The sequence below is a fragment of the Glycocaulis sp. genome (assembly GCF_050485565.1).
GTDB lineage: Bacteria > Pseudomonadota > Alphaproteobacteria > Caulobacterales > Maricaulaceae > Glycocaulis.
This window is the reverse complement of sequence record NZ_JBJHBQ010000003.1, coordinates 225,985-281,560: the sequence shown is the minus strand read 5'-3', so window position 1 is coordinate 281,560 and position 55,576 is coordinate 225,985. Positions and strand designations below refer to the sequence as shown.

The window sequence follows — 55,576 nt, the reverse complement described above, 5'->3', positions numbered from 1 at the left end:
CGATGAGGCTGGCGCGCTGCTTCTGGTCGATATGGCGCATTTCGCCGGGCTGGCGGCAGCAGGCGTCTATCCCAACCCGGTGCCTTATGCCGATGTGGTGACGACCACGACGCACAAAACGCTGCGCGGCCCGCGCGGCGGCATGGTGCTTTCACGCGATGTGGATATCGGTAAGAAGATCAATTCGGCTGTGTTCCCCGGCCTGCAGGGCGGCCCGCTCATGCACGTCATTGCCGGCAAGGCCGTTGCGTTCGGCGAGGCGCTGCGTCCTGAGTTCAAGCAGTATGCCGCCAATGTGGTGGAGAACTGCCGGGCCATGGCCGGAGCTCTGTCAGATGCCGGTTACGCGGTGGTTTCCGGCGGCACCGACAGCCATCTGGCCCTAATCGATCTGCGCCCGAAAAAGCTGACCGGAGACATCTCCGAGGCGGCGCTGGAACGCGCCCACATGACCTGCAACAAGAACGGTGTGCCGTTTGATCCGGAAAAGCCGACCGTCACCTCGGGTCTGCGTATTGGCGCACCGGCAGGGACGACACGCGGCTTTGGCGTGGCAGAATTCCGCCGCGTCGGAGAAATGATGGCTGAGGTGCTCGATGCGCTGGCCGATAATCGTGACGGCGACGCGCAGGTTGAAGCGCGCGTGCGCGAGGAAGTTATCGCCATGTGCAAACGCTTCCCGATCTATCCCGATCTTGGCTAGGAGTCCGGTTCTTGCGCTGCCCGTTCTGTTCCCATCCTGATACCCAGGTAAAGGACTCCCGGCCTTCGGAAGACGGGCAGGCTATCCGCCGCCGCCGCCAATGCCCTTCATGCGGCGCGCGGTTCACGACATTCGAGCGCGTCCAGCTGCGTGACCTGCAGGTCATCAAGTCGGACGGCAAGCGCGTGCCGTTCGAGCGCGACAAGCTGATGCGTTCGGTTCTGCTGGCCGCCCGCAAGAGCTCGATTGACCGGGAGCGCACGGAGCAGATGATTTCGGGTATTGTACGGCGGCTGGAAAGCAGCGGCGAGCCGGATATCCCCTCGCGCCGGATCGGCGAGCTGGTGATGGAGGGCTTACGCAATCTCGATCCGGTTGCCTATGTGCGCTACGCGTCGGTCTATCGTGATTTCCGCGAAGTGGCCGACTTTTCAGAGTTTATTCGCGGGGAGAAGCTCGGCGACGAGCTTGGGGAAGGCGAGGACGACACATAATGTCGAGGTTTGTTCACGTAACGCTGAAGCTCGCGACGTCACTGGACGGCAAGATCGCCACCTCTACGGGCCAGTCGCAATGGATAACAGGGTCGGAGGCACGCGACGCCGTTCACGCCCTGCGCTCGCGCTATGATGTCATCCTGACCGGGATTGGTACCGTGCTGGCGGACGACCCCCGGCTGACCGTGCGGCCGGGCGGGGTGAAGGCGGCAGAGCAGCCGGAGCGGGCGGTGCTGGATACCAGCCTGCGTATCCTGCCAGGCGCCAAGCTGTTCGAGGAAGGGCCTGCCATCATCTTCCATGCCAGTGATGATGAAGCCCGCGCCAAGGCCCTTAGCGCCAGGGGCGCACGCCTGGTGCGCGTTGAAAAAGGCGCGGACGGGCATGTCAGCCTGAGGGCGGCCTTGCAGTATCTCAGCTCGGCCGGTCATTCACGTGTGCTCATCGAGGCCGGTGGGCGGCTGGCGGGCGCTGCCGTGAAAGCAGGGCTGGTGCATCGGCTGGAATGGTTCCGCGCGCCGATGATTATTGGCGGCGACGGGATGGACGTGTTTGCAGCGCTCGGCCTTGGCAATCTGGCCACCGCACCCCAATTCCGGCGCACATCGGTTCGCGTTATCGGACGCGATCTGCACGAAAGCTACGAGCGCGAAGGTAACTAGCCGCAATGTTCACCGGGATCGTCACCGCCGTCGGGGAGCTGGCTGCTCTCGAGGACGGGCCGGTGCGCCGTTTCACGGTGCGCGGGCCATGGCCGGCTGATGATCTGGTGCTGGGGGCGTCCATCGCCCATGACGGGGTCTGCCTGACCGTCACCCATATCGAACCGGACGGGGCCGGCGCGCGCTACCAGCTTGAGGTCTCGCCCGAAACGCTTGCCCGCACCACGCTGGGCGACTGGAAACCGGGTACGGCCATGAATCTGGAACGTCCCTTGAAAGTGGGGGACGAGCTCGGGGGGCATATTGTCCAGGGTCATGTCGATGGTGTTGGCACCGTGAAGACCCGCACCGACACTGATGGCTGGATGGCGCTGAGAATAGAGGCGCCCGCAGACCTGGCCCCCTTCATCGCACAGAAGGGCTCTATTGCAGTTGATGGTGTGTCGCTGACGGTCAATGGCGTCACCGGTAACGCCTTCGACCTGATGATTATTCCCCATACAGCGGCCGTCACCACGCTCTCGCGCCTGCAGCCGGGCATGCGGGTAAACCTTGAGGTGGACATCATGGCGCGCTACGCCGCGCGCCTTGCCGCCGCAGCCGGCCCGAAGGACGCGCACTGATGTCATCGAACGGTTTCAATCTCGCCTCCGCCGAGGAGATCATCGAGGAAGCCCGCAATGGGCGGATGTTCATCCTGGTCGATGCCGAGGACCGCGAGAATGAGGGCGATCTGGTCATCCCGGCGCAGTTCGCCACCCCCGATGCCATCAACTTCATGACCAAGCACGGGCGCGGCCTGATCTGTCTGACGCTGACCCGCGAGCGCGCCGAGGCGCTGCATCTGCAGCCGATGACGCCGCGCAACCGCTCGCGGCACACCACGGCTTTCACCGTGTCCATCGAGGCGCGTGAAGGGATCACCACCGGAATCTCCGCCCATGACCGCGCGCGCACGGTTGCGGTGGCCATTGATCCGGCGACCGGCCCTGAAGATATCGTCAGTCCGGGCCATATCTTTCCGATCACGGCGCGCGATGGTGGTGTGCTGGTGCGCGCTGGCCATACCGAGGCAGCGGTCGATGTCGCCCGTCTGGCCGGTGCCAACCCGTCCGGCGTGATCTGCGAGATCATGAATGAGGACGGGACGATGGCCCGCCTGCCGGAGCTGGTCGAATTTGCCGCCGCCCACAATCTCAAGATCGGTACGATCGCGGACCTGATCGCCTATCGCCGCCAGCATGACCGCTTTATCGAGCGGCGGCTGGAAACGAGCGTGGAGACACGCCATGGCGGGCCGTTCAAATTGATCGTCTACCGCTCGCTGGTGGACGCGGTGGAACACGTAGCGCTTGTGAAGGGTGATATCCGGTCCGGCGATGTGCCGCTGGTGCGTATGCACAAGGTCAGCTTTGCCGATGATGTGCTGGGCGCTCTGGGCGGCCGGGCAGGGCTGGTCGAAGAAGCCGTTGCGAGCCTTGCGGCCCATGAGGGAGCCGCCGTGATGGTGTTCATCCGCGAGACCAACCCCTCAGCCATCACCGAGCGCTTTGGCGCCAGCCCGTCGGATCCGCCTGATACGCGCGAGGCGCGGCGTTTGCGCGAATACGGGCTGGGTGCGCAGATCCTTATTGATCTGGGCATACGCCGCATGGAATTGCTCACCACCGCGCCGCAAACCATTGTTGCGCTGGACGGGTACGGGCTGGAAATTGCCGGTCAGCAGGCGCTGACCAGATCAGAATAACGAGAAGGAAGCCAGCATGGCTGCAAAACCGAAACTGCTCATCATTGCTGCTCCCTTCTATGAGGACATCACCGAACAGCTCGTCGAAGGGGCGACAGCCGCCCTGACCGAAGCAGGTGCAGGCTTCGAGATCATCGAAGTGCCCGGTGCATTCGAAATCCCCGGCGTGATCGCCATGGCCGAAGCGGGCAAGCAGCCCTATGACGGCTATGTGGCGCTGGGCTGCGTGATCCGCGGCGAGACCAGCCATTATGACTATGTGTGCGGCGAGTCGGCGCGCGGCCTGATGGATCTGTCCCTGAAGGGTGTACCGCTCGGCTATGGCATCCTCACCGTCGAGAATATCCGCCAGGCGCGCGTGCGGGCGCATGTCAGCGAAAAGAACAAGGGCAAGGACGCTGCGGAGGCGGCCCTTGCCATGATCGCGACCGCACAGCGTTTCGGGTCGCGCTAGATGAGCGAGACGCCGTCAGACCAGCGTGCACGTCTTCGCCGCTCCGCGCGCCTGTCGGCCGTGCAGGCGCTCTACCAGATGGAGCTGTCCGGCACCGGCGCGCGCACCGTGGTCAAGCAGTTCCGCGATCATCGCTTTGGCCATGATGGTGAGCCGGGCGAGTATATCGAGGCGGATGAGGACTTCTTTGAAGACCTGCTGTCCGGTGTCGTGCAGGCGCAGGACGAGGTCGACAAGATGACGGCCTCCACGCTGAAGGAAGGCTGGAAGCTGTCCCGCCTCGACGCCACGGTGCGTGCGATCCTGCGGGCAGGGGGCTATGAGCTGCTGCGCCGGACCGACGTGCCGACCCGCGTGGTCATCAACGAGTATGTCGACATCGCGCACGCCTTCTTTGAAGGCCCGGAGCCTGCCTTCATCAATGCGTCGCTGGACGCTTTTGCCAGAGCCGCCCGTCCGGCAGCAGACGCAGCGCCGGAAAGCTGATGACCGGGAAGGGCGAGTTCGGATTTATCAAGAACCGCCTCGCCCCTCTGGCTGCCGGCTTCAAGGGGGCGCTTGGACTTGCAGATGATGCTGCCGTTCTGACCGTTCGTGCGGGCCGGGAACTGGTCATTACCGCCGATACGCTGGTGGAAGGGCGCCATTTTCCTGAAGGCACAGACCCGGCATTGGTGGCACGCAAGGCCCTGCGCGTGAACCTATCTGATCTGGCCGCCATGGGCGCGCGGCCAATCGGTTACATGACGAGTGTGGTCTGGCCGATCAGCGCTACAGACGCGCTGCGCAACGGGTTCGCTGACGGGCTGGCGGCCGATCAGGAAATCTTCGATGTGGCCCTGATCGGCGGCGACACGACTTCGGCGGATGGCCCGTGGGTGATCTCTGTTACCGCGTTTGGCGAGGTGCCTGCGGGCAAAGCCATGACCCGCTCCGGCGCGAAACCGGGCGATTGTCTGGTAGTATCCGGCACGATTGGTGATGCGTATCTGGGGCTGAAGATCGCGAAGAAGGAATTCAGTCCTTCGCCTGAGGACCGGGCATACCTGCTCGAACGGCTGGAACTGCCGGTTCCGCGCCTCGCGCTGGCAGATGCCCTCCACGCCCATGCGGATGCGGCCATCGATATCAGTGACGGTCTGATTGCCGACAGCCGCCATCTGGCAGCGGCCAGCGGGCTGTCGCTTGAGATTGATCTTGATGCGCTGCCGCTGTCGGACGCCGCGCGCCACTGGCTGGCAAATCAGGATGACACGCAGGCTGCGCGTCTGGCACTCGCCAGCTTTGGTGATGATTACGAGCTGGCCTGCGCGGTTTCCCCGGCGCGGGTCGACACGTTCGTGGCAGAGCTGCGCAAGGCCGGTCTCGGCGCAACGGTCGTGGGCGTGTTTGCCCCTGGCGATACGGTGCAGGTGTTTTCAGGCGGTGCACCGGTGGAGTACGGGGCGGGCGGATTCACCCATTTTTGACAGGTGGGCAGATAAGCTCGCCGCATGAATCGCTTCGCAGCTGCCTTCCTGTCAATTGTGCTGCTGGTGCCGTGTGCACTGGCCGCGCCGCCATCTGTGCCGGGCGACACGTCCGCGCTTGTGGTGCCGAATGATCTGCGCGATCTGGCGACGCAGGCGGGCGAGCGGCTCGCGCCTCCCGACACGCCGCATCTTGACCTGCCGTCCGTCACGGTCCCGCTGGTGGAGAACGGACGCCTTGCCGGGTATTCGTTCCTGAATATCCGTCTGCATCTGGACGATGAGGCCCGCATCCCGGAAATCCGCGCGCAGCTTCACTTCGTGATGCACGATCTGGTTGCTCTGGGGCACGCGCATCCGTTTACGCTGGTTTCACGCGATGATTTTGCAACCGGCGAGACCTACACACACTGGGAACGCGCCCTCACGGCCCGCCTTGGGGCCGGTGTGGTGACCGAGCTTGAGCCTCTAGTCGCAGGCATGCGGCTGCAGCGCCGGCATCGCTGATCCTTAACACTGATTGCGCCGCTCCACCCCATTGGGCATAGTCCGCCCGTCAATGGGAGGGGCTGCAGGCAGCGCGATTCGTTGCGCCTGCCGGTCACGCGGCCATTCCCCCTTAAAAACAAGAAACACAACGGGGAAACCAATTATGAGCATTGAGCTGTGGCTATGGCTGGTCATCGGGGCCGGTATACTGGCCCTGATCTATGGCGCGGTAACCGTCCGCTCCATTCTGTCCGCCAGTGCGGGCAATGAACGCATGCAGGAAATCGCCAAGGCGATCCAGGAAGGCGCAAACGCCTATCTGAAGCGCCAATACACAACCATCGCCATTGTCGGCGCGGTGGTTTGTGTGGTGGTCTTCTTCCTGCTGGGCTGGCAGGTGGCCGTCGGCTTCCTGATCGGGGCCATCTTGTCGGGCGCTGCCGGCTTTATCGGCATGCTGGTCTCTGTGCGCGCCAATGTGCGCACGACAGAGGCGTCGCGTACGGGGCTGGATAAGGGCCTCGACATGGCGTTCAAGTCCGGGGCGGTAACAGGCATGCTCGTGGCGGGCCTCGCCCTGCTGTCAGTGGTGGTCTACTACTTCCTGCTCACCAGCGTGATGGGCTTTGAGCCGGTCAGCCGCACAGTGATCGATTCGCTCGTCGCGCTCGGCTTTGGTGCTTCCCTCATTTCGATCTTCGCCCGTCTTGGCGGCGGTATCTTCACCAAGGGTGCCGATGTCGGCGGTGACATGGTCGGCAAGGTCGAAGCAGGCATCCCCGAGGATGATCCCCGCAACGCGGCCACCATCGCGGACAATGTCGGCGATAATGTCGGTGACTGCGCCGGCATGGCCGCCGACCTGTTCGAGACCTACGCGGTGACGGTTGTGGCGACGATGGTGCTCGCCTCGATCTTCTTCCGGGGTCTGACAGGCGATATCGGTGTCGACACCATGATGATCTACCCGCTCGCCATTGGCGGCGTGTGCATCATCGCCTCCATCATCGCCACGTATTTCGTGCGCCTGTCCAAAGGCTCGCGCAATGTGATGGGCGCCCTCTACAAGGGCTTCATCGCCTCGGCGGTTCTCGCCCTTGTCGGCGTAGGCGTCGTGACCTGGTCGCTGATCGGCTTTGAGACCGACATCACGACGGCAGGCGGTGTCACATTCAACGGGCTGGACCTGTTCCTGTGCGGCGTGGCGGGCCTGCTGGTCACCGGCGCGATCGTGTGGATCACCGAATACTATACCGGCGTCGATTTCCGCCCGGTGAAATCGGTCGCCAAGGCGTCTGAGTCCGGTCACGGCACGAATGTGATCCAGGGTCTGGCGGTGTCGCTTGAGTCCACCGCTCTGCCCGCGCTGACGATCATTGTCGGCATTCTGGTCACCTTCAATCTGGCGGGCCTGTTTGGCATCGCCATTGCGGTGACGACGATGCTGGCGCTGGCTGGCATGGTGGTGGCGCTCGATGCGTTCGGTCCGGTGACCGACAATGCGGGCGGTATCGCAGAGATGGCCGATCTGGACGCTTCAGTGCGTGAAACCACCGATACGCTGGACGCCGTGGGTAACACCACCAAGGCCGTCACCAAGGGCTATGCCATCGGTTCGGCGGGTCTTGGTGCGCTGGTGCTGTTTGCCGCCTTCACAGAGGATCTGAGCTACTTTGCGCAGAACCCGGCCGAGTATCCGTTCTTCGCCGGTGTGGCGGTCGATTTCGCCCTGTCCAACCCGTACGTGGTGGTGGGCCTCTTCTTCGGCGGTCTTCTGCCCTTCCTGTTTGGCGGCATGTCGATGATGGCCGTTGGCCGGGCAGCCGAAGCGGTGGTGCACGAGGTGCGCCGCCAGTTCCGCGAAAATCCGGGCATTATGACCTTCGAGACCAAGCCCGATTACGGCCGTGCGGTGGACATGCTCACCAAGGCCGCTATCCGCGAGATGATCGTGCCGTCACTGCTTCCGGTGTTGTCGCCGATCGTGCTGTTCTTCGTGATCTGGTTCGTTGGCGGGGCTGAGCTTGGCTTCAACGAAGCGGGCAAGGCGCATGCGCTGGCGGCTGTGGGCGCCATGCTTCTCGGTGTGATCGTGACGGGCCTGTTCGTGGCCATCTCGATGACCTCGGGCGGTGGTGCCTGGGACAATGCCAAGAAGTATATCGAAGACGGCAATCATGGCGGCAAGGGCTCTGAAGCCCACAAGGCTGCCGTGACCGGCGATACGGTAGGTGATCCCTACAAGGACACGGCAGGCCCTGCCGTGAACCCGATGATCAAGATCACCAATATCGTGGCGTTGCTGCTCCTCGCCGTTCTGGCAAGTGCTGCCTGACCGGTAACAGGTGACAACACGGAAAAGCCCCGGCATCGCTGCCGGGGCTTTTTTGTCTCGCGCGTGCTTTTAAGAAAAAGCGCTAGTCGTTGCGCCGGGGACCGCCCGCGCCACCGGGCAAATTGTCCTGACCGGCAATCTGGTCGGTGGGCAGCCGGCCCACATTGCCGAGCACCTGTTCGAGCAGGGTAAGCTCGCGTCCACGTGTCGGCGTGGTCCGCGACACATAGTTCACCTGCCGGGAATTGGATGCGTCGTACTCATTCACCTCGGCGACAACACCATCATCATCAAAGCGCACGGCAATGACGCGGCGGGCCAGCGTGTTCGGGCGCAGATAGGCGAGATATTCGCGCGTATCGGTGATGTAATACCAGGTATTCTCTTCAAACGTGCCGCGCACGGACGGGCTGCCCAGCGTCGCCAGCAGCGTCGCCTCACTGTCATGCCCCACCAGAATCTCCGGCACCTCGCCATCGGTATAGCGATAGCCGTGCGTGCGCAGTGTCGGGTTGCAGGCTGTGAGAACCATCGCGCCGAGCGTCACGCCGGCGACAGTCAGCATTTGCATGGATTTGCGGTTCATTCGCGTTCTGGCCTCCGTCGCCTCACCTGCAGGTGCGTCCACACGCCTACTGGCGCGCGTGATCCTTTTGACCTACCTGTCGCGCATCCTAGCGTCTAGTGCCGCCGTCAGGGAGTGCCAAATGCGTTTTCCACTGAATCTGTTCCGCCCCGACCCGGTGAAGGCACGTGCCAGACAGCTGTATGACGCCGTTCTGACCGAGGCGCGCCGCCCCCATCTCTACGCGCAGCACAGCGTACCCGACACTGTGGACGGCCGGTTTGACATGATCGTCCTGCACGCAGCCCTGGTGATGCGCCGGCTGCGCGAGGAGGGCGAGCAGGGCCAGAAGCTGGCGCAGGCACTGTTTGGCCGCCTGTTTGACGATATGGACGCCGCTTTGCGCGAAATGGGCATTGGTGACATGAGCGTCGGCAAGAAGATCAAGGTCATGGCCGAGGCGTTCTATGGCCGGGCCGCGGCCTATGATGCGGCACTGAAAGCCGGAGACGAGGCACAGATGCGCGCCGCGCTGCTACGCAATCTCTTCGACGATGCACCAGAGCACGAGAATGACGCCACAGCGCTGGCACAGCATGCTTTCAACGCCGACCGGCAGATCAGGGCCATGCCTGCTGATGAACTGCTTGAGGGGCGGCTGGGGACGCTGGCCGCGGCCTGACAGCCGAGCCGGGATGTTGCATCAGCCCGGTCAATCGGTAAGTTGCGGGCCTTCGCTCCGGCTGGGACCGTTCGTGGAACCGGGGTGGGACAGGATTTACGTTTCCGGATCCCTTTATGAATTCAGAGCTGGTACTTTCTCTTGATGCCATGGGCGGCGATCACGCGCCGGGCATAGTCGTTGACGGCGCGGCAGTCTTCCTGAAAGGGCGGCGCAGAAAAGTGCGCCTTCTGTTCCATGGTGACGAAGCGCAATTGCGGCCGCTGATCGACGCGCACCCGGAGGTCGCTGCGGTCGCCGAGATACGCCATAGCGACAGCCAGGTTGATATGTCAGCCAAGCCGTCAGAAGCGGTTCGCCGCTCGCGCGGCTCGTCGATGTGGAACGCGGTCCAGGCCGTGCGTGATGGCGATGCGCAAGTGGCGGTTTCGGCCGGTAATACCGGTGCCCTGATGGCAATCTCGAAAGTATGCCTGCGCATGAAGGCGGGCGTGCATCGCCCGGCCATTGCGGCCAGCTGGCCGGTGCCGAAAGGCTTCTCCACTGTTCTTGATGTTGGCGCCAACGTGGAGTGTACGCCCGCCCAGCTGGTGGAATTTGCGATCATGGGCGAGGCGTTTCACCGCGCCGTCCACCGTGAAACCCGCCCCAGCGTGGGCCTGCTCAATGTCGGTCAGGAAGAACTCAAGGGTAATGATGTCGTACGCGACGCCGACGCCCTGATCCGCGCGGCCGGCCTGGACATGAACTATCGCGGCTATGTCGAAGGCGACGACATCTCGCTTGGGACAACCGATGTCGTGGTGACAGACGGATTTACCGGCAATGTTGCCCTTAAGACCGCCGAAGGCACGGCCCGGCTGGTGGCCGGCTGGATGCGTGAGGCACTGACCAGCTCCATCATCGCCAAAGTCGCTGCCAGCCTGTTGCAGCTGGGTGCGCTGGACCAGCTGCGGGCGAGAATGGACCCGAACAACGTCAATGGCGGCGTGTTTCTGGGCCTCAATGGCGTGGTGGTCAAAAGCCATGGCGGCACAAATGCAGCCGGATTTGCCACCGCACTGCGTATCGCGCTGGAAATGGCCGACAGCGCCTTCTTGAATGAGATAGAGCAGAACCTGGCATTGCTTGAGGCGGCGCAGCTCCGTCTCGCAGTGGCACAAACGCCCGAGGGGCAACAGGAGACCGCGTGACCGCAATCAGATCCCGTGTCGCCGGTATCGGCACCTACCTGCCAGAGCGGGTAATGCTCAATGCCGAGATGTCGAGTTTCGTGGACACGAGCGATGAGTGGATTCGCGAACGCACCGGCATCAGCCAGCGCCATATTGCCGCCGAGGGAGAGTTCACCTCCGATCTGGCCACCAACGCATCGCGTGCAGCGCTCGCTCATGCGGGCATGGACGCCGGTGAGATCGACCTGATCGTGCTGGCGACCGCCACGCCGGACCTGACCTTTCCCGCCACGGCCACGATGGTGCAGGAGAAGCTGGGCATACGTCACGGCGCCGCGTTCGACGTTCAGGCGGTATGTTCGGGTTTCCTCTATGCGCTGGCCACTGCCGACAATTTCATCAAGGCCGGGCAGGCAAAGAACGCGCTGGTTATCGGGGCCGAGACATTCTCGCGTATTCTCGACTGGACCGACCGGACCACATGCGTGCTCTTCGGCGACGGGGCAGGGGCGATGGTGCTCTCTTCGGCGACAGAAGGAGAGGGGCTGATCAGGACGCATCTGCGCTCTGACGGGCAGTTCTGCGACCTTCTTTATGTTGATGGCGGGCCGTCGCGCACCAAAACCGTTGGCCATCTGCGCATGCAGGGCAATCAGGTTTTCCGCCACGCGGTCGGCAAGATTGCCGGTTCGATGGAGGAGCTCTCTGAGCTGGCGGGCATCCCGATCAGCGAGATTGACTGGTTCGTGCCCCACCAGGCCAATCAGCGTATTCTGGAAGGTGTGGCCAAGCGCCTGTCCATTCCGGTGGAGAAAGTCATCTCCACGGTCGGGCAGCATGGCAACACGTCTGCTGCGTCCATTCCGCTGGCCTTTGACACGGCGGTGAAAGATGGCCGGATCAAGCGCGGCGATCTGGTGCTCATGGAGGCGCTGGGTGGCGGCTTCACCTGGGGCGCGGCCTTAGCAAGATATTGACCGTAAACGTATGGTTAACGTTGACCGGTGCGCCCGCTAGGGCATAACGTTTGTTATCGATTTCAATCGGGGGAGTTTCCAATGACGGGCAAGACACTTACCCGCGCAGATCTGGCTGATGCGATCCACCGGGACGTTGGCGTCTCGCGCCAGGAATCGGCGCAGCTGGTAGAGGCGGTGCTCGACATGATTTCCGACACGCTGGTCAAGGGAGAGACGGTCAAGCTGTCATCCTTTGGCTCGTTCCAGCTGCGCGACAAGAATGGCCGGGTAGGGCGCAATCCCAAGACCGGCGAGGAAGTGCCGATCGACCCGCGCCGCGTGCTGGTGTTCAAACCATCACAAGTGCTCAAAGAGCGTATCGACACCGCGCTGTCGAAATAGACAAGGGCAGGCATGGCCAAGTCCGCTGACGCATACCGCACCATCTCGGAGGCTGCCGCCGAGGTAGACCTGCCGACCCACGTATTGCGGTTCTGGGAAACCAAGTTCGCCCAGCTCAAACCCGTCAAGCACAAGGGCGGGCGCAGGCTCTACCGGCCGCAGGATATCGCGCTGCTCAAGGGCCTGCGTCGCCTGCTTTACGCCGAAGGCTACACCATCAAGGGCGTGCAGAAATACCTGCGCGATCATGGCGTGGCCGAAGTGGCCGCGCTTGCCGAGGGCGGCGAGGTGGCGACGCCGCTGCCTGACAGTGCTGGCGAAGGCCCAGCTGCACCGGCCGCCGAGGCGGGAAACAGCGCGTCCGCAGGCACAGGATCGGTCTCTGCCCTACAGGCCGTCCTTGCGAAGGTGGAACGGGCCAAATCCCGTCTCGATTCCGCGCTGGCTGCACGTGGCTAGGCAGGGCTGGAAAGCTGTGTTGCCAACGCCGTAATCGCCAGCCTATAAGACCGCTCCTTCGCTCCACACCCCTTGCGAAGGCGAATGAAGAGTCGGAGCGTAGCGCAGCCCGGTAGCGCACTTGTCTGGGGGACAAGGGGTCGTGGGTTCGAATCCCGCCGCTCCGACCATTTTTCCGTTTAGTCAGATGCTGGCCAGCGCCTGCTCCAGATCGGCCCAGAGATCGTCGATATCTTCCAGCCCGATGGACAGGCGAAGCAGCGCGCCTTCGGCCTTCCACGGCACGGCAGTGCGCTTGATCTGCCGGTCGCAAGACAAGGCAAGGCTTTCATACCCGCCCCAGGAAAACCCGATGCCGAAGAGTTTGAGGCTGTCGACGATGGCCTCACCTTCGCGCGCGCTGACGCCTTTCAGCACGAAGGAGAAGCATCCGGCTGCGCCGGAGAAATCACGGGCGTAAAGCGCGTGATCCGGGTGTGAGGGCAAAGCCGGGTGCAGGACACGGCTGACCTTCGGGTGCGCCTCCAGCCGCCGGGCGATTTCCAGCGACGCCGCCTCCGCGCGTTCCAGCCGCAGGGGCAGGGTGCGAAGCCCCCGCAGCGCAAGGAAGGCATCGTCGGGCGAGACATGCAGGCCATAGAGCTTCTCGCGATCAGCGAGCCGCTTGGCCGCGTCGCCTCTGGCCGTCACCGCGCCCATCAGGAAATCAGAATGCCCGCCGACATATTTGGTCAGGGCCTGCGCGGCATAGTCGATCCCCATCTCCAGCGGGTTCATCAGCACACCCGCCGTCCACGTATCATCAATCACGGTCGGCACGCCGGCGGCCCTGGCTGCGCTGGCGATGGCGGGAACATCCTGCAGCTCCAGCGTCAGAGAGCTGGGCGATTCCAGTGCGATAAGGGCGGTATCTGATGTAATGAGCGAAGCAATGCCAGCCCCGATCCGGGGATCGTAATAGACCGGCTTCACGCCCAGGCGGGGCAGTTCCTCGTCGCAGAAGCGGCGCACCGGCCCGTACACGCCATCGCTGAGGAGTGCCACGCCCGGACCTTTGAGGGCTGTGCGGATGGCCAGCACGACAGACGCCAGACCGGACGGGACCAGCGCGCAGTGGTCCGCATCATAAAGACCGCGAATCGCGTCACGAAGCTCCTTGTTGGGAGCGATGCCGCCACGGCCATAATGCCGCCGCGAGCCTGTGGGTTCATAGAGCTCTGACGTGGAAGGAGCCAGCACGGTGGACGCGCGCTTGATTGCCGGATTGACGAGGCCATCACCCTCATCGCTGCGCCCTGAATGGATGATGCGCGTATCGCGTTTCATATCGACGCCGACGCTCCTCTTCGCTAAACCCATAGTCTGTCAGCCTTTAGGGCGGACCGCACCATGACGCCAACAGCTTTCTTCGACTTTCTCATGCCGCGCCGCCTCGCGCGCGCTGCGACGGCGTTTGCGCTGGGCTTCACCGTATCGCAGAGCCAGACCGCCGAACTTGGCACGCAGATGTATGAGCTAAGGGAGCGCGGCACGCTGCGATGCGGCGTCGATACGGGCCTTCAGGGCTTTGCCAGGCAAGACGAAGAGGGTGAGTGGAGCGGGTTCGAGGTTGATCTGTGCCGGGCCTATGCGGCCGCTTTCCTTGGCAGTCCTGACCGGGTTCAGCTGGTGCCTCTGACGACCCAGGCGCGCCTCGACGCGCTTGGTGAGGGCGAGGTGGACATTCTCCTTCGCAACACGACCTGGACGCTGACGCGCGATGCGCAGGAGAATTTCTCGTTTGCCGGCATCTACTATTATGACGGGCAGGGCTTCCTGGTGCCGCGTGATCTGGCCATCACCAGCGCACGGGAGCTGGACGGCGCGCGTATCTGCGTCCTGCGCGATACGACCACGGCGCTTAACCTCTCCGACTATGCGCAAAGCCATGATCTGACCTTCCAGCTTGTCGAGGTGGCAACGGTGCGCGCCGGGATCACCGCCTATGGGCGGGGCCAGTGCGACGCGCTGAGCAATGATCTGTCGGGCCTTGCCGGCATGCGCATGACGCTGTCCGAACCGGACGCGCACCTGATCCTGCCCGATGTGATCTCCAAGGAGCCTCTGAGCGCCGTCGTCGCCTCACGCGACCAGAAGTTCGCCGATGCCGTGCGCTGGGTGCTCCATGCGCTGGTTGCAGCAGAGGAATACGGCGTCACCTCGGCGAATGCTGCCGAACTGGCGCAAAGCTCTGCCAATGCCGAGGTGCGCCGCCTGCTGGGCGCGGAAGGGCCGGTCGCCGAGGGCCTGTTCCTGGACGCGGAGTTCGCTCTGCGCGCGATTGAAGCAGGCGGCAATTATGGCGAGTTGTTTGAACGCAATCTGGGCACCGCTTCCGGCCTGAATTTGCGCCGGGGCCTGAACAGCCAGTGGAATGAGGGCGGGCTGATGTACGCCCCGCCTTTCCGCTAATTCTTCACCCAGGGCGGCACCGGCAGGCCCTTTTCTTTCAGGAATTCCGGGTTGTAGAGCTTGGACTGATAGCGCGCGCCGTGATCGCACAGGATTGTCACGATGGTGTGGCCCGGCCCCAGCTTTCGGGCGAGGCGGATCGCGCCGGCAATATTGATGCCCGCCGAACCGCCAAGGCACAGCCCCTCGTGCTGGATCAGCGCGTAGAGGATTTCCAGCGCTTCCTCATCGGGAATGCGGAAGGCGTGATCGACCGGCGCGCCTTCCAGATTGGCGGTGATGCGGCTCTGGCCGATGCCTTCGGTGATGGAATTGCCTTCGGCTTTCAGCTCGCCATGGGCGTAATAGCCGTAGAGCGCCGCGCCGCCGGGGTCTGCCAGCGCAATCTGCACCTTGTCGCTCTTGGATTTGAGGTACATGCCGACGCCGGCCAGCGTTCCGCCGGAACCGACAGCGGCCACGAAGCCGTCAATCTTGCCGCCGGTCTGCTCCCAGATTTCCGGGCCCGTCGTGTCGAAATGGGCCTGGCGGTTCGCGACATTATCGAACTGGTTGGCCCAGATGGCGCCGTTGGGCTCGCTGGCGTTCAGCTCTTCGGCCAGCGTACCGGAATAGCGCGCATAGTGATTGGGATTGGCGTAAGGGACGGCATCGACCTCGATCAGCTCTGCCCCCGCCAGCAGGATCGCGTCGCGCTTTTCCTTCGACTGGGTACGCGGAAAGACGATCACCGTGCGGTATCCCAGCGCCGAGGCGACCATGGCCAGCCCGATACCGGTATTGCCGGCCGTGCCTTCGACAATGGTGCCGCCGGGTTTCAGCGCACCGCTTTTTTCGGCAGCGCGGACAATGCCGAGCGCCGCGCGGTCCTTCACCGAGCCACCGGGGTTGAGAAATTCGGCCTTGCCAAGGATTTCGCAGCCCGTCGCATCACTGGCAGCGTTCAGGCGGACCAGCGGCGTGTTGCCGATCAGGTCGATAACAGAGCGGGCAGGGTGGCGGGCTGTCATGGCTTGGCCTCTTCTTGAAATCAGACGTCTGCGTTCTGGCTAGCGGTCTGGCTGATCCGGTCAAGGGGCCACCGCGTATAGATTTCCGAAACACCAGATGGAGCTTTGCCCCGTGCCTGCCAGAGAAGACGCGCATCTGTTCGATTATGCCGCTGGTACAGGCCCCGCCGCCATACGCCTTCTGGCGGAATGTCAGGCGGCGCTGAACCCTCAAGCCAGCGCTTATGTCCGCGCCGCCGAAACGGGCTTTGGCGGGCTGCTGGCCGGGCTTCACCCAGCATCCATGCCTGCCAATGCCCTCGACGCGGTGCTGGCGCGGGCTGAAGAGCCGGCGGCCGGCGCACCGGACGACGATCAGGTCCTTGATCCCTCTACCGGTCTTCCACGGGCCTTAAGCCCCTATATCGAGCGCTCGGCCAGTGGCGGGCTGAACTGGTCGCGCCGTCTTGGGGGTGTGCAGGAGATTGTTCTGGACGCCGTCAGTGACGAGACCGCCGAAGCCAGCCTGGTCCTGCTTAAGCCCGGTGGCGGCATCCCGCCACACGATCATGGCGGCGAAGAGCTGACCCTCGTTCTGACGGGAGCTTTTCACGATGGTCACGCGTTGTACCGGGCGGGTGATCTTTGCAGCGCGGCACCTGGCATGCGCCACCGTCCAGCCGTGCAGGGCAATGTCGCCTGTATATGCCTGACAGTGAGCATGGGCGAATGGAAGCCGGTCAATCCTCTCTATGGCTGGATAGACCGGCTAGCCCGCCCCATGCGCCGCCTGAACTGATCGGCCGGGCCGTGTAACTGCGCTTTTTCAGATTCCGGGAGTATGCGTGATGAAACCGCTAGCAATTCTTGCCAGTGTCATGGCTCTGGCCATCGCAGCGCCTGCGGCGCATGGCGCCATTCCCGCCGATCCGCGCGGCGGCGAGACAATCCAGTTCAACGTCTATCGCGGTAATTCCAGTTTCGGCACCCACGAGGTCCGGTTCTCGCGTAGCGGAGAGGAGCTGGTCGCCGAGATTTCAGTGCGTCTGCGCGCCGGTGTCGGCCCGCTGACCGTGTTCCGCTACGAGCATGACTCGGTGGAGCGCTGGCGCGGCGGACAGCTGGTCGCGCTGGAGGGCGAGACCCTCAAAGATGGCGACCGCTTCCCGGTTGCGGCGGCGCGCAATGGCTCCGGCATCGTCAGCGAGGGTGTCCTTCCCGAGGGCGAACGCCATACCGAAGAGCTGCCGCGCGATATCATCCCGTCCTCGCACTGGCGCGGCTATGAGGAGGATCTGCGCCGGATACTCAATACCGAGCATGGCGATGTGATGGAGGTAACCATCACCGATATGGGGATGGACCAGATCGAGGCCGATGGCGGGACCATTCAGGCACGCCGCATCCGGCTGGAAGGCACGCTCACCGTCGATCTCTGGTATGATGAGAACGGCTTCTGGGCGGGGTGCGAGTTCGAGGCGCGCGGCCAGCGCATCCGCTATGTCCGGCAGGCTAATCCGGCTGCCTGATGCGCACTTTGCGGCTTGTTCTTGGCGATCAGCTGACGCGCGAGCTGTCTGCCTTGCGGGGCGCGCAGCCTGACGATCTGATCCTGATGGCCGAGGTCAATGACGAGGCGTCATACGTCCCGCATCATCGCAAGAAAATCGCCTTCCTGTTCTCCGCCATGCGCCATTTTGCGCAGAGCCTTCGAGAGGAGGGGCTGAAGGTGCGCTATGTGCGCCTTGATGACCCAAACAACTCCCATAGCCTTGAAGGCGAGGTGGCACGCGCGCTGGGGGATGAGCAGGGCCTGCAGCGCATCGTACACACAGAGCCGGGCGAGTACCGGCTGATGGAGATCATGCGCGAATGGCCGGACGGGTTCGATGTGCCAGTTGAGATGCGCGCCGATGACCGCTTCATCTGCCCGCATGAGCGTTTCGCCCGCTGGGCCAGCGGCAAGCAGCGCCTGACCATGGAGTATTTCTACCGCGAGATGCGCCGGGAGACCGGCCTGCTGATGGATGGAGACCAGCCCGAAGGCGGGCAGTGGAATTATGATGCGCAGAACCGCAAGGCGCTGCCGGCGGATACCAGACTGCCCCGCCGCGCATGGGTCGAACCGGACGGGATAACCCGGGAGGTGATGACCCTCATCGAAGAGCGCTTCCCGGACGGGTTCGGTGATATCGAGCCCTTTGGCTATGCGGTGACGCGCGAAGGCGCGCTGGAACAGCTGGACTGGTTCATCGAGCACGCCCTGCCAGATTTCGGTGATTATCAGGATGCTCTGAAGGATGGAGAGGCGTTCCTCTTTCACTCCATCCTGTCGCTCTACCTCAATTGCGGCCTGCTGGACCCTCTGGAGGTCTGCCGCAAGGCGGAGAGGGCCTGGCAGGACAGCAAGGCGCCGCTGAACGCGGTTGAGGGCTTCATCCGGCAGATCCTTGGCTGGCGCGAATATGTGCGCGGTATCTACTGGCACTTCATGCCGGAATATCTGGAGCGCAATGCGCTGAATGCGCACCGGCCCTTGCCAGACTTCTACTGGACGGCCGAGACGGACATGGCGTGCATCGCCGATGTGGTGAACACCACGCGCAAGCACGCCTACGCCCACCATATCCAGCGCCTGATGGTGACGGGCAATTTCGCGCTTCTGGCCGGTATTGATCCCAAGGCTGTCAATGAATGGTATCTGGCGGTCTATGCCGATGCCTATGAGTGGGTGGAAGCACCCAACACGCACGGCATGGCGCTTTATGCTGATGGCGGCGTCATGGCGACCAAGCCCTATGCAGCGAGCGGCGCCTATATCGACCGGACGAGCGATCATTGCGCAGGCTGCCGCTATGACGTGAAAGCCAAGACCGGCGAAAAAGCCTGCCCGTTCAACTATCTCTACTGGAATTTCATGCTGGAGAATGAGGCGAGGCTGAAGGGCAATCGCCGTCTCGGACCTATCCTCTCAAATCTCAACCGGTTCAGCGATGAGCGCCGCGAGGCAATACGCGAAGACGCCGACCGCTTCTTCGAATCCATTGGCATCGCCTGGACACAAAGGAAAGCCTCATGACACCGCGCGCCATGAAACCGTCAGACGGTATCGCCTGGGTAACGGGCGGCAGTTCAGGCATTGGCGCGGCGCTGGCGAAACGTCTGGCTGGCCAGGGCTGGACGGTGGTGATTTCTGCCAGAAGCGCGGAGAAACTGGAGACGATCGCTGCGGGGCATTCCGGCAAGGGCCGTATCATCGCGCACGCTGTTGATCTGACCGATGCCGAGGGCGTGGAAGACGCCGTGAAGACCATCGAAGCGGCACACGGGCCGATTGCGCTCGCTGTCCTGAACGCGGGCATTTACCTCTCCATCAACGCCGAGAACCCGTCTTTTGAGGACTACAAAAAGACGTTCGATGTGAATCTGTCGGGCACGGCGGCATGCCTGTGCGCGCTGACCCCGCGCATGACGGAGCGGCGGGCAGGGCAGATCGCCGTCGTCTCCTCCGCGACATCCTTCGGCGGCATGCCGACCTCATCCGCCTATGGGGCCAGCAAGGCGGCGCTGGTCAATATGGCGGCGTGCCTGCGCATCGAGCTGCACCGCTATGGCGTGCTGTGTCAGGTCATCACGCCGGGCTTTGTGGAAACGCCCGCACAGGACGATAATGCCTTCCCCAAACCCTTCATGGTCAGTGCGGAGACGGCGGCTAAACGCATCGCGACGGGCCTGACGAGCAAGCGCTTTGAAATCACCTTCCCGCGCCGCTTCACTTGGGCGCTGAAAGCCATCTATGCGCTGCCATACAGCTGGTCTCTGGGGCTGGTGAGGAAACAGACCGGCTGGGACAAGCCGGTTTAACGCTCCAGCACGAACTGGCCGACATCAATGCGGCCGGTGCGGAAGCCCGCCTCGCAATAGGCCAGATAGAACTCCCACATGCGCCGGAAGCGCAGATCAAAGCCCATCGGCTCGATCTGCGGCCAGGCAGCCTGAAAGCGTTCCATCCAGTGGGCCAGCGTGTCGGCATAGTCCACGCCGAACATCTCGGCCGTAACGGGGTTCAGTTCTGCCTTGGCGAACTCGCCATTCAGGCGCTCAACGCTTGGCAAGATGCCGCCGGGGAAGATGTAGCGCTGGATGAAGTCCGCGCGCTTGCGGTAGCTGTCAAACAGATCGTCGCGGATCGTGATGATCTGCAAGCCGGCCTTGCCGCCGGGTTTCAGACATTCGCGCACCTTGGCGAAATAGGACGGCCAGTATTCCTCGCCGACCGCCTCGAACATCTCGATGGAGGCGACGCAATCATAGCTGCCGGTTTCGTCGCGATAGTCCTGCAGTTTGATTTCCACCTTGTCTGACAGACCCGCGCGCTCCATACGCTCCAGGGCGTATTCGCGCTGGGAGGGCGAGAGGGTGAGGCAGGTCACACGCGCGCCGATCTCACCAGCGGCATATTCGGCGAACCCGCCCCAGCCGCAGCCAATCTCCAGCACATGCATGCCGGGCTCCAGCCCGATTAGGCGGGCCAGGCTGGCGTATTTTTTCTTCTGCGCGGCCTCCAGCCCCAGATCCGGCGCGGTAAAGCGCGCGGCCGAATAGGTCATGGACGGGTCGAGCCACAGCTCATAGAAGGCATTGCCGAGATCGTAGTGCGCTTCGATATTCTTGCGCGCCTGAGCCTTGGTGTTGGCGCGCAGGCGATGCCAGACCCAGTGCGCCATACGGGTGAGGGGGGCGCCTTTCTCGATATTGTTGATTTTATCGAGGTTTGCGGAGAATACTTCCAGCACTTTAGCAAGGTCCGGCGTCGTCCATTGGCCCGCCATGTAGGATTCGGCAAAGCCCACATCACCGCCGGCAAACACGCGGCGGACCATGGCGTAATCGCGCACCTCCATCACGGCATCGGCACCCGGCTCCTTGCCCTGAAAGCGCAGGCTGCGGCCATCAGGCAGCACGACGGTGAGAGATCCGGTGCCGAACTTCAAAAGCAGGGTAAGGCCCGCCTTGAACAGGCGGGGTACGCCCTGCAGCCGGGCAATCGTGTCCCGGCAGGCCTGAAGCGGGCGCGAGGGGTCAAAACTGGAAAGTGCTGCATCGGTCATTCGGAGATACCTTCCGGCTGACTGCCGGTCCAAATTCTACGCCTATTAGGGATTACGCTCAAACTATCTCGTTGGATGCATCCGACCGCTCGATAATTGTATCGTCTGCCGGGGGCTCGGGGCGGCGGTGATAGCGCGCGCCCCTGAGGAAAAGCCGCACCGCCTCCCAGTGGATGGCGGAGATGGTCTTCAGCGTCGAAAAAGGCTGGGTGGCAAAGAGTTTGAGCAAGCTTCCTGACGATACGCTTCGCGCCTCCAGCTGCATGGTTGCGAGGAAATCCTTGCCTGCGTCCTCGACCTTGTGGATCACGAGCGAGAGCTGGTCATCGCCATCGCGCAGAGTGAAATCGTAGCGCCCTGATACCGGGAAGAAGGGCGAGACATGGAAGCGCTTCTGCGCGCTGTGTTTCTCCGGCACGCTGCCCGCCAGTGGCGCGACATAGGCGTGGGCGTCGCCGAACGTGTTGTGGACCTGATAGATCACCGCGAGCGTGTTTCCGTCCGCATCGTCAGCGAGATAGAGCGAGATCGGGTTGAAGACATAACCCAGCACGCGCGGCGAACATAAAAGGCGCACGCGCGACACGGCGGTATCGACGCCCGCCGCAGCAAGCCGTGCCAGCGCCCACTCCTTCAAAGAGGAGCCGTCCCGTGGGCCGTGGTCGCGCTGACGGAAGCTGAACAGGTTGAAGCGCTCGACCGAGAACAGGCGCGACAGCCGCCCCGCCGCCTCCAGCTGGTCAAGGTCCAGCATCATCATGGCGATGGCATAGCGGAAGCGATGCACGAAGGGCTGGGTGCGCTCGTGTACGGTGTGTCCGAGGAAAAGCCGGGCAGGCGGCGTCATCATCACTCCGCGGGTAGGGCGTGAACGTTCGGCAGGGCGATGCCCGGCCGCTCACCCCATTCTCCGCCATTTACGTCGCCATCGGCAAATGCCCACGGAATCGCGCCGCCAAGGCGCAAGGCAACCCGCAGGCCGGAGCGCAGCCCGTCCTCGTGGAAGCCATATCCCAGCCACGCGCCGGCAAACCATGTATGGCGCACGCCCTGAACGCGATTGAATATGCGCTGCGCCGCCAGACCGGCAGGCGTGAATTGAGGGTGGTCGTAGCTATACCGGCCCAGCACTTTGGCCGGGTCGGGCTCACGCGACGGGTTCAGCGTCACCAGCAATGGCTGCGCCGGATTGATATGCTGCAGACGGTTCATGTCGTAAGTCACTGCAGCAGCGCCGGTATTGTCATCGCGCATATAGCACCATGCCGCCCGCGCGCCCTTGCGGCGGGGCAGAAAGCTCTCATCGCGGTGGAGCACCGCCATGTTGGGTGCGTAGGGGATCGCGCCCAGCATTTCGCGCTCATCGGCGTCCGCATCGGTGAGAAGTGCCAGCGCTTCGCTGGAGTGGCAGGCAAGGATCACCTCGTCGTAGCGCTCTGCATGGCCATCAGCGTCCACAATCCGTACCCCACCCGTGCGCAGCCGGGTGACGCTGACCGCCCCGGAGCGGCGCTGCACGCCGGACGCCTCCATGTCGCGCCACAATGCGTCGACATAGGTCTGGCTGCCGCCGGCGACAGTTTCCCATTTGGGACGTTTCGCGTTGACCAGGCGGTGGTTTTTGAAGAACCGCACAAAGGCTTCTGCCGGGTAGGCGGCCATGTCGCTTTCGCTGGCTGACCAGATCGCGGCACCCATGGGCAGGAGGTATTGTTCCCGGAAGGCGGTGCTGAACTCGTACAGATCGAGATACTGGCCAAGCGATAGCCCCGTCAGCGCGCCACCTTCAAGATCACGCACGGCCTGCGCGTTGAAGCGCAAGACATCGCGCAGCATGCCGATGAAGGAGGGCCGCAGCAGGTTGGAAGGTTGCGCGAACAGCCCGCCAAGCCCGTTGGAGGACCACTCACACCGTCCGCCCAGGCTGAACCCGAAGCTCATATCGGTGCGGTGAGTCTCAATGCCCAGATGGACAAACAGCGCGGTCAGATTGGGGTAGTTGAGGCGGTTGAACACGATGAAGCCGGTATCGACCGGTGTTTCCTGTCCCGCGTGATCGACGTGGACGGTGTTGGCGTGACCGCCAAGACGGCCATCCTTCTCGTAGAGCACAACCTGATGCAGGCCACGCAGCGCCCAGGCCGCGCCCAGACCAGCCACACCGGCACCAATCACCGCAATGCGGGCGTGCCGGTTCAATATCGGGTCAGTCGAGCTCATGCAGCATCCTTGAGGCTGGAGAAGGCGGCCAGTGCGCGTTCGCGGGCTCTGGCGTGGTCCACTATCGGTTTGGGGTAGTCACGGCCAAGCGTTATTCCGGCGCGCGCCAGAATATCGGCCGGAGCCGTCCAGGGCGCATGGATATATTTGTCCGGCAGGTTCGCCAGCTCCGGCACCCATTCGCGGACATAGCTCCCGGATTCGTCGAACTTCTTTCCCTGAGTCACCGGATTGAAAATGCGGAAATAGGGCGCGGCGTCCGCGCCTGATCCGGCCACCCACTGCCAGCTGGCGGCGTTATTGGCGAGGTCTGCGTCCACCAGCGTATCCCAGAACCATTCCTCGCCCCGGCGCCAGTCGATCAGGAGATGTTTGGTCAGGAAGGAGGCGACGATCATGCGGACGCGGTTGTGCATCCAGCCTGTCTGCCAGAGCTGGCGCATGCCCGCATCAACGACCGGATAGCCGGTCTGTCCGCGCGTCCATTTTTGGAAAACCGATTCATCAAAATTCCACGGAAAGCCATTGAATTTGCGCTGATAATTGGATTCGGGCAGATCATCGAAATGATAGAGGAGGTTATAGGAGAACTCGCGCCAGCCGATTTCCTTCAGGAACGTCTCACGGCCCTTTCCGGCATGCACGTGGCCGACCGCGTGATGCCAGATCTGGCGCGGGGAGATTTCACCGAAATGCAAATGGGGCGACAGGCGCGATGTGCCGTCGGTTCCCGGCAGATTGCGGGTATCGGCATAGTCTCGCGCCGCATCCTCGCAGAAAGTTTCGAGCCTGGCCCGCGCGCCATCCTCGCCGGGTGTCCAGACGGGGCCGAACCCTGTGGCCCAATCGGGAGAGGACGGGAGCAATGACCAGCTGGAAAGCGCATCAGAGTGAACGCCCTGCGAACCGTCGGTGACAGAAGAAGGGGCAGGCAGGGGGGCGATATCGTCACAATGCGGGGCCAGCGCCCGGAAATAGGGCGAGTAGACGCGGTAGGGCCCGCCATCCTTTGTCGTTACGTGCCACGGCTCAACAAGCAGGGAGGCGTTGAACGTCTCCACCGCGCATCCGCCGTCTTTCAGATGCGCCTTGATCCGGGCATCGCGCTGGCGGGCGAAGGGTTCGTAGCAGCGGTTCCAGAATACGGCTTGCGCGTTCAGCTCGCTGGCAAGGCCGGTGACAATATCGAAGGCATCGCCCCGGCGCAGGATCAGGCGCGTGCCAAGGCGTTGCAGGCTGGCATCAAGCGCGGCAAGGCTGTGGTGCAGCCACCAGCGCGACGCACCGCCTCTGGCCCATTTGCCGGGCGTCTGGTCATCGAGCACGTAGAGGCAGATCAGCGGCGCGCCGGAGTTCGCCGCCGCCAGCAATGCCGGATTGTCGGCGATGCGCAGGTCCTGACGCAACCAGCAGATGACGGGAGAACCAGCAGAATGAGTTGAGGTGGACACGATAATGAAAGCCGCAGTGCAAGGATGACGGGAATACCTATGTCAGCTATTACGAGGCCAACCGGGGCGCGGATCAGCGAAATCTGATCGCGCTGCACCTGACAAGGAAAGACAGACCGCCCATGACCGCTCCCAATTCCGTTGTGACGCTGGCTCGCGGCACGCATCCCGCGTTCGAGATCGGCAATACCCGTCCGCTGACCTTCATTGCCGGGCCTTGCCAGCTGGAAAGCCGCCAGCACGGGCTGGAAGTGTCCGCCATGCTGAAAGAGATCGGCGAGCGGCTGGGCTGCCAGATCATCTACAAGACCTCGTTTGACAAGGCCAACCGCACCAGCGCCAGCGCCCAGCGGGGCATCGGGCTTGAAGACTCACTGCCGATCTTTGCTGAAATCCGCGAGACGACCGGCCTTCCGGTCCTCACCGACATCCACACCGCCGAACAGTGCGCCATCGCCGCCCAGGCGGTCGATGTGCTGCAGATACCCGCCTTCCTGTCCCGTCAGACCGACCTGCTGGTCGCTGCGGCGCAGACCGGCAAGGCGATCAATGTGAAGAAGGGCCAGTTCCTCGCGCCGTGGGACATGAAGAATGTCGTCGCCAAGATCACCGGCGCGGGCAATCCGAATGTGTTTGCCTGCGAACGCGGGGCGAGCTTTGGCTATAACACGCTGGTCTCCGACATGCGCGCGCTGCCGATCATGGCCAGTATCGGCTGCCCTGTTGTTTTCGATGCGACGCATTCGGTGCAACAACCCGGCGGGCAGGGTGCTTCGTCCGGCGGCCAGCGCGAGTTCGTGCCATATCTGGCGCGCGCGGCGGTCTCCCTTGGTGTTGCGGCGGTGTTCATGGAAACCCACCCCGACCCGGATAATGCGCCGTCAGACGGGCCGAACATGATCCCGCTGAAGCATTTTGAGGCGATTGCGGGCGATCTGCTGGAGTTTGACCGCATGGCCAAGGCTAACCCCGTAATGGCGCTTTAGGCCCGCCATGCAACGCCAGGAAGCCTCCATCCTGCTCGGTGCAATCGCTGGCAAGCGCGCGCTTGTTGTCGGCGACGTGCTGCTGGATTCCTTCGTCTATGGCGAGGTGAAGCGCATTTCGCGTGAGGCGCCGGTGCCGATCCTGTCGGAGACCCGCCGGGAAATGATGCTGGGCGGGGCGGGCAATCTGGTGCGCAATCTGATCAGCCTGGGCGGTGTCGCCAGTGCGGTCAGCGTGGTTGGTGACGATGCGCACGGGCCTGCGGTAGAGGCCCTGCTTGGCGAATGCGGCGCATCGGCTGTCACGCTGGTCCGCCAGAACGGCCGCAAGACCCCGACCAAGACGCGCTATGTTTCCGGTAGCCAGCAAATGTTCTGTGTGGACTGCGACCCCGGCACTGCGATCAGCCATGACAGCGAACGCGCGGTCATCGAAGCGGTGAGCGCCGCTTTGGCCAGCGCGGATGTCGTGATCCTCTCCGATTATGGCCGGGGCATGCTGACGCGCGCGGTGTGTGCCGAAATCATCAAGCTCGCCAAGGCGGCGGGAAAGCCGGTCTGCGTCGATCCGCGCGGCGCGGATTATTCGCGCTATGACGGCGCAACGCTCATCAAGCCGAACGCGCAGGAACTCGCTGACGAGGTAGGCCTGCCGGTTGGTTCGGACGCGGAAGCAGAAGAGGCGCTGACAGCCCTGAAGTCGCGCCTCTCCGCCACGCCTGCGCTGATCGTCACACGCGGTGGCAAGGGCATGAGCCTGATCGAGAATGGCCAGGTCCATCATCACCGCGCCCGTCCGCGTTCTGTCTATGACGTGTCCGGCGCGGGCGACACGGCGCTCGCCGCGCTTTCGCTTGGCGTGGCGGCCGGTCTCCCGCTTGTCGATACGATGGCGCTCGCCGACTTGGCTGCCGGCACGGCGGTCGGCAAGACCGGCACCGCCACTGTGTCACCGGAGGAATTGCTCGATAGCGCCATTCCCGGCGCAGGCGATGTGGACTGGCGGGTGCTGTCGCGCGGGCAGGCTGCCAGCACCGTCAGCTCATGGCACCGCGACGGGCTGAAGGTCGGCTTCACCAATGGCTGTTTTGACATTCTCCACCCCGGCCATCTCGCCTCTCTGCGCCATGCCCGCTCGGTCTGTGACCGGCTGGTGGTGGGGCTCAATAGCGATGCGTCCGTGACGCGCCTGAAGGGCGAGGGACGTCCGGTGAACCCTGCTGCCCACCGCGCCGCCATGCTGGCCGCGCTGGAGAGCGTGGACCGCGTAGTCGTCTTCGAGGAAGACACGCCCGAGGAGCTGATCCGCGCGATAGCCCCCGATGTTCTGGTGAAAGGGGCTGACTACAAGCCCGATGACCTGCCCGGAGCCGATTTCATCAAATCGCGCGGCGGCGAGATCATCATCGCGCCGCTGCAGGCCGGATTTTCCACCACCGCGCTGGTGGAAAAGATGAAAGCCGGCAACGCCTAGTCAATCGGGCGTACTGGCACCACAACGACTTCCTCGGCCTCCGGCAGGTCCGGTGCCCAGCGCCGCTCTTCGGCGAGGGTTTCAGCCAGCAATGCTGCCCGGCGCGTCACATCCGCTTCCAGATCAGCATAAAACAGGTTGAAGGGCGGCACGCGCCGCGTTTCGGCCAGCCGCGACGGCCGCCGCAGCGTGCGCGAGCGCGGCTGATCGATGAAGAGCAGACCGTTCTGGCACTGCGCGCTTGTCTGGCTGGCCAGCGGAGAGGGGCGTTCGCCCAATTCCAGTCCTTCAGCGGCTGCACCGCCGCGATGCAGGCGGGCGGGCGCATAGTCCTCAGAGAGGTTCCACAATAGCGGGTTCACGCAAGCCAGCTCCCGCCCCGGCGTCTGGCCCAGACGCCCGCGATCAATCCACAGCGAGCTGCGCTCGGTAATGGCATCGATCCGCGCGGCCTCATCGGCCTGGATGGCCGAGTATGTGATGACACAGCGGAAAGCCTCCGGCGCGTCACACAGCGGCAAATCGGCCAACGGCCCGTCAAATAGGTCTGCTGCGACCGGCGCGTCGATAATGTAGGCGGCCACCAGCCGGGCGATCAGGCTTTCATCACGCGACACCTCGTCCAGCAGCAGGCCGGTCACATGTTCGCCGCCCTGTCCGGTACCAACCAGAATGACCGGGCGATCCTCACCGATATCGGCAAGGAACTGGCGGAAAGCGGTGCGGACATCCTCGTAAGCCAGCAGGCGGGCCTGCAGGGAATCCTCGCGGTTATTCATGTAGGCATAGAGCGCGGCATGACGATAGCGCGGCGCGAATATCGCGCCGGTCTGCGCGAACGGGCCCGCATAGTTGGGCAGGTAGAGCCGCTCCAGCCGCTCGCGGTGACTATTCCGGTCCAGCACGGCATTCCAGTGATCGCCGCCCGTGTGCAGCGTGGGATGGACGAAAAACACCGCAGGCTCGTCATCATCCAGCGCCGCCAGAACAGGGCGCACGGCCCACGCGTCCGGGCCGGTGTAATCAGGAGCGGGCGGGGGCTCGTAGGTCTGGAAGGGGACGCCCGGATCAAGAAAGGTCTGGTAGATCTGGTCGCGCATGATCCAGCTTGCCGCGATCAGAAGCACAGCCAGCCCTGTAGCGGCAATCGCGAGTAACACGGTAAAGGGGCGGGCAGGCGCGCTCAGCTTCGGCATGGATCGGTCTGTCCCCTCATTTTGCGTGTACTTACCGCCAGGCGCGCTGGCAGTCGCGTTACAAGTTTGCCATCATCGCGCCGGGCTGGGTAACCCCCTTTGTGACAGGAGTCCGATCTAGTGCTGCGCTGGCTTCGCAACAGTTTTCTTACCGGCATCGTGGTCGCCACACCTGTGACCGTCACCATCTGGCTGATCTACATCTTCATCAGCTTTGTTGATTCCACCATCAAGCCGCTTATCCCGGAGCGCTACAACCCGGAGACCTATCTGCCCTTCGCCCTGCCGGGCATGGGCGTGATCATTGCCGTGCTGGCGCTGACCCTGCTGGGTGCACTGGCGGCGAACTTCTTCGGGCGCACCCTGCTGGCCATTGGCGAGCGGATCGTCAATGCCGTGCCGCTGATCCGCAATATCTACGGCGCGCTCAAACAGCTCATGGAGACGGTACTGGGGGCGCAGAACAATGCCTTCAAGGAAGTGGTGCTGGTCGAATATCCGATGTCGGGCAGCTATGCGGTGGCCTTCGTGGCCTCGCACGGCAAGGGCGCGATCCGCCACCATGTCGGCAAGGGCAAGGAGGACGTGATCGGCGTGTTCGTGCCGACAACGCCCAACCCAACCTCCGGCTTTTTGCTGTTCATCCCGCGCTCGCGCGCGATTCCGCTTGATATCTCGATCGAGGAAGCGGCCAAGCTGATTATCTCCTTCGGCCTGGTGACCCCGGACCGCCTGCCCGAAGGCGCGCTGCCCGCCGGCGAGACGCTCGATCATACCGAGGCCGAGGCCAAGGCGCGCGAGGCCGCGGGCGAGCCGCCAAGGCAGAACGATTAGGCACTCGTTTTCCTCCCCCGTTTACGGGGGAGGTGTCAGCGTAGCTGACGGAGGGGGGAAACTTCTCTTTTCAAAATCCCCCCCTCGGTCCTTCGGGCGTTCGAAGCTTCGTTTCTCACCCCGCCCGTGAACGGGGGGAGAAAGCTATCTCAGGCAGAGCGCATCAGCTTCACGCCTTCATCACGCTCAAACAGGTAGAGCAGCGTGCGTAGCGCGTCCCCACGCGGACCCTTTAGCGGCTCCTCGCGCGATGCTTCCAGCTTGGCGTAATCACTGGCAAGGCTGAGCAGGCCGGCATGGGCGGCAAGGTCGGCAAAGCGATAGTCTGGCAGGCCGGACTGGCGCAGGCCCAGCGGATCGCCGGAGCCTCGCAGCTTCCAGTCTTCCTCGGCGATGAAGAACCCGTCATCGCTCTCGCGCATGATTTCCAGGCGCCGCTGCGCGGTCTCTCCAAGCTTGCCGTGATAGACCAGCAGGCAGGAGGAGGGCTTGTCGCCGCGTCCCACGCGGCCGCGCAGCTGGTGCAGCTGGGCAAGGCCAAAGCGCTCGGCATGCTCGATCACCATGATGGTGGCGTCCGGCGCATCGACGCCTACCTCGATCACGGTGGTGGCGACCAGAATATCGATCTCGCCATCACGGAAGGAACGCGCGATACGCTCCTTCTCCTTGCCGGGCATCCGCCCATGCAGGAGGCCGACGCGCGCCCGAAGCGCGTTGGAGAGCAGAAGATGGCGCTCCTCTGCGGCCGCGAGGTCGGAGATATCGCTCTCTTCCACCAGCGGGCAGACCCAGTAGGCGCGCTCGCCCTTGGCTACAGCCCGCCCCAGCCCTTCGATTACATCATCCAGCCGTTCGCCGGGAATGACGCGCGTGGTGGGCGGGATGCGCCCGGCTGGTTTCTCATCAAGGCGCGAGACATCCAGATCGCCATAGACGGCAAGGGTCAGCGTGCGCGGAATGGGCGTCGCGCTCATCACCAGCGTATCGGGCATGGCTCCCTTGGAGGTCAGGCGCTTCCTGTCAGACACGCCAAAGCGATGCTGCTCGTCAATGATGACAAGGCCGAGATCGTGAAACTCCACCGCATCCTGAAAGAGGGCATGGGTGCCGCACACCACATGGGCCTCGCCATTGGCGATGGCGGCGGTGAGCTCTTCCCGTGCGCGGCCCTTGTCGCGTCCGGTTAGGGTGATGGTGCGGATACCTGCCGCGGCGAGCAGGGGCGTCAGCACGGCAGCATGCTGGCGGGCGAGAATCTCGGTCGGCGCCATCAGCGCCGTCTGCACGCCCGCCTCTGCCGCATGGGCCGCGCACAGGGCCGCAACGAAGGTCTTGCCCGACCCCACATCGCCGTGGACCAGGCGCATCATGCGCGTCGCCGCCTCCATGTCGGATTTCGCCGCCTCGAAGGCCCGCACTTGAGCGCCCGTCGGCGTGAAGGGTGCAGCGGCGATGACGGCCTGTACCTTGCCACCACTGCCTTTCAGCTCGCGGCCCTTCCTCGCCTTGCGGCTGGCGCGAGCGAGTTTGAGGGCCAACTGGTGAGCCAATAGCTCATCAAACGCGAGGCGGGTGCGCGCGAGATTGCCTGGCTCCAGATCAGCCGCCGAGCGCGGCGCATGCGCCGCCTCGATAGCGGCCCTCCAGAGGGGCCAGGAGGCGGCTTCGGGTATCTCCGGGCCGCACCACTCCGGCAGGTCAGGCACGCGCTCCAGCGCGGCCCTGACGGCCTTTCTGGCCGTGTTGGCTGTCAGCCCGGCGGTGAGCGGATAGACGGGCTGGATGAGGTCATCGGCGCTGATCTCACCGGGTTTCGCCACCAGGTCCGGATGGACGATCTGGATTTCGGAGCCAAACCGCTCCGCCTTGCCAGACACGATGCGCCGCTCGCCGGGCGGCAGGGTGCGCATCAGATAGTCCTTGCGGGCGTGGAAGAAGACGAGATGGAGGAAGCCGCTCTCATCGCTCGCGCGCACCTTGTAGGGCTGTTTAAGAGTTGCGCCCGGCACATGCGCCTCGATCATCACGTCCAGCGTGACAAGGCCGGACGCGCCGCCCTGACCGCACTCGGCAATCGTCACCCGCCGGGAGCGGTCGATAAGCCCTGTGGGCAGGGTGAAGACGGCATCCTTCACCCGCCCGCCGCCAAACACCTTCTCCAGCAATGCCGCCAGCTTCGGCCCGACACCGGTAAGGCTCGTCAGATCGGCAAACAGGGGAAAGAGGGACTCAGGGCGCATCTATCAAATTAAAGCATCTACCATGAATGATGGCACCCATCCCCTCAGGGCGGAGATAGCGTGAGCAATACCGTACTCATCAACCTTCACGCGCTTTTCTGTGTATGTCTTAGAGCCTTCTGTTATTTCTTCCAAAACTTCTTCAACGATTTCAGAGCGAAAGGCGCCTACAAATACGCCAAGCACCTCATCATGATCACCCTGATACAAAAATACTGGGGCGCCACTCATTCCTCGGGAACCTAAAAAACTCAATTCGAAAGATTCTGGTGTTGGGCGGCCCAGATCACCTGAGGCTATGTGGCGTTGAACATAGCCCTTGTGGCATCTCAAATTAATTCGATGCTTTTTATCAACAATCGACCATGCATTTATAGGATATCCGATTGAAGCAACGTCTCGCCACAATAAAGTATCATAGGTTTTTTTTGATAGTTTGTAGGTTGTTTTGCTCTGGTATATCGAGATCGCCACAGCGATATCAATGGGTTCAGGCGCGCAATCCCATGCAGTAATTTCCGCAACAACGTTTTTTTCTGCCTGTCCATTTTCGTCTTTACCGACGAAAGCTACCTTTTGATTATTTTCCGCCGCGCTCGCAAATGCGTCCTTCAATACATGTGCTGCTGTCATCACTAAGCCATCGGGCCGGATTAAGAATGCGCTGCCGAACAGCCTGTGGATGTGTGCCAAGCCTGCATCATTAATCGAGTAAGTGCAGATCGGTAGTATGCAGCTTTGAAGGTACATGTTGCCTCCTATGCGAAGGGCTTACCGTAGCGATAGATGGCTGTCACCTAATACCCTTTGCCTCGTCCCCGTCGCCCGCTATATCCCGCGCCATGAGTGATGATCCGTTTTCCGATCCCAATCCGTCCATCAACGACACCGACCGCAAGAAGCGCCTGACCTTCCGGGCGTGGCGGCGCGGCTTCAAGGAGGCCGACCTCATCATGGGCCGGTTTGCCGAGGCACGCCTTGAGGGCCTGAGCCCGGCGGAGCTGGACGAGTTTGAGCGCCTGCTCGACGCGCCGGACACCGAGGTTTATGCGTGGATCACGGGCCGGGCGGAGACGCCGGCCAATTATGACGGCCCGGTGCTGGATGCGCTTAAAGGCTTCCGCCATGAGGCCATCGTGAGCGACGGTCCGGGCGGCAACTAACACGCGTTTCACCGGCGTTCGCCGGGAAAACGCTGAGGAAACCAGACAACCCGCATGGGGCCAAAACGCCCATGCGGGCGATACCGTATTGATGGACGTGAAGAGATGACCGATCTGAACCGTATCGCCGCCGCGGCGGAAAGTCTCACCCTTAGCGGTGTGCCGGAAGGCTATGACGCGCTGGTTTTCTGCGATGCGGCGCGCCTTCGCGGCGGGATCAATCTCTTCATCGCGTCGGACGAGGCGCGCGCGCTGGCGTTCGCTGAGGCTTGTGCCTTCTTCTGCCCGGACATTGCCCGCCTGCGCCTGCCCGCCTGGGACTGCCAGCCCTATGACCGGATCAGCCCCAGCCCGCGCACGGCGGCGCGCCGGGCAGGGGCGCTGCATCGCCTCGCCAACTGGGATGCCAGCAAGGATGGCACGCTGATCGTCATCGCGACGGTGAATGGCGTGCTGCAGCGGGTAGCCCCGCGCAGCGTGATGCAGACGGCTGGCATCAGCGCCAGGCAGGGCGGCGTGGTCGAGGTCGAACGCCTGACGGCCTATTTCGCCGCCAATGGCTATACCCGCACGGCCACCGTCTCCGAGCGCGGTGATTTTGCGGTGCGCGGCGGGGTGATTGATGTGTTTCCGGCGAGCGCAGAGGAGCCGGTAAGGCTCGATTTCTTCGGCGACACGCTGGAATCGGTACGTGCATTCGATGTCGAGACCCAGCGCACGACCCGCCAGCTCAAAGGCGTGGAGTTCACGCCGGTCAGCGAAGTGCTGATCGACGAGGCGGCGATCTCGCGCTTCCGCTCCGGCTTCCTGAAACGCTTTGGCGGCGCGGTGTCGGGCGATCCGGTCTACGATTCGGTCAGCGCAGGCGCGCGCCCGCAAGGGGCCGAGCACTGGCTGCCGCTTTTCCATGAGCGCATGGAGACGGTGTTCGATTATCTCGGCACGAGCGGCATCACCGCGCTTGATCCGCTGAGCAGCGATGCGGTTGCCGAACGGCTGGAACAGATCGCGGACTATTATCAGGCCCGCCAGGACGCCGCTCAGGCCAGCACCGGCAAGGGCGCGTTCTCCGCGCCGGTCTACCGCGCGCTGGAGCCTGAGGCACTCTATCTGACGGGCGATGAGTGGGAGGCGATGCTATCGCAGCGCGCCACGCGCCGCTTCACGGCCCTGCATGAGCCGGGCGAGCATGTCGTCACCCTGCCGGGGCGGATCGGGCGCAGCTTCGCCGCCGAGCGTCAGGCGGGACACAACGTGTTTGACGCGGCGCGCCAGCACATCGTCCAGCTTCGCCAGTCCGGCAAGCGGGTGATGGTCGCAGGCTGGACCGAGGGCGCATCTGACCGGCTGGCAAACGTGCTCGGCGAACACGGTCTTGCCCCTATCGCCATTGCGCGCGACTGGAACGCCGTGCAGGGCCTGCCCAAAAGCGCGATTGCGCGCGTCGTCCTGCCGCTGGAGCAGGGGTTCGAGACTGATATGCTGGCGGTGGTCGCCGAGCAGGACATTCTGGGCGACCGGCTGGCCCGCCGGGTGCGCAAGCGCAAGAATGCGGACTTCATCACGGAAGCGGGAAGCCTTTCGGCCGGTGATCTGGTGGTCCATTCCGATCACGGGCTGGGCCGCTATCTGGGCCTCAAAACGCTGACCGTGCAGGACGCGCCGCACGATTGTCTGGAGCTGGAATATGCCGGCGCGGCCAAGCTCTTCCTGCCGGTAGAGAATATCGAGCTGCTCTCGCGCTACGGCAATGACAGCGAGACCGCGCAGCTGGACAGACTGGGTGGTGTTGCCTGGCAGGCGCGCAAGGCCAAGGCGAAGAAGCGCCTGCGCGACATGGCCGACGAGCTGATCCGCATCGCCGCAGAGCGCAATGCCCGCGAGGGCGTGGTCATCGAACCGCCAGCGGGAATTTACGACGAGTTCGCTGCGCGCTTCCCGTTTGCCGAGACCGACGACCAGCTCTCAGCCATTGAGGATGTGTTCGAGGATCTCGCCCGTGGCCGTCCGATGGACAGGCTGATCTGCGGCGATGTGGGTTTTGGCAAGACCGAAGTCGCGCTGCGTGCGGCCTTCATCACCGCGATGAGCGGCAAGCAGGTGGCGGTGGTGGCGCCGACCACCCTGCTGGCCCGCCAGCACTTCAACACGTTCGTGGAGCGCTTCAAGGGCTGGCCGGTCAAGGTGCGCCACCTCTCGCGGCTGGTCGGCGCGAAGGAAGCGGCCGAAACGCGCATTGAGCTGGCGGAGGGGCGCTGCGAGATCGTCGTCGGCACCCACGCCCTGCTGGCCAAGACGATCACCTTCTCCGATCTTGGCCTGCTGGTGATCGACGAGGAGCAGCATTTCGGGGTGAAGCATAAGGAGCGCCTGAAAGAGCTGCGCACCGATGTCCACGTGCTGACCCTGACCGCAACGCCCATTCCCCGCACGCTGCAACTGGCGATGAGCGGGATACGCGATCTCTCCATCATCGCTACGCCGCCCGTGGACCGTCTGGCCGTGCGCACCTATGTCGCGCCGTTCGATCCGGTTACCGCGCGCGAGGCGCTGCTGCGGGAGAAATACCGGGGCGGGCAGAGCTTCTTCGTGGTGCCGCGTATTTCCGATCTTGAGGACACGGCCGAATTCCTGCGCGAAGCGGTGCCGGAAATCAGCTTCGAGATTGCCCATGGCCAGATGGCCGCCACCGCGCTGGAAGACATTATGACCGCCTTCTATGAAGGCCGGTTCGATGTGCTCCTATCCACCACGATCGTGGAATCCGGCATCGACGTGCCGACGGCCAATACGCTGGTGGTTCACCGCGCCGACCGGTTCGGGCTGGCCCAGCTTTACCAGCTGCGCGGACGGGTAGGGCGCTCCAAGGCGCGCGCCTACGCCTATCTCACCACGCCTGCGCGCGAGAAGATCACCGAAGGCGCGGAGAAGCGCCTGAAAGTCCTGCAATCGCTCGATAGCCTGGGGGCAGGTTTCACGCTGGCTAGCCACGATCTTGATTTGCGCGGCGGCGGCAATCTGCTTGGTGAGGAGCAGTCGGGGCATATCCGCGATGTTGGCGTGGAGCTCTATCAGGCCATGCTGGAAGAAGCCGTTGCCTCGCTGAAAACCGATGGCCCGGCGCTGGATGAGGGCGACTGGTCACCGCAGATCAATACCGGCGCAGCGGTGCTGATCCCGGACCATTACGTTCCCGATCTTGATGTGCGTATGGGGCTTTACCGGCGTTTGTCAAAGCTCGACACGAAGCAGGAACGTGAGGCGTTTGCCGCCGAACTGATCGACCGGTTCGGCCCGCTGCCTGATGAAGTGGAAAGCCTGATGCAAGTCGTCGCCATCAAGGCGCTGTGCAAGCGCGCCGGTATCGCCAAGCTCGATGCCGGGCCGAAGGGCGCGGTGGCAACCTTCCGCGATCACGCCTTCAAGGATCCGATGGCGCTGATCGAGCTGATGAACCGGCGGCCCGCCGACTACAAGCTGCGGCCCGACAATTCGATGGTGCTGCGCGGTGATTTCCCGGATGTGGGCGAGCGCCTCAAGGGCGTGCAACGCCTGATCGCTCCCATCGCCGATGCTGCATCTCGCGGGCGGGCAGCGGCCTAAACGGCCGCTACCGCAGTGCGTTCCGGGTGCAGGGCGTTGAAGGCCCGTGCGATAAGGGTCTGCGCCTTGTCGCCAGAGCCCGCATCGGCCACTTCATGGCGCAGCACGATGCGGAAGGGCATTTGGGGGTCTTCACCCTCATAGGCCGTGCACTCGGCAATCGCGGCAACGCGCGCGGCAACAACCTGAGCATCGACGGTGCTGGTGCCGGGCAAGGCGAGATAGAAGGTGTTGGCCGACAGGCGTACGGCCAGATCCTCGGCCCGCACGCAGTGGCGCAGCATGGAGGCAAACTGGTTGAGCGCGCCGGACGCGTGGCGCCCATCGGACGGCCCCGCCGCGCCGGGAATGGACGCTCTCAGCCCGATCAGCGAAAGCGGCAGGCCCTGGGTCTGCGCAACATCGATCAGGCTGGACAAATGGCGGCGGCCGAACGTGTCGTTGAAGAGGTCTGTTTCGCTATCGAGTACCGCCGACACCCGGCACGATTCCAGCAGCCCCTTGGAAAGGCGCCGGCGCCGTCTTTCCTGTGCCAGCGCCAGAATGCGCGCAGCCAGATCATCAGCGTCCAGCGAGGCGGGCAGAATGTCCGACGCGCCGCGCGCAAACGCCTCGTCGGCGGCGCGATACACCTCGTCATGGCTCAAAAGCACGGTCGGGGTGTGGTAAAGGCGCGTATTGCGGCGCATGGCCGAACAGACCGTGTGGGCCACATCCGGCTTGGGCCGGGTATTGAGAACGACGGCGTCAAACGCGCGCTCATGGAGATAGTCAAAGGCGTTGAAGGTGGAGAAGGCCGCCACCGTCTGCGCATTGGCCCGTTCCAGCGCGTGCTCCAGCCTGAGATAGGCCGGGTCGGGCGGCCCGGCATAGAGCACGGAGATAGGCCCGCCCTTCTGCTCGGACTTGTGCAGCAAATGTCCCGCATCGCCGAGATCCGCCAGCCTTTGACGCGCGGTTTCTTCCAGCACGCCGAGGCGCAGGAGCGAACGCACCCGCGCGGCAATCTGGATCGGGTGAGCGGGCGGCACGATGGCGGCGTGTGCGCCCTCAAAAGCGCCAGCAAGGGAAATCACCGCCCGCGCTGGCAGGTCTGCCGCGCGATCAAGCGGTTCCAGCGCGACGATGGCATCAACAGGTTCTGATTGCAGGGCGGCAGGGGCATCCTGCGCGCTCACTGAACGCGTGGAAAAGCCCAGATCACACAGCTCTGCGGCGAGTTCCCCCGCGGCTTCTGCGTTTCCGCAAACGAGTAGTGTGACAGCACGCCCCATCGGTCCCCCGAACCTGACAGAGCTGGCATTGTGTCGATGTAATTTCAGTGTCACAACCCGAATTCCTTCAAACGCACCATTATTTCGCTACCCGGAGCAGCTCCATGAACGCACAAGGCCCTTTGCGTGGCGTTAAAGTGATTGAATTTGTTGGGCTGGGGCCTGCACCTTTTGCAGCGATGCTTTTGTCGGATCTGGGCGCGGACGTGGTGCGTATTGACCGGCCGGGCGCACATGGCGGTGGCGCGGCCGAGATTCTGGCGCGCGGGCGGCGCTCTGCTGCGTTCGATCTGAAAAACCCGGCAGCGGTCGAGGCGTGCCTGAAGCTGATAAGCCGCGCCGACATCCTGCTGGAGGGTTATCGCCCCGGCGTGATGGAGCGGCTGGGCCTCGGGCCGGAGATTGCCCACCAGCGTAACAAGGCGCTTGTCTATGGCCGCATGACGGGCTGGGGCCAGCATGGCCCGCTGGCGCACGCCGCGGGGCATGACATCAACTATATCTCGCTGACCGGCGCGCTGGACGCGATGGGTACGCCCGACAGTCCGGCCATTCCGCTCAATCTGGTCGGTGATTTTGGCGGCGGCTCGCTCTATCTGGCGTTCGGGGTGCTGGCTGCTCTCACCCATGCCCGTGCGACGGGCGAGGGACAGGTGGTGGACGCCGCCATCGTCGACGGCGCGGCCTCGCTGATGGGTGCGATACACCAGTTGCAGGCCATGGGCGTCTGGAGCCGGGGCAGGGGCGAGAACCTGCTCGATGGCGGCGCAGCCTTCTACGGCACCTATAAATGCGCTGACGGCAAGCATGTCTCCATCGGGCCGCTGGAGCCGGAATTTTACGCCCTGCTGCTGGAAAAACTCGCTCTGACGGGCGATCCGGTGATGGCGAACCCCTATGATGCCAGCCAGTGGGACGCGCAGCGCGTCAAGCTGGAAGCGGCTTTCGCCTCAAGGACACGCGATGAATGGCGCGCCGAGCTGGAGGGCAGTGATGCCTGCTTTGCGCCGGTGCTGACCACTGAGGAGGCGGCAAACCACCCGCACATGGCTGAGCGCGGCGTGTTCACCGATGTGGCTGGTGTGCGCCAGGCAGCGCCCGCGCCGCGCTTTTCGAAGACGCCCGGTGCCATCCAGGGACCAGCGCCTTCGCCCGGAGCCGATACCCGCAGCGTGCTGGCCGACTGGGGCTTTGGCGAAGCCGATATCACGGCGCTGGACAGCAAGGGCGCGTTCGGGCGTCGCAGCTAGCCGGTTTAACTGGACCGGTCTTCGCCGTAGAACGGACGCCAGCCATCAGGAAGGCAAACTAGGTGCTCAAAGCACAACTGGACCGTCTCAAGCCCTTGGCCGAGGCCGTTATGCGCATCGGCCCTGTGGCCGTCCCCGTGCGCGCTTTCCACCGCATCATCCAGCGCGAGGTGATGCTGTTTGCGGGCGGCGCGTCCTTCTTTGCGCTGCTTGGGCTGTTTCCCGCTTTTGCGGTGCTGGCCTCGATATACGGGCTGATCCATGACGAGGCGGAAGCCTATGAGCAGGTAAGCCGCATGGCGGAGATGCTGCCGCCTGATGTGGGCCGCTTCCTGATGAACCAGATATCGCTGCTGACCACCACTTCCTCCACGGCGCTGACCCTGCAAGGCTCCATCGCGCTGCTGATTGCGCTCTGGGCGGCCTCGCGCGGCACCAAGGCCGTGATTACCGGGCTCAACTCCATTGCCGGGCGCGAGGGACTGCGCTCGCTGGTTCGCTATAATTTTGTGGCCCTGATGGCCGTACTGGTCGGGATCGGCCTGCTGATCGCGGCCAATCTCACGGTGATCTTCGTGCCGGCGGTTCTCAGCCCGGCGCTCGAGGCGCTGGGGCTGGATGGCGGGGAGGTCGGCCTGCTCATCAATCCGGTCACGCTGTCGGTGGGCGGCATGTTCCTGGTACTGGCCTTGCTCTACCGCTATGTGATGCAGCGCACCGGCGAGACCAGCTGGGCGGCGTGCCTGATCGGTGCTGCGACCTCCACCGTCCTCTGGATGACGCTGTCGGCAGGCTTCACCGGTTATGTTTCAGCCTTCGTGAATGCCTCCATCTACGGCTCGCTGGGCGCGGTGATCGTGTTCCTGATCTGGATCTACTGGGCGGCCTATGTGCTGTTCTTCGGCGGTGCCATCGCGGTTGAAGCCGACAAGGAATATTTCCGCAGGAATGACGGATAGGCACCGTTCACCAACGGTTCAGCTAGGGTTTGCTTTTCTTGGCCTCGAAGTCCGGGCCATGTGTTCCCAGTCCCTCGCCGGATCCGGGCTTCGTGAGGCAAGTGTTTCCTCAACCAGCGCCGGGCTGGAGGTTGATCCTCCAGTCCGGCGTTTTTGGGTCTGAGGCTTTCACCTGGCCGCCATGGACCCGGCCCGGCCAATCGGTTATCCCGTGCGCAGCAGTCAATGGCGCAAGTCCCGCTTGGCGGATGCCCGCCTGCGAACTATACAACGCACGTTGAATTTTTATCCGGAGGACGCCCAAGGTGAAAAAAGTCTATGCGGATGCGGTTTCTGCTCTCGAGGGCCTGACCTTTGACGGCATGACCGTGATGGCCGGCGGTTTCGGACTGTGCGGTATTCCTGAAAACCTGATCCTGGCCCTGCGCGATAGCGGCGCGAAGGACCTGACCGTCATTTCCAACAATGCCGGGGTGGATGATTTCGGGCTGGGCCTGCTGCTGCATACCCGCCAGATCAAGAAAATGGTCTCGTCCTATGTGGGCGAGAACAAGACCTTCGAGAAGCAATACCTCTCCGGCGAGCTGGAGCTGGAATTCAATCCTCAAGGCACGCTGGCCGAACGCATCCGGGCAGGGGGCGCGGGCATTCCCGCCTTCTTCACCAAGACCGGCGTTGGCACGCTGGTCGCCGAGGGCAAGGAGCTGCGCGAGTTCGACGGCGAAACCTATGTGATGGAAACCGGCCTGAAGGCCGATCTCTCGATCGTGAAGGCGTGGAAGGGCGATAGCGAAGGCAATCTGGTCTTCCGCAAGACCGCCCGCAATTTCAATCCGATGATGGCAACCGCCGGCAAGGTGACGGTTGCCGAAGTGGAAGAGATTGTCCCGGTCGGCAGCCTTGATCCCGACCACATACACACGCCGGGCATCTTCGTTCAGCGCATTATCAAGGGCAGCCACGAGAAGCGCATCGAACAGCGCACCGTGCGCGCGGCTTAAGGGAGAGACAGATCATGGCATGGACACGCGACCAACTCGCCGAACGCGCCGCCAAGGAACTTGAGGACGGCTTCTACGTCAATCTGGGCATCGGCATTCCGACGCTCGTGGCCAACTATATCCCCGAGGATATGGATGTGACCCTGCAGTCAGAGAACGGCATGCTGGGCATGGGTCCGTTCCCGACCGAGGACCAGGTGGACCCGGACCTCATCAATGCCGGCAAGCAGACGATTACAGAGCTGCGCCGGACCAGCTATTTCAGCTCGGCAGACAGCTTCGGCATGATCCGCGGCGGGCATATCAATCTGTCCATCCTCGGCGCGATGGAAGTCTCCGAAAAGGGCGATATCGCCAACTGGATGATCCCCGGCAAGATGGTCAAGGGCATGGGCGGGGCGATGGATCTCGTCGCCGGCGTCCAGCGCGTTGTGGTCATCATGGAGCATACCGCCAAGGACGGCTCGCCCAAGCTCTTGAAAGAATGCGCCCTGCCGCTGACCGGCAAGGGCTGCGTTGACCGCGTCATCACCACCTACGGCGTGTTCGATGTGGTGGAGGACGGGCTGGAGCTGATCGAGCTGGCCGACGGCGTGACGCTCGACGACATCGCTAAATCCACCGAGGCCAAATACCGGGTGGCGGCGAAGCTGGCGGCTTAGGAGCGCCGGAATGGGGTTTGGTGGACGATACGGGCTTGGGGTCGCTTGCGTCATCGGAGCCGGCGCGGCGGCTGTCTCCATGGTGGCTTTGCTTGGAGCGCTTCTACCGCACGCACCGAGTGACACCGCCCGCAATCACCTCCTGCTGGCAACTCTTCTACCAGTCTTCGGGCTTGTCATAACCACGCTGTTAGCCGCTTCGGCCGTATTGTTTGAGGCAGCTAAAATCGGCCGGTTCTGGCTGTTGGCGCCGCAGCTGGCTTCCTCCGCCGTCTGCTTGATACTTCTTCTGTACATCACGCACCACGCCGCGATAGCGCTCGGTGAATGGTTTGATCAGGACGGCCCGAATTCGGAGGAAGTCGACTGGCTCATCCAGAGCGGACTCATCATCGCGCTAATTGCGGTGTTGGGCGGCGCAATCGCCATTCTGGTACAGCTCGCCAGACGGCGGATCCAGGCGCGATCCCGTGTCGATGATGATCCAGCGTTGGCCGCACCGCGAGGCGATGTCGAGCCCGACTAGTGCGTGACAGGCGCCCCCTAGTGATGCCCGCCGCCAAAGCGCATGCGTAGCCCGCCATTGACGATGAAGCCGTCGGTATGGGTCCAGGCATCCACCGTCCAGCGGCCATCGCCAGCGCGGGCAGGGCGCACCAGCGGATCATACCGGCTCTGGCGGATGTCCAGCAGGTTCTCCGCATTGAGGAAAAGGCTGACCCGCCCCAGATTGATCTCGCCGAGAATGCCCATCATCACAAACGGCTTTGAACGGGTGCGGTAGGGATTATCGTCCAGTTCCTGCGAGCCGGTATAGTATGCCTCGAAACCCACACGCCCGCGATCATGGTCCTCCCACATCGCCACGAAGCCGGCCGAATGGCGCGGGGTAAGCGGCGTGGTGCGCCGCGTGCCGGTCACCGGATCAGACGATACGGCATCGGTGAACATATAGCTCGCCGTCACCGTGATGTGGTCATAGCGGTAACGAAGGAGCCATTCTGCGCCTTGTGTCTGCGCGGTTCCCGGCGCGTTGATGATCTGCATCTGACTGGTGCCGTCGGGCAGCGTGACACCTGTTGGCACCAGCGCGGTCTCGTGGCGCACGCGTGACTGGAAGAGGATCACATTGGCTTCCAGCGGGCCAAAACGCCGCCCCACATCAAATGACAGCGTGTCGGCGCGTTCGGCCTGAAGCCCGGCCAGCGGTTCCAGCCGGGAGAGCCCGGTTTCCTCTATCGCGCCGACAAACGGCGTCGGCGCGAAATAGCCCTGCGCAGCGGAGGCGCGCAGCGTCCATGCGCCGGGGCGGTAGAGCGCGGCGATGCGCGGGCTGACGAACTCGCCATATTCGCTGTGGGAATCGGCCCGCGCGCTGGCGGAAAGCGTGAAGTCCGGCGTCAGTTCGATATCGTACTGGAAGAATGCGCCGGGCACGGTATAGCGATAGTTGAACGCGGCGAAATCGTCGGACGCGTAGTCATTGACCTCCACGGCAGCCCCGCCGACCAGCGTGTGAATCCCTGCGCTGCGGGTGAGGGAGATTTCGGCAAAGCCCGTCTGGTGCCGGTCGCTACCAGTCTCGCTACCGAACAGATGATCGTGGTCTGTGCGCATGGCCGATGCACGCACGCCCATCGTCAGCCCGTCATCCAGCGGCACATCGAGATTGAGGCCCGCATCGAAGCGCTGCGTGTCCAGCCCCTGCAGGAAACTGCCGCCGCCCGGCACGCTGGCACCCGGCATCGTGCCGCCCCGGCGGCGTTCGGTCATGGCACCGAATGTCACCAGCGCCTCGGCGCCGGATGCGCCCTGCCAGAACAGGCGCGGGCGCAGCGTGTAGCGCTGATAGGCGGGTATGTCGGCCCAGCCTATGCCATCGAGATCACGCCGCTCCTGCCAGTGCCCGCCAGCGGTCAGGGAATAGCTCCATGCCTCGCTCAAGGGTCCTGATGCGTAGCCCGTCACATCCTGTCCGCGCTGGCTGGTGATATTGGCAAGGACTTCGCCCTCGAATTCGTCCGATGGCCGACGCGAGACCAGATTGATCATGCCGCCCAGCGCCGAAGCCCCGTAGAGCGAGGACGCGGCCCCCTTGATGACCTCCACCCGGCCCAGATCGGTGGGCGGTATCTGCAACAGGCCGATGGAGCCAGCCTGTCCGCCATAAAGGGGCAATCCGTCCGCCAGCAGCAGGGTGTAGCGCTCGCTCATGCCCTGGACGCGGATGCCCGCAGACCCCAGCGCCGCAGAGCTTGCCTGCACCCACAGCCCGCCCGTCTCGGCCAGCAATATCGAGATATTGCCCGGCGACATGATGATCTTCTCCTCGATCTCCTCGCGGTCGATCAGTTCCACGCGGATCGGCTCGTCCTGCACCCGCCTGCGGGTTCGGGTGGCTGAGACAATGATGGTCTCCGGTTCATCGGCGGCGGCCTCGGCGGTCAGAAGCGGGAGCGGGCCAATGCCCGCGCCCAGCGCCAGTGCGGCGAGGCTCGCTGAAAGGCCGAAGAGGCGCTTTTGGGGGAGGGCGTGTGGGGAGGAGAATGCCATGCCGGTTATCCTTTTTCGGACTGATCCCGGACTTGCCGGAATCACATCGGCATGCATGCTGCGAGCTATAGTCGCTATAGGTTCAAGCCCGTCATGCAGGAAACATATGCCATCGGAGAACTGGCCCGCCGCACCGGCTGCCAGGTCGTCACCATCCGCTATTACGAACAGGTGGGCTTACTTCCCGAACCGGCGCGCACAGCTGGCGGTCACCGCGCCTATACGCCCGCTCATCTGCGCAGGCTGGACTTCATCAAGCGCGGACGCAGTCTCGGCTTTCCGCTCGCGGCGATATCAGGTCTCCTGGACCTGCTCGAAGACCGTGACGCCACCTGCAGCGATATCGATGCGCTGGCCGAGCAGCATTTGCACGAGGTGCGGGCCAAGATCGCGGACCTTCGCGCCATCGAGGCGCGGCTGGAAACCTCACTTGCCACATGCCGCCACGAGACGCGTGCCGAGTGCGCCGTCGCCGAGGCGCTGGTGTCTGCGGGCTAGTTTGCACGGGAATATCCGAATACAGGAGCGCCGGTCCTTTTCTCCCCCCGTTCACTGGGGGAGTGGTCCGAAGGGCCGAGGGGGAGATTGCACGAAACAAGCTCCCCCCTCCGTCAGCTTCGCTGGCACCTCCCCCGTAAACGGGGGAGGAAAACGCATTGCGCGTCCGGGGTTTCAATTATCTGGACGAGGGCGTTACCTCAACACACCGGCACGTTGACCGCGAGGCCGCCTTCGGAGGTTTCCTTGTACTTGTCGGCCATGTCGAGCCCGGTCTGGCGCATGGTCTCGATCACCTGATCGAGGCGCACCTTGTATTCGGCGTTGCCCAGCATGGCGAGGCGGGCGGCATTGATCGCCTTGATCGCGCCGATGGCGTTGCGCTCGATGCAGGGGATCTGCACCAGCCCGCCGACGGGATCACAGGTGAGACCCAGATTGTGCTCCATGCCGATTTCTGCGGCGTTCTCGATCTGCCGGTTTGAGCCGCCAAGCGCGGCCGCCAGACCGCCAGCGGCCATGGAGCAGGCAACGCCCACCTCGCCCTGACAGCCGGCTTCCGCGCCCGAGATCGAGGCGTTGAGCTTGTAGAGCGCGCCAATAGCCGAAGCAGTGAGGAAGAAGCGTACCATCGCGTCCTCATCACCTGGCTTCTTGCAATGCCGGTCGAAATAGCGCGCGACGGCAGGGATGATGCCCGCCGCGCCATTGGTCGGCGCGGTGACAACGCGGCCACCGGCGGCGTTTTCCTCATTGACCGCCATCGCCCACAGATTGACCCACTCCATGGCCGATAGCGGATCGCGGGTGGCGCGCTCAGGGTCTTCCTCCAGGCGGCGCTGCATGGCCGGTGCGCGGCGCTTCACCTTCAGCCCGCCGGGCAGGACGCCATCGCCCGCGACGCCGCGGTCTATGCAGTCTTCCATGGCCTGCCAGATGGTGGATATACGTGTCCGGACCTCTGCCTCGCTGCGAAAGGCCGTCTCGTTGGCCAGCATGATCTCGGGGATGGAAAGCCCTTCGCGGTCGCCAATCTCGATCAGCGTATTGCAATTATCGAACGGGTAGGGCTCGCCTTCCGGGGCTTCAGCGGCGGAATTGCGCCCGGCTTCGGCCTCGTCGATCACGAAACCGCCGCCAATAGAGTACCAGAGCTGTTCAGACAGCGTTTCGCCGTTCACGCCGAACGCGGTGAGCTTCATGGCGTTGGAATGGAAGGGCAGGCGCACCTTGCCGTCGAGCACCAGGTCTGTATCGAAGTCAAAACCTATCTGGTGACGGCCCAGCAGCCGGATCGTGCCGGAGTTTTCCACCTCTTCGATAATGCCGGGCAAGGCATCGGGATTGGCGGTTTCGGGATGTTCGCCCGCCAGACCCCAGATCAGCGCCTTGTCGGTGGCATGGCCGGAACCTGTCAGTGCCAGCGAGCCATAGGCTTCAGCCTTGACGCGGGTGATGGCCTCCAGCCCGTGCTCGGCATCAACGCGCTCCAGAAACAGGCGCGATGCCTTCATCGGGCCAACGGTGTGGGAGCTCGACGGGCCGATACCGATCTTGAAAAGGTCGAAAACGCCGAAATGCATCAATCACCAAGGCCGCGATCACGGGTGAAGGCATTAAAGCAGATGATGGTCTGCGTGTCCTTTACCCCTGAAATCGTTTGAACTTTCTGGTTCACAAAGCGGCCGATATCGGCTTCTGATTCCACGGCAAACTGGGCCAGCAGATCGAATGCGCCGGAGACCGAATGGACCTGCCGGGTCTCTTCGAGCGTATCGACCAGCGCCGAGGCGACATCATAGGTCTTGCCCAGCTCGCACTTGATGAAGATGTAAAACTGCCGCATCGGGAGCTTCCTGCCTGACTAGAGTGTGGTGCGCACGGTCCAGAGTTCCGGGAACAGCCGTAAACTCAGTGCCTTGACGAGATAGGATACACCGCCAGACCCGCCTGTGCCGCGCCGGAAACCGATAATGCGCTCCACCGTTTTCATGTGGTTGAAACGCCATTGCTGGAACTTCTGCTCCAGATCGACAAGTTTCTCTGCAAACTCATACACTTCCCACCATCTCGCGGTGTCCAGATACACCTCGCGCCACATCGCCTCCACATGGTCGTCAGGCTGATAGGCCTGCGACCAGTCGCGATCCAGCGCGGCCTGCGGCACGGCAAGCCCAGACCTCGCAGCGAGCCTCAATGTTTCATCATAAAGGCTTGGTTTGCCGAGCGCTTCCAGAACCATCTTGTGTGCCGCCGGGTCCGCTTCATGCACCTTGGCCAGCGCGGCATTCTTGTTGCCGAGGCGGTATTCCAGCGTGCGGTACTGCGCCGACTGGAACCCGGAACTCTGGCCCAGCGCATCGCGGAATTTCAGATAGTCTGACGGCGTCATCGTGGAGAGCACGGCCCAGGACTGGGTGAGCTGCTCCTGAATGCGGGCAATGCGCGCCAGCATTTTCATAGCCGGGCGCACCTCGCCGGACTGCACATGGGCGATGGCCGCCTCCAGCTCGTGCAGGCAGAGCTTAAGCCACAGCTCGCTCGCCTGATGGATGATGATGAACATCATCTCGTCATGCTCGGCGGTCAGAGGCGATTGCGCGCCCAGAATGCGTTCAAGGTCGAGATAGCGGCCATAGCTAAGCCCCCCTTCCGGGGTCCAATGTATCTGCTCGCCATCAAGGTTCACTGAAGTGGGAAAATGCTCGCTCATATGTCCGGTCTACAGGCGGTCAGCAGGGGCGGCAAGGCGTTCTGCTGGACATCGGCGCGTGCAGTTCTGCTTTCCGTGCCGGGTGGCGCAGTGTAATCATCCATACTGACACAACAGGGAGTATCCCCCTTGCGCCACCTTGTTCGATCGATATCCGCATTTGCGCCGATGGCCGCCGGTTCCATCCTGCTGGTAGCGGGCTGCAGCCCCGATGGTCAGACCGCGCAGGACAATCAGAACGCCGACGCGGCCAACGGCGCCAGTGTGACATTTGCCGTCGCCTACCGGGAACGTATTGCGCTGGGCGAGAACGCCATCGTTGAAGCACAGCTTCTCGCTTTCGAGCCGGGCAGTGACCGGCCTGAACTGGTAGCCGAGGCGCGCGAGCAGTTTGAAGGGCGTCAGGTTCCGATTGACCTGACGCTGACATACGACCCTGAAGCGGTAGCGACTGACCGCGAGCTGGCGGTGAGCGGCCGGATCCTTGATCCTGACAGTGCCCAGGTGTGGATTACACCAGAAGATGCCCGGTTTCCGGCCGGGAACCCGGCGGCAGACCTTGGCGTCATCATGCTGGTGCGCAGCAACCATGCGGCATCCGCCGACACGGCCTATCTGTGCGATGGCGGGCAAGCCTTCAGCGTGCACTATGATACGCCGGACATCACCCTCACCATGGGCGACAGCGCCTACACGCTGACGCCTGTGCCAGCAGCCTCCGGTGCACGGTTTGAAGCCAGCAGCGAAGAGGGTCCCCGTGGCTTCTGGAGCCGGGGTCAGGGCGCGCTGGTCCGCTTTGAGGAGGATGGCGAGTGGGTGGGATGCGAATCGAGCGCCTATCAGCCGGCCGCCGAGGAAGCCGAAGCCGCCGAGCCTGAACCCGGCCCGGCGGTCTATACCGCGCGCGGGAACGAGCCCGGCTGGATATTGCGCCTGTCAGGCAATGACGCGGAGTATCTGGGCCAGTACGGCGAAACGAGCATTTCAGGGCGCGTAACCGAACGCGGCGCGCTGAACGAAGAAACCAATGTGCTGACCGTTTCGGGTGATGACGGGCAAAGCTTCACCGTCCAGATCACCCATACGATCTGTCAGGACACGATGGCCGGCCTGTCCTATCCCGACACCGTGACGATAACGCTGGGCGATATGGAGAGCTATTCGGGCTGCGGCGGCGACGCCGAAAGCCTGCTGGTTGGAGAGGTGTGGCGGGTGACTCATATCGCGGGCGAGGAAGTGCCCGGCCCGCGCGCGGTCACGCTGGAGTTTGATGGCGAGGGCCGCCTGTCGGGTCAGGCGCCGTGCAACCGCTATTCGGCAAGCTACCAGATGACCGGCGAAGGCGTTGTACTGGGGCAGGGCGTTTCCACGCGCATGGCCTGCGCGGGCGATCTGATGCAGCTGGAAGCCACATTCCTCAGCATCATCCAGGGCTCGCTGCCCGCCAGCATCGATGAAGACGGTACGCTCAGCCTTGGCGAGGGGCGGATACTAGCGGTCCGGGATTAGGCGAGCGCCGTCTAACGCTCCGCCCTGATCCGCAGAATCTCTGCCTCGGCTGGCCAGAAGCCCGACGCGCCAGCACGGACAATTGCTTCCATGCGCGCTTCGGCAGCGTCGTTCTCGCCTGCCAGACGGTCGGCCATGGCAAGGGCGAACTGCTCTATCGCGCCCGGAAACGCCTCCATCTCCTCGCGGGCAATCTCGCCCTTGAAGAAGAGCGCGCCGCGCAGATAGTTGGCGTTCTCGATCAGCGGCAGTTCGGCGTGTACCGGCGCGAGCGCCGCGCGCGCTGCTGCGTCATCGCCCAGAAGGCTGTGACCGATATAGAGCCAGTAGGCGATGGCAACGCCCATATCGCCGGTCGGGTCGATCAGCAGGGGCTCATCGAGTGCAGCCTGCATGCCGGCCACCAGCGTTTCGAAATCGCCCACGGCAAAGCTGGTCTGGGCTCGGTAATAGTGCAGATTTGAGCGGAACGTGCCGAGCGGCAGGTTATAGGCGTTGGCGATGCCGTCCGGCTCGAAACTATCCTGCACGCCTTCCATCAGGTCCAGCGCGCGCGTGTAGTCAGCGATAGCGGCGTCAAACTGGCGGCTGCGTGCCAGATGGCGCCCGCGGAAGCGCAGGAGCTTGTAGCTGTCAGGAAACAGTTCCAGCCCTTGCGTGAACGCATCAACGGCGTCCTCGAAGCGGCCAAGATAACCGAGGCGGCGGCCCACCCAGATGTATGAGTCCTCGCGGTGAGGCGCGAGTTCCAGCGTGGCGCGCGCAATCGCCAGATCGAGCTCCAGCTCCGCGCGCAGTTCGGGCGAAAAGCCCGGCTCGCTCAAAGGCGTGCCAATAAGCGTCTGGCCCTCGCGCAGGGTTTCACCTGCAGGGGCGAGGGCGGCATCGCGGTCGGCAATCTGGGCTTCCAGCGGACCTGCTGCCAGCAAGAGCACGGCAGCGACGGCAGTAGACATTCGGATCGGCATGGCCAGCACCTTTCAAATGAGCAGTCAGGCAAGGGGATGCCCTGCGCCGCCGTTGAAGGCAGCGCAGGGCACAGGCAATAGTCTCTAGGGGGTCTCGCCCGGGAAAAGCGTGGCCCAGTCAGCTTCCGCCTGGATACGGGCGAAGAACGACCAGCCATCGACATTGATTGACCGGCGATACCATTCCTTCGCCTCGTCACGATGCCCTTGCAGCAACAGGTAGTTGGCGAGGGTGAAGGCGGTTGACGACGCCGCCGCCGAGGCGTTGGAGAACGCCATGCCGGTATCTTCATCGCTGAAGAAGGTGTCGAAGTCGCGCTCGCCCTTGAAGAGCTGGATGCCATCGAAATAGAAATTGCTTTCGATGTTCGTGCTCAGGTCTTCGAGCGCGTAGGTGTAGCTGTCGAGCAGGTCGCGGGCCGCAAAGAAATCACCGGCACGGGCCAGCGAGATATACTCCCAATAGACCGCCGCAGTGACGCTCACTGGATCATTCACGCCCACAGCCACCTCATGCGAGCGGTTAAACCAGTGCGCCGCTTCGCGGTACTGGTTGGATGCGAAATAAGCCTGGCCAAGGTGATAGTAGAGGTAGAACTGCACCACGTCCGGGGTGGACGGGAAGTAGTCCGGGCCGAGCAGCTCACGCTCAAGCGGCATGTTTTCGTAGAGCTCGGCCGAACGCAGCCCCTCAGCGATCGAGGCGTCAAAATCGCGAAGCGTGAAATAGCGGTGTGCGCGGTGACGGCGCAGCTTGGCGTTTTCCGGGAAGCGATCGATGGCCGCGCTATAGACCTCGATGGCCTCGCGGAAATAGCCCTGATAGGACAGCATGCGGCCATACCAGGTGGCCGTGTCCGGGTTCATGTCGGCCATATAGGCGTCATACGCCTCCTGGGTCGCGCGCTCGAACGCGCTCGGATCGGCCAGATTCATCGTCTCGGCCGAGCGGGTGTAGAGGCGTTCGCCCAGAAGCGATTCTGTCTGGTAGCTGGTGCCTTGCGGAATGCTTTGCGCACTGGCTGGCGTGCCGGCGAGGGCCAGAGCGGCCGCACCGGTGATAAGCAGGGTCTTGAAAGTCATGGTCTGCCCTTTCTTCGGGTTGAGGAAGCTAGCTGGTTCAGGCCGCGTCGAAACGCACGCCCTGAGCCAGGGGAAGGTCGGTTGAGTAATTGATCGTGTTGGTGGCACGGCGCATATAGGCTTTCCAGGTGTCGGAGCCGGACGCGCGGCCGCCGCCGGTTTCCTTCTCTCCGCCAAACGCGCCGCCAATCTCTGCGCCGCTGGTGCCGATATTCACATTGGCGATACCGCAATCACTGCCGAGGCTGGAGGTGAACAGTTCCGCCTCGCGCATATTGTCGGTGAAGATCGCCGAGGAGAGGCCCTGCGGCACCGCATTATTCATCGCGATGGCCTCCTCGATATCACGGTAGCGCATGACATAGAGGATCGGGCCAAAGGTTTCGGTGTGCACGATGGGCGTTTGCGACGGCATCTCCACCAGGGCAGGGGCCATGTAGGCCGCATCTGGATATTTGTCGGCCAGCATACGCTGACCGCCATGCACGGTGCCGCCTTCGGCGCGGGCCTGATCGAGGGCCGCATTGAACATGGTCATCGCCGGAAGGTCGATCAGCGGCCCCGCATGCACGCCGTGTTCCAGCGGATTGCCGATACGCAGCTGGCTGAAGGCGCGCTTGAGCTGGGAGACCAGCTCGTCATGCACGCTTTCGTGGACGATCAGGCGGCGCATGGAGGTGCAGCGCTGACCGGAGGTGCCTGCCGCCGAAAAGGTGACACCGCGAAGGACGAGATCGCGATTGGCCGAGGGGGTGACAATCGCTGCGTTATTGCCGCCAAGCTCAAGGATCGAACGGCCAAGGCGCGCGGCGACGGTGCTCGACACGTTGCGGCCCATCTTCGTGCTGCCGGTGGCGCTGATCAGCGAGACACGAGGATCGGCCGCGAGCTGTGCGCCGATATCGCCGCCGCCAACCAGCATCTGATGCAGGTGAGCGGGCGCTTCGGGGAAATCTTCGCAGGCGCGCGCCAGCAGGCCGGCACAGGCCGATGCCGACAGAAGCGATTTTTCCGACGGCTTCCAGATCGCCGCGTTTCCGCAGGTCAGCGCGATCATCGTGCCCCACGACCAGACGGCGACGGGGAAGTTGAACGCGCTGATCTGCGCGAATACGCCCAGCGGATGCCAGGTTTCGGCCATGCGGTGATTGGGACGCTCGGTGGCGATGCTCAGGCCGTGCAGCTGGCGCGACAGGCCAACGGCGAAGTCACAGATATCGATGACTTCCTGCACCTCGCCGCGCGCTTCATCCAGCGTCTTGCCGCAATCGAGCGTGACGAGGCAGGAGAGCGCTTCCTTGTGATCCCGGCAGAGATTGCCGAAACGGCGGATGAGCTCGCCCCGGCGCGGGGCCGGTACCGCGCGCCACTGGCCAAAGGCCGTCACCGCGTTCGCGATGGCAGCGCCCGTGGAGGCCGCCGATTCGGGCTTCATGGTGCCAATCAGCGACCCGTCCACCGGCGTGCTCACGGGCAGGCCGGCCCCGGTGCCAAACGGAACTTCAAGACCCATCGCAGCGAAAGCCTGATGCGCCAGCTTGGCAGGTTCGAGCGAAATCACCGCTTCATCAGCGGCAAAGTGACTTTGTGTATCAGGCATATAGCCCGCCCCAATTCTGGTTAGTGTGGTTCATTTCGCTTGCCAGCCGCCAGCGCCAGTCGTATCTGACCGGCCCACTGGCACCCGTCTCGCGGATTGAACTTTTCCTATCGGAAAGTTTTCTATGCGTCAAATGCGTAACAGAATGGACTTGGCGGATCGGCATTGCTGTATACATTTGACGCATTACACATCGGTAATCCGGCCAGCCAACACGCTGGCGGATAGCTAGGCTTAATCGCTGACGCAGGGACACCTCTCTGCCGCCAGCCACCGCAGACGGACCGGCGCGAACAAGGCGTGAACACTGGGCAGGGCAGACATGAGCAATACGCAGGATTACCAGAACATCATCAATTCCAATCGCGTCCAGCCGCCTGCGCGCCGCCGGGCCGGCGGGATGGCTCTGGGCAAGCATGTGCGCCAATTGCGCAAGGCCAAGAACTGGACGCTGGAAGAAGCCGCCCAGCGCACGGGTCTTGCCGCATCAACGCTGTCCAAGATCGAGAACGATCACATGTCGCCCACGTTCGACGTCGTGCAAAAGCTCGCTGACGGCTTCGAAATCGACATCACACGCCTGTTCGATACAGAGACGGGTCTGGAAGCATCAGGGCGCCGCTCGGTTACGCGCAATGGCGATGGCAAGCTGATGGAAACGGCGGTCTATGCCCACCGCCTGCTGGCTTCAGACCTGATGAACAAGCGGATTTTGCCATTCCGCTCGGTCATCAAGGCGCGCTCGATTGACCAGTTTACCGACTGGCGCGGCCATCAGGGCGAGGAGTTCCTGTACGTCCTGGAAGGCGAGGTACTGTTTCACACCGAGCATTACGCCCCCGAACACCTCAGGGCTGGCGACAGCATCTATATCGACAGCAATATGCGCCATGCCTGCGTCTCCATCAGTGAAGACGACGCCGTGGTTCTGTGGATCAACACGGCCTGAGCGTCACCTGACACCCCCGCCACCCCACGGTCCAGCCGAACCGCCCGCTTGCGGAGCAGTCTGGCCCGAATCGCGGGCAGGGGGGCTTGCCAGCGCCACAATATCTCTCTCATATTATTTCCGATAAGAAATTATATGAGGGCTAAGTCATGCAGTTTTCACGACGCGGTTTTCTCACCGCATCCGTGCCCGCGGGCCTGACCGCGCTAGCGGCCGGCTCGGCTGCGTGGGGCCGGGCGGGGCGCTACGATGGTGCCAGCGCACCCTTCGCTTTTGATGCCATGGGCGAGCTGCGCCTGGAGTACGGGGATGATCTGCTGACAGCGATTCGCGCCAGCGGCCTCTCGGCGATTACGGTCACGCTCGGCGACCCGCGCAAGTATGAGGAAGACGCCTATCGTGACGCCGTAGAAGCGCTGGACGCCTACGATTCCCACATCGCCGAAAACCCTCACTGGTTCATCAAGGCGACCCGCGCAGAAGACGCCGAACAGGCCCATCGCGACGGCCGCATCGCCGTGTTCTACCTGTTCCAGAACTCGACCCAGTTCGGGCGTGACCTGGACCGCGTGAACGCGTTTTACGACCGGGGCGTGCGGTCGGCGCAGATCACCTATAACGACCAGAACTGGGCCGGTTCGGGGTGCTGGGAGCCCAATGATGGCGGCCTCAGCCTGTTCGGCCACGCGCTGGTCGAGCGCATGAATGATGTGGGCATGCTGATAGATGTGTCTCATGCCGGCATGCGCACCATGGCCGAGACGGTGGCGGCTTCATCTGTGCCGATCATCAACTCCCACGCATCGTGCCGCTCGGTACATCCGCACATTCGCAGCACCACGGACGAGAACTTGCGTGCCGTCGCCGAGCGTGGCGGCGTCACCGGCATCTGCCAGATCCGGCCCTTCCTCACCGACCTCCGGGCAGGGGCGATAGATGCCTATTTCGCGCACATAGATCATGCCGTGAATATCTGCGGCGTTGAACATGTCGCCATTGGCAGCGACCGCGATCACCGCGTGATAGAGATGAGCGAGGAGTATCTCGAATCGCTTCGCCGGGAGATGGGCGCAGCCTTCAACGAAGCGGACTGGCCCCTGTTTATCGACGAGCTTAATGGCCCGGCCCGGATGAATGTCATCCGCGACGGTCTGATCGCGCGCGGCTACAGCCAGGCTGATACCGACGCCATCATGGGCGGAAACCTGTTGCGGCTTTATCGCGACGTCATCGGTTGATTGACGATTTGATGACACCGGGCTTGATCATCTAAAAAATTTACGATAGGAAATTTTTTAGATGATCGGCTGATTACCCAACCGACATCACTGTCGATGTATGAATCGGGGAATATCATGAAAAATATACTGCTCGCCCAGGCGGGGATGGTGGCGCTGGCCACCGCGAGCGTTACAGGGCTGGCTCCGGCCGTCATGGCCCAGGCGCCCAACGACTCATCCGCACGCTCACAGGTGGAAGTCATCACGGTGACGACCGGTACGCGCCGTCAGGGCCGCACCGACACCCAGAGCCTCGTGCCAATTGACGTCATCTCGCCGGACGAACTCGTTTCGACCGGCTATGTGGATGTCAATGATGCGCTGCGCACCTCGGTGCCGGCGTTCAACGTACAGCGCCTGCCGCTGAACGACGGCTCGTCCTTCGTGCGTCCGGCTACGCTGCGCGCCTCTCCGGCTGACCACGTTCTGCTTCTGCTGAACGGCCAACGCCGCCACCGCTCCTCGGTGGTGCAGATCGGTACCGGTCATGCCACCACGTCCGGCTCGCAAGGCCAGGACTTCAACATGATCCCGCCGATCGCGCTGGGCTCGATCGAAGTGCTGCGTGACGGCGCATCGGCCCAGTACGGATCTGACGCCATCGCGGGCGTCATCAACATGAATCTGCGCGACAGCAATGAGGGCGCGACGCTGAGCGCCCATGCCGGGCGGTTCTATGATGGCGGCGACGTGGTCGATCTGCAGGGCAATATCGGCCTGCCGCTGACGGCCAACGGCTTCATCAACCTGTCCTTCCAGCTCACCGAGGAAAGCGGCACCTATCGTCACGGCCCGCACGTGGGTGCTGAAGCGCTGCGTCAGCAGGGTGTGCCGAACGTGCCTGCCCACCCGGTCAATCTGGGTGATCCGGCCTATAGCGCGATCAAGACGTCGTGGAATGCCGGCCTTGATCTGGGCAATGGCATGGAAGGCTATCTGTTCGGTAACGCCGCGATCA

The 55,576-nt window shown here is 63.3% G+C and carries 53 protein-coding genes and 1 tRNA gene (2 of these 54 running past the window's edge); 36 read left to right on the top strand and 18 right to left on the bottom strand.

Annotated features, from left to right (window positions below; translation table 11 throughout):
- The 10 genes from glyA to ACQ5ID_RS05115 all read left to right on the top strand — a co-directional run.
- On the top strand, positions 1-703 hold the 3' portion of the coding sequence (gene glyA / locus ACQ5ID_RS05160) for a serine hydroxymethyltransferase (RefSeq protein WP_429911393.1). It extends 602 nt beyond the left edge of the window; only the last 703 of its 1,305 coding nucleotides appear in the window; its start codon lies beyond the left edge, outside the window; it ends in the stop codon at positions 701-703.
- An 11-nt stretch (positions 704-714) separates the two neighbouring features.
- Complete coding sequence (gene nrdR / locus ACQ5ID_RS05155) at positions 715-1,197, top strand: transcriptional regulator NrdR (RefSeq protein ID WP_429911392.1); 483 nt, start codon at positions 715-717, stop codon at positions 1,195-1,197.
- Positions 1,197-1,862: a RibD family protein gene (locus ACQ5ID_RS05150; protein ID WP_429911391.1), complete on the top strand. Its 666-nt coding sequence runs from the start codon at positions 1,197-1,199 to the stop codon at positions 1,860-1,862. Before nrdR ends, ACQ5ID_RS05150 begins: the two co-directional genes overlap by 1 nt.
- A 5-nt stretch (positions 1,863-1,867) precedes the next feature.
- On the top strand, positions 1,868-2,485 hold the full coding sequence (locus ACQ5ID_RS05145) for a riboflavin synthase (protein WP_429911390.1): 618 nt from the start codon (positions 1,868-1,870) through the stop codon (positions 2,483-2,485).
- Positions 2,485-3,609, top strand: a complete 1,125-nt coding sequence (ribB, locus tag ACQ5ID_RS05140; RefSeq protein ID WP_429911389.1) for a 3,4-dihydroxy-2-butanone-4-phosphate synthase — start codon at positions 2,485-2,487, stop codon at positions 3,607-3,609. The genes ACQ5ID_RS05145 and ribB overlap by 1 nt, the downstream gene beginning before the upstream one ends.
- Before the next feature lie 16 nt (positions 3,610-3,625).
- On the top strand, positions 3,626-4,063 hold the full coding sequence (locus tag ACQ5ID_RS05135; protein WP_382435968.1) for a 6,7-dimethyl-8-ribityllumazine synthase: 438 nt from the start codon (positions 3,626-3,628) through the stop codon (positions 4,061-4,063).
- A complete protein-coding gene (nusB, locus tag ACQ5ID_RS05130) occupies positions 4,064-4,549 on the top strand; it encodes a transcription antitermination factor NusB (RefSeq protein ID WP_429911388.1) in 486 nt (161 codons plus the stop codon).
- On the top strand, positions 4,549-5,532 hold the full coding sequence (gene thiL / locus ACQ5ID_RS05125; RefSeq protein ID WP_429911387.1) for a thiamine-phosphate kinase: 984 nt from the start codon (positions 4,549-4,551) through the stop codon (positions 5,530-5,532). The genes nusB and thiL overlap by 1 nt, the downstream gene beginning before the upstream one ends.
- A 24-nt stretch (positions 5,533-5,556) precedes the next feature.
- Positions 5,557-6,039: a hypothetical protein gene (locus ACQ5ID_RS05120; RefSeq protein ID WP_429911386.1), complete on the top strand. Its 483-nt coding sequence runs from the start codon at positions 5,557-5,559 to the stop codon at positions 6,037-6,039.
- A 145-nt stretch (positions 6,040-6,184) separates the two neighbouring features.
- Positions 6,185-8,356, top strand: a complete 2,172-nt coding sequence (locus ACQ5ID_RS05115; RefSeq protein ID WP_429911385.1) for a sodium-translocating pyrophosphatase — start codon at positions 6,185-6,187, stop codon at positions 8,354-8,356.
- A gap of 82 nt (positions 8,357-8,438) precedes the next feature.
- Here the strand turns inward: ACQ5ID_RS05115 and ACQ5ID_RS05110 are convergent, their stop codons facing one another.
- On the bottom strand, positions 8,439-8,942 hold the full coding sequence (locus ACQ5ID_RS05110; RefSeq protein WP_429911384.1) for an outer membrane protein assembly factor BamE: 504 nt from the start codon (positions 8,940-8,942) through the stop codon (positions 8,439-8,441).
- Between the two features lie 121 nt (positions 8,943-9,063).
- Between ACQ5ID_RS05110 and ACQ5ID_RS05105 the strand changes: the two genes are divergently transcribed.
- From ACQ5ID_RS05105 to ACQ5ID_RS05080, 6 genes are all read left to right on the top strand, one after another.
- Positions 9,064-9,603, top strand: coding sequence for a ubiquinol-cytochrome C chaperone family protein (locus tag ACQ5ID_RS05105; RefSeq protein WP_429911383.1), 540 nt, complete (start codon positions 9,064-9,066; stop codon positions 9,601-9,603).
- 116 nt (positions 9,604-9,719) lie between these two features.
- Complete coding sequence (gene plsX / locus ACQ5ID_RS05100) at positions 9,720-10,796, top strand: phosphate acyltransferase PlsX (protein ID WP_429911382.1); 1,077 nt, start codon at positions 9,720-9,722, stop codon at positions 10,794-10,796.
- Positions 10,793-11,755, top strand: coding sequence for a beta-ketoacyl-ACP synthase III (locus ACQ5ID_RS05095; protein ID WP_429911381.1), 963 nt, complete (start codon positions 10,793-10,795; stop codon positions 11,753-11,755). Before plsX ends, ACQ5ID_RS05095 begins: the two co-directional genes overlap by 4 nt.
- 81 nt (positions 11,756-11,836) lie before the next feature.
- Positions 11,837-12,139 (top strand): integration host factor subunit alpha, encoded by a 303-nt coding sequence (locus ACQ5ID_RS05090; RefSeq protein WP_382435963.1) that lies wholly within the window; start codon positions 11,837-11,839, stop codon positions 12,137-12,139.
- A gap of 12 nt (positions 12,140-12,151) precedes the next feature.
- Positions 12,152-12,598, top strand: a complete 447-nt coding sequence (locus ACQ5ID_RS05085; RefSeq protein WP_429911380.1) for a MerR family transcriptional regulator — start codon at positions 12,152-12,154, stop codon at positions 12,596-12,598.
- A gap of 93 nt (positions 12,599-12,691) precedes the next feature.
- A tRNA-Pro gene (locus ACQ5ID_RS05080) sits at positions 12,692-12,768 on the top strand.
- A 13-nt stretch (positions 12,769-12,781) separates the two neighbouring features.
- On the opposite strand, the gene metC is transcribed toward ACQ5ID_RS05080, so the two are convergent.
- Positions 12,782-13,924, bottom strand: coding sequence for a cystathionine beta-lyase (gene metC / locus ACQ5ID_RS05075; RefSeq protein ID WP_429911379.1), 1,143 nt, complete (start codon positions 13,922-13,924; stop codon positions 12,782-12,784).
- A gap of 63 nt (positions 13,925-13,987) precedes the next feature.
- On the opposite strand from metC, the gene ACQ5ID_RS05070 reads away from it, so the two are divergent.
- Positions 13,988-15,049 carry an amino acid ABC transporter substrate-binding protein gene (locus tag ACQ5ID_RS05070; protein ID WP_429911378.1) on the top strand — a complete coding sequence of 354 codons (1,062 nt, stop codon included), beginning with the start codon at positions 13,988-13,990 and terminating at the stop codon, positions 15,047-15,049.
- Here the strand turns inward: ACQ5ID_RS05070 and ACQ5ID_RS05065 are convergent.
- Complete coding sequence (locus ACQ5ID_RS05065) at positions 15,046-16,059, bottom strand: cysteine synthase A (RefSeq protein ID WP_429911377.1); 1,014 nt, start codon at positions 16,057-16,059, stop codon at positions 15,046-15,048. The two genes, ACQ5ID_RS05070 and ACQ5ID_RS05065, sit on opposite strands and share 4 nt — an antisense overlap.
- 112 nt (positions 16,060-16,171) lie before the next feature.
- Here ACQ5ID_RS05065 and ACQ5ID_RS05060 point away from each other — a divergent pair, with 112 nt between their 5' ends.
- The 4 genes from ACQ5ID_RS05060 to ACQ5ID_RS05045 are packed head-to-tail and all read left to right on the top strand — an operon-like array spanning position 16,172 to position 19,902.
- Entirely contained in the window at positions 16,172-16,837 is a 666-nt protein-coding gene (locus tag ACQ5ID_RS05060; protein WP_429911376.1) for a cupin domain-containing protein, read from the top strand.
- 49 nt (positions 16,838-16,886) lie between these two features.
- Positions 16,887-17,567 carry a DUF6134 family protein gene (locus ACQ5ID_RS05055; protein WP_429911375.1) on the top strand — a complete coding sequence of 227 codons (681 nt, stop codon included), beginning with the start codon at positions 16,887-16,889 and terminating at the stop codon, positions 17,565-17,567.
- Positions 17,567-19,117 (top strand): cryptochrome/photolyase family protein, encoded by a 1,551-nt coding sequence (locus ACQ5ID_RS05050; protein WP_429911374.1) that lies wholly within the window; start codon positions 17,567-17,569, stop codon positions 19,115-19,117. The genes ACQ5ID_RS05055 and ACQ5ID_RS05050 overlap by 1 nt, the downstream gene beginning before the upstream one ends.
- The gene (locus ACQ5ID_RS05045) at positions 19,114-19,902 is read left to right on the top strand and encodes an SDR family NAD(P)-dependent oxidoreductase (RefSeq protein ID WP_429911373.1); all 789 of its coding nucleotides are present in this window, start codon (positions 19,114-19,116) and stop codon (positions 19,900-19,902) included. Before ACQ5ID_RS05050 ends, ACQ5ID_RS05045 begins: the two co-directional genes overlap by 4 nt.
- On the opposite strand, the gene ACQ5ID_RS05040 is transcribed toward ACQ5ID_RS05045, so the two are convergent.
- The 4 genes from ACQ5ID_RS05040 to ACQ5ID_RS05025 are packed head-to-tail and all read right to left on the bottom strand — an operon-like array spanning position 19,899 to position 24,820.
- On the bottom strand, positions 19,899-21,149 hold the full coding sequence (locus ACQ5ID_RS05040; protein WP_429911372.1) for a class I SAM-dependent methyltransferase: 1,251 nt from the start codon (positions 21,147-21,149) through the stop codon (positions 19,899-19,901). The two genes, ACQ5ID_RS05045 and ACQ5ID_RS05040, sit on opposite strands and share 4 nt — an antisense overlap.
- Positions 21,150-21,207: 58 nt before the next feature.
- A complete protein-coding gene (locus tag ACQ5ID_RS05035) occupies positions 21,208-21,999 on the bottom strand; it encodes a DUF1365 domain-containing protein (RefSeq protein ID WP_429911371.1) in 792 nt (263 codons plus the stop codon).
- On the bottom strand, positions 21,999-23,369 hold the full coding sequence (locus ACQ5ID_RS05030; RefSeq protein ID WP_429911370.1) for an NAD(P)/FAD-dependent oxidoreductase: 1,371 nt from the start codon (positions 23,367-23,369) through the stop codon (positions 21,999-22,001). The genes ACQ5ID_RS05035 and ACQ5ID_RS05030 overlap by 1 nt, the downstream gene beginning before the upstream one ends.
- A complete protein-coding gene (locus tag ACQ5ID_RS05025; protein ID WP_429911369.1) occupies positions 23,366-24,820 on the bottom strand; it encodes a cryptochrome/photolyase family protein in 1,455 nt (484 codons plus the stop codon). The genes ACQ5ID_RS05030 and ACQ5ID_RS05025 overlap by 4 nt, the downstream gene beginning before the upstream one ends.
- 122 nt (positions 24,821-24,942) lie before the next feature.
- Between ACQ5ID_RS05025 and kdsA the strand changes: the two genes are divergently transcribed.
- Both kdsA and rfaE2 read left to right on the top strand, forming a co-directional pair.
- Positions 24,943-25,806: a 3-deoxy-8-phosphooctulonate synthase gene (gene kdsA / locus ACQ5ID_RS05020; protein WP_429911368.1), complete on the top strand. Its 864-nt coding sequence runs from the start codon at positions 24,943-24,945 to the stop codon at positions 25,804-25,806.
- A gap of 7 nt (positions 25,807-25,813) precedes the next feature.
- The gene (gene rfaE2 / locus ACQ5ID_RS05015; RefSeq protein WP_429911367.1) at positions 25,814-27,280 is read left to right on the top strand and encodes a D-glycero-beta-D-manno-heptose 1-phosphate adenylyltransferase; all 1,467 of its coding nucleotides are present in this window, start codon (positions 25,814-25,816) and stop codon (positions 27,278-27,280) included.
- Here rfaE2 and ACQ5ID_RS05010 read toward each other — a convergent pair.
- Positions 27,277-28,476, bottom strand: coding sequence for a DUF3089 domain-containing protein (locus tag ACQ5ID_RS05010; protein ID WP_429911366.1), 1,200 nt, complete (start codon positions 28,474-28,476; stop codon positions 27,277-27,279). The genes rfaE2 and ACQ5ID_RS05010 overlap by 4 nt on opposite strands.
- Positions 28,477-28,596: 120 nt before the next feature.
- Here ACQ5ID_RS05010 and ACQ5ID_RS05005 point away from each other — a divergent pair, with 120 nt between their 5' ends.
- The gene (locus ACQ5ID_RS05005; protein WP_429911365.1) at positions 28,597-29,310 is read left to right on the top strand and encodes a DUF502 domain-containing protein; all 714 of its coding nucleotides are present in this window, start codon (positions 28,597-28,599) and stop codon (positions 29,308-29,310) included.
- Positions 29,311-29,459: 149 nt separating this feature from the next.
- Here ACQ5ID_RS05005 and recG read toward each other — a convergent pair whose 3' ends face one another.
- A complete protein-coding gene (gene recG, locus ACQ5ID_RS05000) occupies positions 29,460-31,553 on the bottom strand; it encodes an ATP-dependent DNA helicase RecG (protein WP_429911364.1) in 2,094 nt (697 codons plus the stop codon).
- A gap of 3 nt (positions 31,554-31,556) precedes the next feature.
- Complete coding sequence (locus ACQ5ID_RS04995; protein ID WP_429911363.1) at positions 31,557-32,246, bottom strand: S1 family peptidase; 690 nt, start codon at positions 32,244-32,246, stop codon at positions 31,557-31,559.
- Positions 32,247-32,395: 149 nt separating this feature from the next.
- Here ACQ5ID_RS04995 and ACQ5ID_RS04990 point away from each other — a divergent pair, with 149 nt between their 5' ends.
- Together ACQ5ID_RS04990 and mfd are read left to right on the top strand one after the other, a co-directional pair.
- Positions 32,396-32,716 carry a succinate dehydrogenase assembly factor 2 gene (locus tag ACQ5ID_RS04990; protein ID WP_429911362.1) on the top strand — a complete coding sequence of 107 codons (321 nt, stop codon included), beginning with the start codon at positions 32,396-32,398 and terminating at the stop codon, positions 32,714-32,716.
- Positions 32,717-32,821: 105 nt separating this feature from the next.
- Positions 32,822-36,319, top strand: coding sequence for a transcription-repair coupling factor (mfd, locus tag ACQ5ID_RS04985; protein ID WP_429911361.1), 3,498 nt, complete (start codon positions 32,822-32,824; stop codon positions 36,317-36,319).
- Here mfd and ACQ5ID_RS04980 read toward each other — a convergent pair.
- Positions 36,316-37,593 (bottom strand): diguanylate cyclase domain-containing protein, encoded by a 1,278-nt coding sequence (locus ACQ5ID_RS04980; RefSeq protein ID WP_429911360.1) that lies wholly within the window; start codon positions 37,591-37,593, stop codon positions 36,316-36,318. The two genes, mfd and ACQ5ID_RS04980, sit on opposite strands and share 4 nt — an antisense overlap.
- 104 nt (positions 37,594-37,697) lie before the next feature.
- On the opposite strand from ACQ5ID_RS04980, the gene ACQ5ID_RS04975 reads away from it, so the two are divergent.
- The 5 genes from ACQ5ID_RS04975 to ACQ5ID_RS04955 all read left to right on the top strand — a co-directional run bounded on the left by ACQ5ID_RS04975 (position 37,698) and on the right by ACQ5ID_RS04955 (position 41,991).
- Positions 37,698-38,843, top strand: a complete 1,146-nt coding sequence (locus ACQ5ID_RS04975; protein ID WP_429911359.1) for a CaiB/BaiF CoA transferase family protein — start codon at positions 37,698-37,700, stop codon at positions 38,841-38,843.
- A 62-nt stretch (positions 38,844-38,905) separates the two neighbouring features.
- Positions 38,906-39,802, top strand: coding sequence for a YihY/virulence factor BrkB family protein (locus tag ACQ5ID_RS04970; protein ID WP_429911358.1), 897 nt, complete (start codon positions 38,906-38,908; stop codon positions 39,800-39,802).
- A 305-nt stretch (positions 39,803-40,107) separates the two neighbouring features.
- The gene (locus ACQ5ID_RS04965; RefSeq protein WP_429911357.1) at positions 40,108-40,803 is read left to right on the top strand and encodes a CoA transferase subunit A; all 696 of its coding nucleotides are present in this window, start codon (positions 40,108-40,110) and stop codon (positions 40,801-40,803) included.
- Positions 40,804-40,817: 14 nt separating this feature from the next.
- Positions 40,818-41,465 carry a CoA transferase subunit B gene (locus ACQ5ID_RS04960; protein WP_429911356.1) on the top strand — a complete coding sequence of 216 codons (648 nt, stop codon included), beginning with the start codon at positions 40,818-40,820 and terminating at the stop codon, positions 41,463-41,465.
- A 79-nt stretch (positions 41,466-41,544) separates the two neighbouring features.
- Positions 41,545-41,991, top strand: coding sequence for a hypothetical protein (locus tag ACQ5ID_RS04955; RefSeq protein WP_429911355.1), 447 nt, complete (start codon positions 41,545-41,547; stop codon positions 41,989-41,991).
- A 17-nt stretch (positions 41,992-42,008) separates the two neighbouring features.
- Here the strand turns inward: ACQ5ID_RS04955 and ACQ5ID_RS04950 are convergent, their stop codons facing one another.
- Positions 42,009-44,018 (bottom strand): TonB-dependent receptor plug domain-containing protein, encoded by a 2,010-nt coding sequence (locus ACQ5ID_RS04950; protein WP_429911354.1) that lies wholly within the window; start codon positions 44,016-44,018, stop codon positions 42,009-42,011.
- A 93-nt stretch (positions 44,019-44,111) separates the two neighbouring features.
- Here ACQ5ID_RS04950 and ACQ5ID_RS04945 point away from each other — a divergent pair, with 93 nt between their 5' ends.
- Positions 44,112-44,516 (top strand): MerR family transcriptional regulator, encoded by a 405-nt coding sequence (locus ACQ5ID_RS04945; protein WP_429911353.1) that lies wholly within the window; start codon positions 44,112-44,114, stop codon positions 44,514-44,516.
- A gap of 200 nt (positions 44,517-44,716) precedes the next feature.
- Here the strand turns inward: ACQ5ID_RS04945 and ACQ5ID_RS04940 are convergent, their stop codons facing one another.
- From ACQ5ID_RS04940 to ACQ5ID_RS04930, 3 genes are read right to left on the bottom strand one after another with little or no spacing between them, the layout of a single operon-like run.
- A complete protein-coding gene (locus ACQ5ID_RS04940; protein ID WP_429911352.1) occupies positions 44,717-46,099 on the bottom strand; it encodes an L-serine ammonia-lyase in 1,383 nt (460 codons plus the stop codon).
- The gene (locus ACQ5ID_RS04935; RefSeq protein ID WP_188451058.1) at positions 46,099-46,362 is read right to left on the bottom strand and encodes an Lrp/AsnC ligand binding domain-containing protein; all 264 of its coding nucleotides are present in this window, start codon (positions 46,360-46,362) and stop codon (positions 46,099-46,101) included. The genes ACQ5ID_RS04940 and ACQ5ID_RS04935 overlap by 1 nt, the downstream gene beginning before the upstream one ends.
- An 18-nt stretch (positions 46,363-46,380) precedes the next feature.
- Positions 46,381-47,229 carry a tryptophan 2,3-dioxygenase gene (locus ACQ5ID_RS04930; RefSeq protein WP_429911351.1) on the bottom strand — a complete coding sequence of 283 codons (849 nt, stop codon included), beginning with the start codon at positions 47,227-47,229 and terminating at the stop codon, positions 46,381-46,383.
- 129 nt (positions 47,230-47,358) lie between these two features.
- Here ACQ5ID_RS04930 and ACQ5ID_RS04925 point away from each other — a divergent pair, with 129 nt between their 5' ends.
- Positions 47,359-48,738, top strand: coding sequence for an META domain-containing protein (locus ACQ5ID_RS04925; RefSeq protein WP_429911350.1), 1,380 nt, complete (start codon positions 47,359-47,361; stop codon positions 48,736-48,738).
- An 11-nt stretch (positions 48,739-48,749) separates the two neighbouring features.
- Here the strand turns inward: ACQ5ID_RS04925 and ACQ5ID_RS04920 are convergent, their stop codons facing one another.
- From ACQ5ID_RS04920 to amaB, 3 genes are all read right to left on the bottom strand, one after another.
- Positions 48,750-49,706 carry a tetratricopeptide repeat protein gene (locus ACQ5ID_RS04920; protein WP_429911349.1) on the bottom strand — a complete coding sequence of 319 codons (957 nt, stop codon included), beginning with the start codon at positions 49,704-49,706 and terminating at the stop codon, positions 48,750-48,752.
- A gap of 84 nt (positions 49,707-49,790) precedes the next feature.
- A complete protein-coding gene (locus ACQ5ID_RS04915) occupies positions 49,791-50,789 on the bottom strand; it encodes a hypothetical protein (RefSeq protein WP_429911348.1) in 999 nt (332 codons plus the stop codon).
- 37 nt (positions 50,790-50,826) lie between these two features.
- Complete coding sequence (gene amaB, locus ACQ5ID_RS04910; RefSeq protein ID WP_429911421.1) at positions 50,827-52,302, bottom strand: L-piperidine-6-carboxylate dehydrogenase; 1,476 nt, start codon at positions 52,300-52,302, stop codon at positions 50,827-50,829.
- Between the two features lie 409 nt (positions 52,303-52,711).
- Between amaB and ACQ5ID_RS04905 the strand changes: the two genes are divergently transcribed.
- From ACQ5ID_RS04905 to ACQ5ID_RS04895, 3 genes are all read left to right on the top strand, one after another.
- Positions 52,712-53,338 carry a helix-turn-helix domain-containing protein gene (locus tag ACQ5ID_RS04905; RefSeq protein WP_429911347.1) on the top strand — a complete coding sequence of 209 codons (627 nt, stop codon included), beginning with the start codon at positions 52,712-52,714 and terminating at the stop codon, positions 53,336-53,338.
- A gap of 149 nt (positions 53,339-53,487) precedes the next feature.
- The gene (locus ACQ5ID_RS04900) at positions 53,488-54,576 is read left to right on the top strand and encodes a dipeptidase (RefSeq protein WP_429911346.1); all 1,089 of its coding nucleotides are present in this window, start codon (positions 53,488-53,490) and stop codon (positions 54,574-54,576) included.
- A 117-nt stretch (positions 54,577-54,693) separates the two neighbouring features.
- Positions 54,694-55,576: the start of a TonB-dependent receptor plug domain-containing protein gene (locus ACQ5ID_RS04895; protein WP_429911345.1), read on the top strand. 1,571 nt of this gene lie beyond the right edge of the window; the window shows 883 of its 2,454 coding nt (coding positions 1-883); its start codon is at positions 54,694-54,696; its stop codon lies off the right edge, out of view.

What these genes read in the sequence shown, in the direction of transcription:
- ACQ5ID_RS05120 (WP_429911386.1), top strand. Translation starts at nt 5,557, where the DNA reads ATGAATCGCTTCGCAGCTGCCTTCCTGTCAATTGTGCTGCTGGTGCCG.
- ribB (WP_429911389.1), top strand. Translation starts at nt 2,485, where the DNA reads ATGTCATCGAACGGTTTCAATCTCGCCTCCGCCGAGGAGATCATCGAG.
- ACQ5ID_RS04990 (WP_429911362.1), top strand. Translation starts at nt 32,396, where the DNA reads ATGAGTGATGATCCGTTTTCCGATCCCAATCCGTCCATCAACGACACC.
- ACQ5ID_RS04980 (WP_429911360.1), bottom strand. Translation starts at nt 37,593, where the DNA reads ATGGGGCGTGCTGTCACACTACTCGTTTGCGGAAACGCAGAAGCCGCG.
- kdsA (WP_429911368.1), top strand. Translation starts at nt 24,943, where the DNA reads ATGACCGCTCCCAATTCCGTTGTGACGCTGGCTCGCGGCACGCATCCC.
- mfd (WP_429911361.1), top strand. Translation starts at nt 32,822, where the DNA reads ATGACCGATCTGAACCGTATCGCCGCCGCGGCGGAAAGTCTCACCCTT.
- amaB (WP_429911421.1), bottom strand. Translation starts at nt 52,302, where the DNA reads ATGGGTCTTGAAGTTCCGTTTGGCACCGGGGCCGGCCTGCCCGTGAGC.
- ACQ5ID_RS04920 (WP_429911349.1), bottom strand. Translation starts at nt 49,706, where the DNA reads ATGCCGATCCGAATGTCTACTGCCGTCGCTGCCGTGCTCTTGCTGGCA.
- ACQ5ID_RS05065 (WP_429911377.1), bottom strand. Translation starts at nt 16,059, where the DNA reads ATGACAGCCCGCCACCCTGCCCGCTCTGTTATCGACCTGATCGGCAAC.
- ACQ5ID_RS05035 (WP_429911371.1), bottom strand. Translation starts at nt 21,999, where the DNA reads ATGATGACGCCGCCTGCCCGGCTTTTCCTCGGACACACCGTACACGAG.
- ACQ5ID_RS05090 (WP_382435963.1), top strand. Translation starts at nt 11,837, where the DNA reads ATGACGGGCAAGACACTTACCCGCGCAGATCTGGCTGATGCGATCCAC.
- ACQ5ID_RS05110 (WP_429911384.1), bottom strand. Translation starts at nt 8,942, where the DNA reads ATGAACCGCAAATCCATGCAAATGCTGACTGTCGCCGGCGTGACGCTC.
- ACQ5ID_RS05115 (WP_429911385.1), top strand. Translation starts at nt 6,185, where the DNA reads ATGAGCATTGAGCTGTGGCTATGGCTGGTCATCGGGGCCGGTATACTG.
- ACQ5ID_RS04950 (WP_429911354.1), bottom strand. Translation starts at nt 44,018, where the DNA reads ATGGCATTCTCCTCCCCACACGCCCTCCCCCAAAAGCGCCTCTTCGGC.
- ACQ5ID_RS05045 (WP_429911373.1), top strand. Translation starts at nt 19,114, where the DNA reads ATGACACCGCGCGCCATGAAACCGTCAGACGGTATCGCCTGGGTAACG.
- ACQ5ID_RS05105 (WP_429911383.1), top strand. Translation starts at nt 9,064, where the DNA reads ATGCGTTTTCCACTGAATCTGTTCCGCCCCGACCCGGTGAAGGCACGT.
- ACQ5ID_RS04905 (WP_429911347.1), top strand. Translation starts at nt 52,712, where the DNA reads ATGAGCAATACGCAGGATTACCAGAACATCATCAATTCCAATCGCGTC.
- ACQ5ID_RS05040 (WP_429911372.1), bottom strand. Translation starts at nt 21,149, where the DNA reads ATGACCGATGCAGCACTTTCCAGTTTTGACCCCTCGCGCCCGCTTCAG.
- rfaE2 (WP_429911367.1), top strand. Translation starts at nt 25,814, where the DNA reads ATGCAACGCCAGGAAGCCTCCATCCTGCTCGGTGCAATCGCTGGCAAG.
- ACQ5ID_RS05085 (WP_429911380.1), top strand. Translation starts at nt 12,152, where the DNA reads ATGGCCAAGTCCGCTGACGCATACCGCACCATCTCGGAGGCTGCCGCC.
- ACQ5ID_RS04955 (WP_429911355.1), top strand. Translation starts at nt 41,545, where the DNA reads ATGGTGGCTTTGCTTGGAGCGCTTCTACCGCACGCACCGAGTGACACC.
- ACQ5ID_RS05010 (WP_429911366.1), bottom strand. Translation starts at nt 28,476, where the DNA reads ATGCCGAAGCTGAGCGCGCCTGCCCGCCCCTTTACCGTGTTACTCGCG.
- ACQ5ID_RS04975 (WP_429911359.1), top strand. Translation starts at nt 37,698, where the DNA reads ATGAACGCACAAGGCCCTTTGCGTGGCGTTAAAGTGATTGAATTTGTT.
- ACQ5ID_RS05135 (WP_382435968.1), top strand. Translation starts at nt 3,626, where the DNA reads ATGGCTGCAAAACCGAAACTGCTCATCATTGCTGCTCCCTTCTATGAG.
- thiL (WP_429911387.1), top strand. Translation starts at nt 4,549, where the DNA reads ATGACCGGGAAGGGCGAGTTCGGATTTATCAAGAACCGCCTCGCCCCT.
- ACQ5ID_RS04915 (WP_429911348.1), bottom strand. Translation starts at nt 50,789, where the DNA reads ATGACTTTCAAGACCCTGCTTATCACCGGTGCGGCCGCTCTGGCCCTC.
- ACQ5ID_RS05070 (WP_429911378.1), top strand. Translation starts at nt 13,988, where the DNA reads ATGACGCCAACAGCTTTCTTCGACTTTCTCATGCCGCGCCGCCTCGCG.
- ACQ5ID_RS05050 (WP_429911374.1), top strand. Translation starts at nt 17,567, where the DNA reads ATGCGCACTTTGCGGCTTGTTCTTGGCGATCAGCTGACGCGCGAGCTG.
- ACQ5ID_RS05055 (WP_429911375.1), top strand. Translation starts at nt 16,887, where the DNA reads ATGAAACCGCTAGCAATTCTTGCCAGTGTCATGGCTCTGGCCATCGCA.
- ACQ5ID_RS05030 (WP_429911370.1), bottom strand. Translation starts at nt 23,369, where the DNA reads ATGAGCTCGACTGACCCGATATTGAACCGGCACGCCCGCATTGCGGTG.
- ACQ5ID_RS04960 (WP_429911356.1), top strand. Translation starts at nt 40,818, where the DNA reads ATGGCATGGACACGCGACCAACTCGCCGAACGCGCCGCCAAGGAACTT.
- ACQ5ID_RS05150 (WP_429911391.1), top strand. Translation starts at nt 1,197, where the DNA reads ATGTCGAGGTTTGTTCACGTAACGCTGAAGCTCGCGACGTCACTGGAC.
- ACQ5ID_RS04935 (WP_188451058.1), bottom strand. Translation starts at nt 46,362, where the DNA reads ATGCGGCAGTTTTACATCTTCATCAAGTGCGAGCTGGGCAAGACCTAT.
- nusB (WP_429911388.1), top strand. Translation starts at nt 4,064, where the DNA reads ATGAGCGAGACGCCGTCAGACCAGCGTGCACGTCTTCGCCGCTCCGCG.
- metC (WP_429911379.1), bottom strand. Translation starts at nt 13,924, where the DNA reads ATGAAACGCGATACGCGCATCATCCATTCAGGGCGCAGCGATGAGGGT.
- ACQ5ID_RS04930 (WP_429911351.1), bottom strand. Translation starts at nt 47,229, where the DNA reads ATGAGCGAGCATTTTCCCACTTCAGTGAACCTTGATGGCGAGCAGATA.
- ACQ5ID_RS04900 (WP_429911346.1), top strand. Translation starts at nt 53,488, where the DNA reads ATGCAGTTTTCACGACGCGGTTTTCTCACCGCATCCGTGCCCGCGGGC.
- plsX (WP_429911382.1), top strand. Translation starts at nt 9,720, where the DNA reads ATGAATTCAGAGCTGGTACTTTCTCTTGATGCCATGGGCGGCGATCAC.
- ACQ5ID_RS05145 (WP_429911390.1), top strand. Translation starts at nt 1,868, where the DNA reads ATGTTCACCGGGATCGTCACCGCCGTCGGGGAGCTGGCTGCTCTCGAG.
- recG (WP_429911364.1), bottom strand. Translation starts at nt 31,553, where the DNA reads ATGCGCCCTGAGTCCCTCTTTCCCCTGTTTGCCGATCTGACGAGCCTT.
- ACQ5ID_RS04945 (WP_429911353.1), top strand. Translation starts at nt 44,112, where the DNA reads ATGCAGGAAACATATGCCATCGGAGAACTGGCCCGCCGCACCGGCTGC.
- ACQ5ID_RS04940 (WP_429911352.1), bottom strand. Translation starts at nt 46,099, where the DNA reads ATGCATTTCGGCGTTTTCGACCTTTTCAAGATCGGTATCGGCCCGTCG.